Here is a 57,671-nt window from a genome sequence, read left to right as displayed (position 1 = left end):
ACAAACGGAGTTGTTTTCTAAAACATACACTAACGATACAGAACCATCGATTTTGATCCCTGCGGCGGCAAATTTAATGTGTGACATAAGAACTAATCTTAAGGATGATAAGCGAGGAACTCGCAGGACATCTGCCATGACACTTAGTTTGCGATTAGAGGAGTTGATATTTCAAACTACTTCCCGGTGGGAGCCTACTACTTTACAGGAGCACCTAGATAAGGTTTATGCATTGAGTGAAGCACTTTCTGCCGGTGGTTATGTGGAGCAGTGGGAATGGAACGCTGTAGAAGACAGGTTGTTTACAACGGAAGGTGAAACGATGAAAGCCCATCAGTTGCTAGATTTTATTTCTACCGCGCGCAGTCAGGTGGAATGGGGAACAGGTATGGTGAACACGGTTTATGGAGATGATGTAGAGCGTTACATGAAATTTGAGCCATTGGCCTATGGATTTTTAGATGATAGAATTAGAAGTTCTCTACTACTTCCTTTGGGAGATGCCATAGGAGAATTAGGAGCATTAGTTTCTCGTCAAATAGGATTGACGAGTCAAGTAGATCAAGTGGGTAATCCATCTACCGTACGCGGTCTGAATGCTGGTTATGCTAAAGGAAAACTAGTTGTTGTTGAAGGAAATGCGGAAGGAATGACGGTAGACCCTAACAAGATTTATGTATTTGATAGACCGCCCAGTGATCTAAAACCAGTAGCAGGAATTGCAACGGTATCTGAAGGAAATCTTGTTTCTCACGTGCAATTACTGGCTCGCAATCTAGGAATACCCAATGCCGCCATATCCACAGATAATCTTGCCGACTTGAAAGCTTTTGATGGAAAGGAAGTCTTTTATGCTGTGAGTAGTCGCGGTACGGTAGTGCTTAAGTCTGTGGACAATATGACTACTGCAGAAAAGGTGTTGTTCTCCTCAAACAAAAAGAATAAAAAGACCATCCGTATTCCAGAAGGAAAATTGAAATTAGATGGCACGATGCCCATTAATATGGCAAATGTTTCCAGTGCAGACAGCGGTATTTTGAGCGGTCCAAAAGCAGCCAATTTAGGCCAATTGAAACAAATGTTTCCACAGCACGTGGTAAATGGTATTGTGGTTCCCTTCGGAGTTTTTAAGGATCATATGAACCAGCAGATTCCAGGTGAGGATAAAACCTACTGGGAATACTTGACAGAGATTTTTAAAACTGCTGAAAATATGCGCAGTAATAAACTACAAGAATCCGAGGTCATTAAATACCAATTAGCCGAGTTTACTAAGTTACGTGCGGAAATTGATAAAATGCCCATGAAACCTGCGTTCATCGGTCAACTAGAAAGCGATTTCAAAACTATACTGGGCGGGAAAATGGGAGCTGTTCCCGTATTTTTGCGTAGTGATACAAACATGGAGGACCTAGAAGAATTTACAGGTGCCGGATTAAATTTGACCGTTTTTAATGCTGTAGCAAGAGATAAGATCATTCAAGGAATAAGAGATGTATGGGCGTCTCCTTACACAGAACGCAGCTTTAAATGGAGACAGGTTTATCTAGAAAATCCAGAAAATGTATATCCTTCTATTTTAATTATTCCATCAGTAGATGTTGATTACAGTGGTGTTTTGATCACTAAGGATTTTATTAATAATGATGATAATAAAATCACTGTAGCAATGAGTCGTGGTGCAGGTGGCGCCGTTGACGGACAAGCAGCGGAAACTTATCTTATCGATAAAAAGGGAAAAGGAGCATTGATATCTCCCGCTAGGGAAAATAAAATGCGTAAACTTCCTATAACTGGAGGATCTGTGATGGAACACGTAGACTTATATACTAGCATTCTCACTCCAGAGAATTTGAAAACTATAAAAGAGTTTTCAGAGGAAGTGCATAAAACAATGCCAGGTTCAAAAAATGGAAGTTATAAAGGAGCATGGGATATTGAATTAGGCTTTAAAGATGGAAAGCTCTATTTGTTCCAGATAAGGCCATTTGTAGAAAATGATCAGGCTAAAAACTCTGAATATCTTTCATCTATAGATAAAGACATTAATCTGAACACAGAATTATACCTTAATAAAAATATCAAAAATTGAAAAAGCACTACTATATCGCAATAACAATAGTTGCGGCCATCATTACAATGGCACTTTATCCTATTGACGGATATGAGCGTACAGGAATCAAGCGGTTAAAACGTCTTGAAAAAACACTCGATAGTACCATCACGGAATACTACTTGAAACCTGGTTCCTTCAAAAAAACAGAAGAAATCAATTTATGGCTGTGTGAGGATACTGTTTCAACAGACTCCATCATGGTGGTCGATAATGATTTCCAAGATAAAATGACACGTTTGTTTCCCAGACGTAGTGGTTATGCAGTAACCGTTCTTGATATTTCTGATCCCAACAACCTGCGCTATGCAGAGATGAATGAGAACAGCGGTTTCCAACCAGGGAGTGTTGGTAAGCTAGCAGTTGCGACGGCATTTTTTACACAGCTTGCAGCCTTATGTCCAGACGATTTTAATGTACGTACAAAATTGATGCGTGATAAGGTGGTTAAATCTGGAGTGTGGGGAACAGGTGATCACCATACCGTTCCATTTTATAATTTAGAAACAGAAAAACTAGTCAAGCGTCAAGTAGTTGCTAGTGATGAATTCACGCTCTACGAATGGATGGATCACATGTTGAGCGTTAGTAACAACGGTGCAGCAAGTATAGTATGGAGAGAAGCGTTGTTGATGAAAATATTCGGAGATGACTATTTTAATCTAACTCAAGAAGAGGCAGATGAATACTGGAAAACTGCTGATAAAAAAGAATTGTCTGAACTTGCAACAGCAGTGGTGAATGAACCATTGAGAGATATGGGAATCACTCATGATGAATGGAGATTAGGTAGTTTTTTTACAAATGGTCCAGATCGTATAGCTAGAGCCACAGGAGGTAGTATAGGTACTCCTAAAGGATTGATGAAATGGTTTATAAAGCTGGAGCAAGGTGAGATGGTAGATGAGCAATCCAGTCTTGAATTAAAACGTTTGATGTATTTGACCGATCGCCGCATACGTTATGCCTACAGTTCACAACTTGATGATGCATCTGTATATTTTAAATCAGGTAGTTATTACAGCGGCGGAAATGGGAAATATGCTGGAACTAATTTTAATTATATGAATAGTGTCATTATGGTAGAGCATCCTGATGGAACTAATTATATCGTTTGTTTGATGTCAAACATATTAGGTAAGAACTCTGCAGGAGATCATATGTATCTTGCAAGTGCTATTGACAAAGCAATTAGAAAAGAAAGCTAAGACGTTAGGCAGTTTTAGATAAATTGCGAATTTTCATATAGGCCTCAGAAGCTGCCGCGGCAATTTTGGGGTCTTTTTTTGTGGTGGCACGAACCAGTAGAGGTACTAGTTCTGGATTATTAGAATCTGCGATTACTTTAATGACTAGTTTATTGATCTTTCGATCCTCGACTTGCAATAAATGATAGTAGCATTGCATTTCAGTTGGTAATGCAACACGATCGTGCATTTCAGATAATTCACCGTCTGGATTACTTATACCAGCCTCAATAATAGGGAACAGCTGTGACTTATAATTGCGCGTTATTAGACCTTCTAGAAATTCCATGGTTGCAGCTCTGGTTTCCCGTTTCTCACTTTGCAAACCTCTGTAGGCGATAAATACATCTTTATAATTAAAATGTAGGGCGAGAATATTGAAGATACGCTCTAAGGAATCGTCCATTGTTGCTTTAATCGCCAGAATAAGTTTTTTTCTTTTACCTGTTTCTGTGATACTAATGACCCGTTCAGGATACAAATTAGATCGTTCTAGAATACGTTGGCTATAGTAACAACCCTGCAATTGCTTATAATCCTCGCACTCTTTGCGAATCATTTTAAAAAAAGTTTTCTGGGGAATCTCAAGACTTCCGTTCTCTTTTTTGAATTTCAACAACTCCACAATCATGCGTGTGCGGTATTTTAACGGCCCGTTTTTACTAATCATCAACAAGGCCCTAACCGCTTTAGTCGTTCCCAGTTCCAGTAAGATGTCTGGAAGGTATTTCTTTAGACTTTTAGGCCCCATTGGGTCGCTGTAACGTTTGTTCAAATATGTAATAATGGGATTGCCATAATCTGCAATCGCCCTGATTGCGCTTTCGCGAAAGCGAGACTCCTCTAATTCATCCAGCAATAAAGGAAGGAATCGTTCGTGAGCCGTGTTTCCCGCAGCAACTAATGCGGCAGTCTTTAATTCAGGGTCTGGATCGTTAAAATATCGTAAGATAAAACGATGTCTGTTCTCGCCCTTAGCATAACCTATAGCTTTAACTAATTCAATAATTTCTTGTTTTCTAAAACTACTTTCATTGCGATCTAATTCGTCTAAAAATAAATTAATCCGCAGGTCAAGATTATATTTTGAGGCTAGTTTAGGGTTGTCTTCGGTCTCTTGTGCGAGACATAATAGCGCCGCGCTGGAAATATAATCACTCTCATGATCCAGATAATTCTCAAAGAACTGTGCAGGGAACTTTGTGTCTTGCGCCATCAAATATTGCATAGCAGTTAACACCACATTATCGTCATCAATGTATATTAAGTCATGAACTTCAGGAACTGGATGACCACGATCGATGTGTTTAAGCTGGTTAATTGCCTCTGCTTTTACACGATGATCTTGATGTTGTAATAATTTAATGATAGGTGCTTTTAAAGAGCGGTGAGCCATCTCTGGAACGCGATCAAGCATGTATAAAATATCTTCAGCTCCACCAGATTCAAATATGATCTTCATGTTATTACGGACCATAGAATTAGATCGCTTATCGACTTTGATTTGCTCTCTATTTATAATTTGTTCTTTAAATGTGCCGAAATATGCATCTCGCACCTGATTAATCATAAAGACCCACACGACCACGAGCACTAGAATTAAAACGGTTATGAATACAGGAGACAGATCAAAAGCGCGTACTACAAATATCAGAATCAACCCTGCAAGACCAGTGGCAATACTGTCTACTACAACATCGATAAAAGTCTTAGTTTTGTTCTTTACATCACTGGGAATAGGCAATGCTAACAGTTCCACCGCACTTTTATGCAAGGATTGTTTTAAGCTTCCATCAAGACCTTTAAGGACTATAACGATCCATAATTCTGGTAATATCAATAGTCCTACACAACAGAACACAATGCCGATGGGCAAGGCTGCAAGTCCTGCACTAACACCTCGTCTCGCCAGAATATGCCGAGTCAAAAAGAGCTGGATTACAAGAGAGACGATATTAAATGTTGAAAACCAAAATCCAAAGAATGAAGCCAGTTCTTGAGAGTCTGGAATATTTCTGGAACTGATGTAACTAAACTGATAATCCACGAGTTTTGCAACTAAAACGCCTATTCCTATCACCGCTGCTAGTGAGCTTAAGTGTTTGGAATTAAAAATAAGTTTTACGCTATTCTCACTGGATACAGTTGCGCGCTCTTTTCTTTTGAAAGAACTGAGCTTATCAACTCTATTGCGCCAGATGGCGTTCATCACGAAAATACAGCCCATAATCAGAAACCCTGCAAAAATTAAGAGGATTCCATTTCCTACATGTTCTGCTAGTAATGAGGTTAGATAACCGCCAAAAATTCCTCCTGCTATCCCGCCTGCGCCTATAAATCCAAACAACCGTTTAGCCTCACGTACGTTGAAAACTACGTTTGCCATCACCCAGAATTGACTAGTTGCGAGTAAGGCAAATAGGGCGACGATGGTATAAAAGGTGTATGCGAGAATCGTATTAAAATACCCAAAGGCAACAAGGGTACCCATAATGATAAATATTCCCGTGAATACCATCAACGTGTATCGCATAAGCGACTTGAGCTTAAACCGTTCTAAAGATTTGTTATAAAGAAGGGAGCCAGCTACTGCTGCTATAGCAATAATGACAAAAGCCTCTGCGAGAGCATCTGCACCTAGCTCAGATAAGAAAAGTGCGTTGACGGTAGGTTTGACTACGAGCAACGCACTTATGATTAAAAATATGTATAACTGCATAAGCAACGAGATTGAAAGCTCGCCGCTTCTAATATCAAATATCTTACGTATCCTGTCGGACAACCACTCCATCACTATTATCTAAATCTGTAGGCAATATAACTGATTTGCGCAAAGCTAGTTCTGCCGGCTGCACTAAATTTCTAATAATTTGTTCGCCGCTCGCATCCTCGATAAGAGCCACTAGAATATACTTGCGTCCATCTTCTCCCCATACTAGAATAGAGTCAGAATGCCAGTTTTTCCAAGATCCACTTTTTCTAAACAATCTTGCGTTAGGTGCAATACGATCTAGCGTGTTTACAAATTTATGGTGTAAGGATGGATTCTCCATTATATCGAGCATTTCCTTGCTGCGTTGCTTGTTGATCAACTGGCCAGTAGCAAGTTGGTAATAAAATTTAGCTACTGCATCAGTTGTTGCAGCATGGCTCAAACCTTTGATAGGGTCTGGGTTTCTTTTTCCTTGAGCAGCATAGCGTTTGCCTACCCAAAGACCACCTATTCCATCTTTATCAAAAAACGGGTTAGAAGGATCACACATCACGTCTTCAATTTTTTGAAAACCTACACGGTCGATCATTCTTGTAGAAGCAGCATTATTTGATTTTGAAATCATCAGCCACATATCATCTCTTACTTTGGGAGTATCTTTTAATTCGCCTTTTTCAATAGCGTCCATTGCAGCATAAAGCACGGCAATCTTAGGAAGACTAGCGGCATACATCATATGATTTCCATTGACGCTTGCATATTTGATCGCTTCCGGGTCATTGAGATCTACAAGACTTACTGACATGCGTTTTTGCTGTATCAGAGTTCTCCAGGTAGGGTTAGCCATTAATTGCGCCCTCAGATTTAATTGTAGTGAGGTATTTTGGAAAGTTTTTACTTCTTTACTGTTGATTGCCATATTTACAAGTGGGGCATCGTCAGCGATTGGAGCATCATTAGCGGCAGCTGCATTAAAAGTTGCGCTAACGAATAGGATCATCAATAAAATCGGTTTTAACATAAAATCTTTTTTGAATTTTGACTCAATCTTAATTTCTCATAGACCGTGCCGAAGCTATTTAATGAAAAAGTATTAACAAGCTAAAAACCAACATTTAACACTTTTTCATTATAATAATCTTAACGATCTAGTCTTTAAACGATACAACCTTACATTTGTTGCACATGAGCGGCATATATATTCATATACCTTTTTGCAAGCAAGCCTGTCACTATTGTGACTTCCATTTTGTAACTTCTTTGAAGCACAAGAACCGAATGACAGCGGCAATTAAGAGCGAATTGCTGCTGCGTAAAGACGAGGCTCAAAACACAATAATTGAGACTATATATTTCGGTGGAGGAACGCCCAGCGTTCTGGAAAGTACCGCTATCGATGAAATTATAGAGACGATTTATGCCCATTATGAGGTGATCGTTGATCCAGAGATCACTTTAGAAGCAAATCCCGACGATCTGACCCCTCAAATAATTGAGGATCTCGCATTGACAAAGATCAATAGGCTGAGTATAGGAGTTCAATCCTTTTTTGAAGCCGATCTCCAGTTGATGAACAGAGCCCACAATGCAGCAGAGGCTGTGGATTGTATCTCGCTTTCGCGAAAGCGGTTTCCAAACATTTCCATTGATTTAATTTACGGTATTCCTGGTTTAACGGATGATCGCTGGCGAGAAAATCTATCCAAAGCAATTGAGCTCAAAGTGCCCCATATCTCCAGTTATGCGCTGACCGTGGAAGATGATACCGCATTGAAATCTTTTATTGAACAGGGGATTATTGATCAAGTGGATGATGAACAGGCGCAACGCCAGTTCAATATATTATTAGACATGATGCAGTTGCATTCTTATGAAAACTATGAATTCTCAAATTTTGGTAAGGCTGGTTTTTTCTCAAAGAATAATACAGCTTACTGGACTGGAAAATCCTACATGGGAATCGGGCCCAGCGCTCACGGTTTTGATGGAAAGCGGCGATCCTGGAACATTAACAATAATGTAAAATATCTCAAAGCGATTGAAAATGGCGACCTGCCACAAGAAGTGGAGGTACTTACAACTGTCGATCGCTACAACGAGTATATTATGACAGGCCTGCGCACAATTTACGGTGTTTCTTTAACCCATGTGGAAAAAGAATTTGGCGTACAATTTAAAGAGTATCTGTTGGAGCAGTCGACAACCTATTTGAAAGATCATTTGCTATATCTAGATGCAGATATCTTACTCGTTACCCGTAAAGGAAAATTCTTAAGCGATGGAATTGCTAGTGAACTTTTCATGGTGAATTTGGGTTAATACAACCTAGCCGCATTTCGAGAACCTAATGCTTGACCATAAAAACTTGAGGATTGAGTCACTGGGAGCTTGACTCCGTTAAAAATAAAATCAAAAGGAAGAATAAAAATAATTGTGATCGGAATCAGAACTAAAATTCTAGAATTAAATTCTGAAAGTTCCCTTCCTTTTTGGATTTGCTAGTGATTGTTTCTAAAACTGGAAATAAATAAAGGGTTGTACAGCGCTACTAGCTGTGGCACTGATGATCCAGATCACCACTGCAAGAATCAAAGCTTTTAAGAGCAACGGGAACTTGTGGAACAATCGCAGTTGTTTTGCTTGAATGGATTCTGGAACAAAATGCCATGCAAATCCAAAAGCCATCACCCACATCACATTGCCATAACTACTCAAAATTGTCCACCACTGGCTAAAATCCGGTTGCAGTGTAGAAATGTTATCAATCACATTCATCGCTACCCCAAAATCAGCAGCGCGGAAAAAGATCCAGCAAAAAGCGACAAAATGAAAGGTCAACAAACCGAAAACGAACCTCCTGCCCAGATTCTTACTGCTCCACTGTGGAATGCGGAAGGCTTTCTCCACCGCGAGAACGGTTCCATGCATTGCGCCCCAAAGCACAAATTTCCAGGATGCGCCGTGCCACAAGCCGCCCAACAGCATGGTCATAAACAGATTGAAATAGGTGCGCAGTTTCCCCTTGCGGTTGCCACCTAGTGAAATGTACAAGTAATCTCTAAGCCAGGTGGAAAGCGAGATGTGCCAGCGTCTCCAGAATTCTGTAATACTCGCAGATTGATACGGCGTTCTAAAGTTGGCCGGTAAATTGAAACCTAGCAAAAATGCCAGTCCTATCGCAATATCTGAATATCCAGAAAAGTCACAGTAGATCTGCAAAGTGTACCCATAAACCCCCAACAAATTCTCAAAAGCCGAATAATTATCAGGCAAATCAAACACCCGATCCACAAAATTTACACTGATATAATCTGAAATCACGGCTTTCTTAATAAGCCCACCTATGATCAAGAACAGCGCATAACTCAGCTCTTGTTTTGATAATTTGAGCTTTTCATAAATCTGCGGAATGAAATCCTTTGCTCTAACTATAGGTCCTGCCACAAGTTGTGGAAAAAAGGAGACGTAGAACATAAAGTCCATGACATTCTTTGTGGGCGTCAATTCTTTCCTATAGATGTCTATAGTATAAGACATAGTTTGAAAGGTGTAAAAAGAGATTCCAACTGGTAGGAAAATGTTGCCAAAACTCAAATCACCATTGAGTAGCGCATTAAAATTCTCTGCAAGGAATCCAGTGTATTTGAAATAGGCTAATAGTCCCAGATTAATAACGCAGGAGGCGAGGAGTAGCAACTTCCGGTTGAGCGAGACATTGCTTTTATAAATCCACAGCGAAAGGTAAAAATCTACCACTGATGAAAATATGAGCAACAAAAAATAAATGCCGCTACATTTGTAATAAAAGAAAAGCGAAAACGCAATAACATAAAGAATACGCAACTTTCGCAGGTCTTTGAGTAGGATATAGATGGCGTAGAAAGCAAGAAATAAACCCAGAAAAAGCGCGCTATTAAACAGCAAAGGTTTTTGTGGGTGGTACGTGAACCATTCTATAATTTGCGGCCAATCTATCATTGAGATTCCTTAAAAGACTTAAGTAAAGACTGTACAAAAAGATGTGCCTGTAATTCATAACCCAGACGGTTAAAGTGGATTTTATCGCTGGAGGTTAAATTTGCCGTGTACCAATCAGGCATTGCATTGCTGGTGCGGGTTGCACTGTGCAAGTCAAAAAATGCCCAAGAATTCAGGTTTGCAAATACACCCATTTGATAACTGTAGACCGTTGCAATATCATTGATGTTTTTCCTGTTTTTCATTGATGGCGGCGGGCTGGTTGCAATCACCGGTGCGTTCATATTTTTAGCGATCAACTTACGGTTGAATGCATCCATATCTTTCATCAGGTCACCCTCTGTGTAGGTATCGTAAAAACTCTCATTCGTTCCTAGAGAAACGATTATGAGGTCTGGCTTCAACGCTTCCAGTTGCTTAAAAAACCTATCAAACTTTGTATAATCTGAATATTTAGCGCCATTGACTCCTATAGCGTGGAAGGAAATACCGTTTGATTTTCTTTTGAAATTGACGCCGTCCAGCAGGTATTCTTTTTGGTTTTTAGCGGCTCTTAGATAAAGAGTTCGAGTGTTTTTAGGTAATGGGAAATCACCATTGGGCAATCTGGAAATATCTATAAAAGAGGATTCTTTTACGATGGATTGTTTTTTACCGGATGGTATTTTTAGGGTTTGACCTATATTAATGCGAGTGGAACGCATTCCATTTGCTTTCTGAATCTTAGAAACAGAACTTCCATATTTTCCTGCAATTGCTCCTAGGTTATCGCCAGACCTGACTTTGTAAGAAGTTGTAGCATCTACAATCCTCACAACGTCACTGCTGGTAGAGGTACTCAGTTTAAAAGATTCTGGTGTTGGGCTAATGATCTGGATAAAATCCTGAGTTTCAAAATCTCTGGGAAGATCAATTTGGAGTACAAAATCGGCATTTGTGGTGGAAAGATAAATCCCGCTCAGTCCTACGTCGTCGCTTCCATTGCTCTTGACATTTCGTACAGATTTCCAATCGGTACTCGATTTATATTTCACATCTGTCGCGCCATTCGTTTGTGCAACGCGGTAGGGAAACGTAAAACCGCGACCTGAATTGCCAAATCTTTTTTGCAAACTATCCCGTATTGCCTGTGGAAAAAAGGGGCCTTGAACATGAGAATCGCCTATTTGTACAATCGTAACTTGGGATCTTTTGCCTTGTTCTAGATCTTCTAGTTTTCTGAAAAATGGTTTTAACGCCTGTGCATCTTTCAACACTACAAACTGCGGATCTACCAATAACGGATTGATCTGCAGGTCAGAGATCTTTTGCGCAGAAACCCAACTACTACCTAAAATAAGAATGCCTAAAATAATTTTTCTCATTGGTCGCTAGGCGTGTTCGTGATGGTATCTTGAGGTAGATTCAATTGCTGTTGTTCGTTTGCTGCTGTGATGCTGTCTTTTTCCGCTTTCGCGAAAGCTGCCTTCTCAACAGTGCGGCGTTTCTTGAAAATGGCGTAGTCCTTTATAATTTCGTTAGAGATCATTCGGCCGATGCGTGCTGAGCCCTTAGGATTGAAATGGGTATAGTCCGTATTTGCCAGTCGTGGACTGTGATTCACCCAGATGGGCATGGAATTGGGGCCGCCCATCATGTTAAAAAGACTCATAAATCCAGATTGTGTGCGTGCTGCATATTTCTGTTGTGCCTGCAATAAGTTGATGACGGAAACATCAGTACGCACTAGGGCATCCATCTTTACCCCATGGTCTGCCGTTCCCAGAATGAGAATATCTGCCTCTGGAAAACTGAGTTTTATATGGTCGATAACCCGTTCCATACGGTCTGCATACCAGCCATAACTCTCTGCTTTTGTAGCAAGGACATTAGCGCCATACTGCAAAATGATCAGGTCATACCCCAGTTTGCGGTCAAAGTTGCGCATCTGCGAGGTGCTCAAAATGCTAAGCGGTAATCCAGAATTCCCTCTATTGGAATACCCGTCAACAGTCACACCACGACCATCGTAAAAACTAACACCGTATAACGGTACATCCTGCGCAGATCCCAGTTGGATCTTTAACTGTTGCAGGTTTCCACCGCCTAATGGTAGGGAATTTAACGAGCCTAATCCTTTTAATTTTTTCTCGATCAATGTGGTATCATTTCCTACTTGGATTTTTATGGAAGCTGTTTCATTGCCAGTCCCATAAAATAAAACAGGTGAGTTTAAACGGTACGAATTTTTGATGCCACTGGAACGATAGGTAACCTGGCTAGAAGAATCTGTGGCAAAATAAACCGTGCCGCCCACGCCGTAAGGAGCAGTTTTCCCGCCGCCTTTCATGTAAGATTCTTCTCTAAAACTACCACTGTAGGAATGCTTCACACTGTATCTGGCACTGGAACTTTCAGAATTAATGGGCACGAAGCCAGCGCCATTACCGCCAAATTTATCTTGCAGCGTGCTCCTAAAATCCTGAACGATTAAATCGCCATCAATCATGGAATCGCCATAATAGGCAATGCGAACGCTGCCATTACCATTTTCTTCTAATTCTAACAACTTCTCAAAAAACCGATTCAGATATTCCGTGCCTTTATAAGAAGTCAAGGGCAATGCTTTAGGCAGGGGAACGCTGCCGGTAGAATCGATCTGATAGGTGATACCCATATCAAAATCTGATAATTGCATCAATCGGTAGCTGTTATTTCTGGGTGCTATGGAATCTTTAAAAACGGAGTCCTGTTCTACAATAATGGAATCTATAACGACTGCACTGGTGTCCTTCATGGCTTGTTGCATCAGGCTGTCCATTACAATGGCGACGCTAGCTTCTTGCTGTACAAAAAGTTTACTGGGCAAATAGGGTTTTGAGAAATAAAAGACAGCCGTTGCAAGTGCAATGATGCAAAAAGCTGATATGAATTGTGGGCGGTTATTCGGCATTTGAGAAGTGTCGCTGTGAATGTAATTCAGTACACAAAAGTAGTATTCTAAAATCACTATTGCGTGTTAATCATAGAGGTAAGTATTACATCATATTTGTATTGAACTGCTTAATTAGCATCTGTGTCATCTTGATTATATTTACATAAAAACCAATACCCGTGAAAAGAATTGCTTTAGTATTATTCTCTCTTCTTTTATTCTCTTGCTCAAAACCACCCATGAAAACTTCACTTCAAATAGCTGATAACACCTATAACATTGATCTCAACTCACCTATCGACATCAGTCTTGCCGTGCAAAATAATGCTGGCGTGGGGGCGTGGTACATCGATCAACCTAAAATCACTCATGTAGAAGTGGATGGTTATGTAGGTAAGGTTTCCATGGGCGGCAGCACAAATTTTAACGACATCTTTTTCAATCCGCATAGTCATGGGACGCATACGGAATGTATTGGGCATATAACTAAGGAGTTTCATAGCGTCAACAAGGCACTAGAAAAGAGTTTTTTCACGGCGCAAGTGATAACTGTGACTCCAGAAGATCGTGATGGAGACAGAGTGATTACAGCAGCTATGTTTAAGAATCTCAAAAATGTTGAAGCAGTTGTAATCCGTACGTTGCCCAATACGGACGTTAAAAAAGACATGAATTACAGCAATACGAATCCGCCGTATTTGAGTGAGGAGGCGATGTTACGCTTTCGCGAAAGCGGAATCAAACACGTGCTCATCGATACGCCCAGTGTCGATAAAGAGAAAGATAATGGTGCTTTATTAGCGCATAAGGCATTTTGGGACTTTGACGGAAAACAGAGGTTACACGCTACCATTACTGAGTTTATCTATGTTCCCACTGAAGTTACGGACGGTGATTATATCCTTGATTTACAAGTGGCGCCCATTGAAAATGATGCAGCGCCATCGCGGCCTATTCTGTATGCGATAAAATCCTAACTTTGTGATATGGAGCAATTATTTATAGGACTTGCTGTAGGAGCAGTCGTCGCTTTTTTCATTTTCAAATTTTTCTTTAAGGGAAATAAGGATAACAGGCAGGAGCAAAGTGTGGTGTTGATGGAAAAGATACGGACGGTTTGTAAGTTCATCACAGTAGAAGGCGACTTTGCAGAGATCTACCATTACCAAAACGTCAAGGATAAAATCGCTACTTTTTTACTGGGTAAGAAAAAAGCGATCATATTGATCAATGCCAAAGCACATATAGGATTTGATCTTACTAAAATACGGATGGAAAGCGACACTTCAAATAAGATCATAAAACTCACAGAATTTCCGCAACCTCAAGTGATGAGCATAGAAACTGACTTTAACTATTACGACAAGCGAGAGGGTTGGGCAAATTATTTTAGCAGCGATGAACTCACAGAAGTCACTCGTAATGCTAAGCAACATATTGTAGATAAAATACCGGAAAGCGGTTTGATGGAACAGGCGCGCAAGGAAGCACTCAAAACCATCCAACTGATGGAAGGACTTGCCCAGACTATAGGTTGGAAACTTGATTACACCTCGTTGATTTTAGACAAAGCAGCCGACACAAAAAAGCTCCCTGAAAATGGAAGTTGATCAGTTGCAGGAATACTGCCTAGCCAATAAAGGAATCACAGAAGAAATGCCCTTTGACAACTATACCATTACCTTCAAAGTAATGGGTAAAATATTTATGTTGCTCAGTCTAGAACGATGGGAACGTGGCGAACCTGCGGTTAACGTTAAATGCGATCCTCAGAAAGCTATTGAATTGAGGGAGCAATATGATGGTGATGTTACCAGCGCATGGCATATGAATAAGAAGCACTGGAACACGATTTTTCTTAATAAATCAGTCGATGATCCTACAGTTTTCAAATGGATTGATCACAGTTATGAATTAGTTGTTTCAGGCCTAACTAAAAAATTACAGGCCGACTTAAAATCACTTTAATTGAACGAATTACTATCTATATATGAAGCTCGCGTGGAGCGGTTTTCGCTTTCGCGAAAGCAATACAACAGCCAGCTGCGCATCTCTGGAATTATTAGGCTTTCCGCTTTTTTATTGACCATTTTTGGCATTTATTTTTTCTGGAGTTCTTGGCAAACGGCTACGCTCATTGCGATAGCTGGAATTGCAGCTTTTTTGTTTTTAGTTTCCCGCCACGAGAACTTTAAAACGAAGCGGAATTATTTTAACGAACTCATACGGCTTAATGAGCTTGAAATCACTGTGGCAAATGGCGATTATGATGATCTGCCAGATGGAACCGAGTTTCAGGAGGACGATCATGATTACAGCCGCGATATTGATTTATTTGGAATAGGTTCTTTTTTTCAATTTATCAATAGAACTGCCTTGCCAGAAGGAAGAAAGTTATTGGCGGCAAGACTTACAGCAAATGAAACCGAAGGTATTAAAAAACGTCAGGAAGCGATTGAGGAGTTGAGCAAGATGCTGGATTTCAGGCAGGAATATGAAGCCACAGGAAGGCTGCTGGACAATAGAATCAAACCCTCATCTGTTCTCGACTGGATTAATGGCCACACATCCTTTGTCCCAAATGTGTTTTCATGGCTTTGCTATGTGCAGTTTTTTACATCGGTACTCATAGGGGTGTTATATGGCATGGATATCATCAGTGGTTACTGGTTGGGAGGAATCTTTTTAATTGGGATGATTATCTCAGGTAGGTATGCAAAGAGACTGATAGCTTTAGGCAATTACATTTCAGAATTGGAGGCATTTTTCACGCAATACGGGAAACTTTTAGAACAATTTGAAAAATCAGAATTCAAGAGTAAAGTGTTACAGGGATTGAAAAACCAAGTTCATACTGAAGGTAAATCGGCTTCCAGTCGTTTGTACGATCTTGGAAAAGCAGTCACCAGACTGGATCAGGGAAGTAACATGCTATTGGGGATTTTTTTAAATAGTTTTGCATTGTGGAATTTAAAGCAGGTGCATTCCATTGAAATCTGGTTAGAGCAAAACAAACAATTTATCGCACCATGGATAGAAGCGGTGGCACAAATGGACGCAATGAACTCCTTAGGAAATTTTGTTTACAACCATCCTAAATATATATTCCCTGAAATTCTTGAGGGTGCATTCCAGTTTAAAGCAACACAATCAATCCATCCATTACTCGATCCTGAAAAGGCAATAGGAAATGATTTTGCCATTGAATCTGGAGAATTCTTCATTATTACGGGAGCTAACATGGCTGGGAAAAGTACGTTTCTTAGAACGGTTTCCATCTCAATAGTAATGGCAAATGTAGGTTTACCCATTTGGGCAACCATGGCTAGATATGCGCCCATCAAACTCATCACCAGCATGCGCACCAGCGATTCCTTAAAAGATGATGAATCTTATTTCTTCAGCGAATTGAAACGTTTGAAGTTTATCGTAGATAAGATGGAGCAGGAAAAATATTTTATCGTCCTCGATGAAATTCTTAAAGGAACAAACAGCGTCGATAAGGCCAGCGGTTCTAGAAAGCTCATCGAAAAACTAACGCTCAAAAAAGCTACTGGAATCATTGCAACCCATGATCTAAGCCTCACAGAAGTAGCAAAAGAACACGAGCATATTTCCAACTACTATTTTGATGCGCAGATTATTAATGATGAATTGTATTTTGATTACACCTTTAAAGATGGTGTCGCCACAAATATGAATGCGAGTTTCTTGTTGAAGAAAATGGGGATTGTTTAGGCAAACTATTACAAATACTTTTTTACTAGGTAATCGGTAATCTCTTTTTTGTCATCTATATCAATAGACATAATTTGTTCGGATGAAATACTTTTTACGAATGGTGAGATTTCAATATGTTTCTTCTTATTGTTTGCACTTTTTACAGGTTTCATTTTAATAAAAATTAAAAAGGAGTTGAAGTTTCCATTACTCATAAGTAGTTGTAGGCTCTATTTCATCCCACGGAATTTCGACAACCTCGCCATCTCTAGAAACGACCAAAGGTGTTTTTTTATATTTTTTGAACTCTACCATTTTTTCATACGCTAATTCAAGCCCTCGAAGAAGGTCTTTGGTTTTCGGATTCTTTGTTTTAGTCTTTTCCATTGTAATTTTCTTTAAGTTGATTCCAGATTTTGGTTTCGTGAACCACTAAAATGCCATCTGTTGTTTCAGCAATGGTTTTATAAGGCCTTCCAGAATTATCAATCAATGTCCATTCCGAAACTAGATCCTTAAAAATAGTAAAGAAATTATTCAGGCCATTATCGTAACGCCTTAGGATTACATTTTTGGAAATATTATGTCCGCCTTCCTTGACTCTCGTTTCCACCCTTTTTACTGCAAGTTCCTTTGAGTTTAAGTAAAAATACATCAAAGACACAGAATAACCTTTGGCTTGCGCTTTTTCAATAAAGCCGCGATAGCTTTTTGTGGCAAGAGTAGTTTCAAAAGCAAAAGTTTTACCACTTTCTATGAGTGAATGAATTCGTTCGAGCATAATTCGGCCAGCTTGAAAACTAGCGCCATCAGGATTGAAAGGAGAGATTCCCTTTGCTATTTCGTCTGCATTTATAAATTCGTCACAGTCGAGAATCTCTGGTAAAATAGTATAAGAAGCTGTCGTTTTACCAGCTCCATTACAACCTGCAATCACATATAGTTTTTTCATGATTTTGTTGTAAAATAAATTTCTTCGTTAGCGCTTGCTGTTATACTTGGGTTACAATTCTAATTAACTCCTTTAGATTTAAGTCGTTCCTTCTTAAACGCAGCGCTCTTGCTTCCTATTTATTCTAAATCAGCTCAACCAACTTCTCAAAATCAAGTCCGCCATAGTTGCCGCTGCTCATTAACAGTAAAGCAACATCAGCAAGTTCCTGCTCGTACAACCACGATTGAAAATCGGCTGGATCTGTCATGATGATGAGGTTATCGTTTGCAAAAGCTTCCTTTATCTGCTCTTTAGAAATAGCTTCTAAGCCTTTTAATTCAACCGCATCAAGACTGTAGAAAACTACAGCAACATCTGCGTTGTCTAACGCACCTTTGTATTCCTTTAAAAATTCTGGATTAAGACTGGAAAACGTGTGCAACTCTAAGCAAGCAATTATTTTTCGCCCGCTGTATTGTTCTGCAACAGCATTTGTGGTTGCCTCGACTTTACTGGGCGAGTGGGCAAAATCTTTGTAGATGACTGTCTGCTCATTTTCGGCAATTTTCTCTAGGCGTTTTGAGGCACCTTTAAATGTGGCGATAGCTTCGTAAAAATCGTCTTCGTCAATTCCCATGTGCTGACAAATCCATTTGGCTCCAGCCATATTGCTAAGGTTGTGCTTTCCAAAAATTTCTATAGGCATAGCACCTTCTGGCGTTTCCAGAAAAGTTTTTCCATTCTCAACGCTATGTTCAGGAACCTTGTAGGCGTGTTTCCTGGTGGGTTTTGTACTGGCCTCAGCAATTCGTTTCACCTCTGGATCTTCTTCATTGTAGACGAGAATACTTCCATTTTTCATGAGGTCTACAAATTCCTCAAATTGTTCCACATAATTCTCATAGGTGGGAAACACATTAATATGATCCCAAGCGATACCTGAAATAAGCGCAATATTAGGCTGGTATAAGTGGAATTTAGGTCGGCGATCGATGGGGCTAGAAAGATATTCATCCCCTTCTAAAACGATAAACTCATTATCGTGCGTTAAATGAACCATAGTATCAAACCCTTCCAGTTGCGCTCCTACCATATAATCAATCTCACGATCGTGATAATGCATCACATGTAGGATCATGGAAGTGATGGTGGTTTTCCCGTGGGATCCTCCTATGACAACCCGAGTTTTATTTTTTGACTGCTCAAAAAGATATTCGGGATAGCTGTAGATCTTTAACCCCAATTCCTGAGCTTTCAATAATTCTGGATTGTCTTTTTTAGCATGCATTCCTAAAATGACGGCATCCAGATCAGTTGTGATGCGGTCTGCATTCCAGCCCATTACGCTAGGCAATAATCCTTTTTTGTCAAGCCTACTTTTGCTAGGTTCAAAAATGGCGTCATCGCTACCAGTGACTTGGTAACCTTTTTGGTGTAACGCAAGAGCCAGATTGTGCATGGCGCTGCCGCCTATCGCGATAAAATGTACGCGCATGTGTGAGGAGTTTATGAATTAAAAATTGGCTTTTACCGACTTTGACTTATGACTGCTGCTCTAATGGACGAACAACGAATGACTAAATTAATGATGTAATGAAGTTTGAACAAGATAAAGAAGTTATTAATTGAAATAGACCTTTCTCTGATACATTAATTTAAGATTTCTAGATAGACACACTTAGATTTTTTGAAAAGAATTTGAATCATGTTGAGAGTAGCCACGGTATTCATAAGGGCAGGTTTAAACCTGCTCTTATGAAATCTCGGTATCTTGAATTTCTATGTGATCATGAATTCAACTTCTCAATTTCCGCAAGTAATTTAGGGTCCTTGTGGATTTTATAAGCGGTCTCAAGTGTTGTTTTTGCATCTGCCTCACGATCCATTTTGTCAGAATAGAGGTTGGCTAGTTTTAAATAAGTCAAAGAAGACCCGCCTACTTTGATGGCGTTTTTATAAGCTTTCTCGGCATCATCGTATTCTTTGTCATACTCCTCGATATAGCCGGTAGCGAGGTAACCATCTACTGGTGATAAACGCTGTAATTGTGTGGCATATTTGCGGGCAGTGGAAAGTGAACCACCTATAATCCCGGGTAATTCTGTGTATAACTGAACCAGTGCCCAGCGTACTTCTATGTGTTTCGGATCCAGATCTGCTGCTTGTTTGAGATGCATTTTTACATCGTCCAGCAGTCCCAGAGCTTTGAATTTTGAGGCGTTTTTGGCCCACATTCCCATAGCACCACCGTAGAAAAAATGGTAGTCGGCGTTATTATCATCTGTGGCAAGCAGTCTCTTATAGATCGCGGTAGCCGCTTCAAAATCTTCTAATTTCCCATAGGTCTGACCGGTCGCGCGCAATAATTTGGCGTCGGTGGGGTCTTCTTGCAACAACTTTGTGTAGATAGGCAATGCCGCTTTGTAATTGTTTTGTTTGTAGAGGGATTCCGCTTTCGCGAAAGCGGACTGACCACAAGCAACGCTGCAGGAAATAAAACTCAGAACTAGGAACAGGTTTTTCATATCGCAAAAATATCAAAAAGAATACCACAGATTGCGGTATGGGAATTGAAGTGGGATTAAATGAGGTGCCAAATTTCAAAAATGCGGTACCTTTAAATTCTATCACATCATTATGAAGCAATTTCTCTTTCTCATCGCATTCAGTTGTATAGGTTCGCATGCCGCACTAGCCCAGGATTATAGTGATCAATGGCGGGAGGTGGAGCAGCTGGAATCAGAAAATAAACTGGAAGAAGCCCAGAAGCTACTGGAAAATATAAGCTCAAAGGCATCCAGAAAAAACGACGAGGCACAACTGGTGAAAGTATTTTTATTCCAGTCAAAATTCTGGATGGTCAAAGAAGAAGACGCTCAGAAGAAAGTTATTGAGGCGCTGGATCTAAGAATTGCCAAAGCAAAATTTCCTGAAAAGAATATCTACTATTCCATAAAAGGACAACTTTACAGCCAATATTTGAATCAAAATCGCTATCGCATCAACGGGCGAACATCTGTAGCAGATGGTGGTGATGACTTTATGGCGTGGGATCTTAAAAGATTCTACAGCGAGATTTCTGATATTTTTCAAAAGTCCCTCTATGATGCAGACAAGCTTTCAAAAGTAAAGGTTTCAAACTATGATCCCATTCTCCAAATCAAGCCATTGGGAAGAGAACTGCGCCCCAGTCTGCTGGATATTCTAGCCCATCATGCGCTTGATTTTTATGAAACAAGCGCTTATGGCATCACAATGCCTAAAGAAAATTTTTCCATAACAAAAGAAAATGCTTTTCTCTCTACGGAGGAATTACGCGAGCTCAAAAGACCTGCAAACGATACCGTTTATTCCAGTTATGATGTGATACAGTTGTATGGCCAGTTGGAATACTTACATAAAAAGAGGAAGGAGATTCCAGCGTTTTTGGCTGCGATTGATGAACGTCTGGAATACACAAAAAACAAGATTTCAAGCAATGATTCTTTGCCAGGATTAGTAACGATCTATGAAACTTTAATTCAGGATTATGCAGATAATGGTGCTGTGACCTTGATTCAAAACAGTCTAGCTAACTATTACTTTCAGCGCTCTAACAACTCTGAAAATAAAAGTAAAAAGGAAGACCGTGAAAAAGCAATAAGTATTGCTAAAGCTGCCATAGTAAAATATCCAGAAACCTATGGTAGTTTGAAATGTGTACAATTACTTTCCCAGATTTACCAGCCCAGCCTTAGCAGTAGTTTGCAAACGAACGTAATTCCCAACCAGCCCAGCCGTGGGGTGGTTTCCTATAAAAATGCTAAAAGCGCCACCATTTATTATATCAAGGTAGCACAAGATTTCAGTGAAATTCAAGGAAATCGCGATTCTATTCACAACGCCGTTTATGAAAAAGCATTGAAGAATAATTCTTTTGCACACGTGGAAGAAGCTGTGCTACAAGATGGTGAAGATACTTTTGATCATACCTATGAATATGCGATTCCCGGTTTGGAAAAAGGGCACTATTTAGTTTTGATCAAGGAGAAAGATCACAAAAATGTAAGTTCGGGAACTTATATGATGGTTTCTGGAATTGCTTTAACAAGTAATAATGTCTTGGGAAAAACTGTAGTAACCGCAACTGATCGCGATTCTGGAAAGGCTATGGAAAACGTCAGCATTAATATCTATCGTGACGATAAGAAGACGGCCAGCCATCAAGGTAAGACGGATAAAAATGGTCAGGTTTCATTCCTGCTTTCAGATAATTACTATAGGAATAAACTGGAGGCTATCAAAAACGGAGATACGATTTATACCAATATCTACCGTGGTTATTATCGTAAAGAAGAAACAGACAACAGTAAAAAAGCATCTGCATTTATTTATTTAGATCGCGCTATTTACCGCCCGGGACAGAAAGTATATTTCAAGTCCATTTTTGTAGGGAACCAAAATGGAAAGTCTAGTGTGATCTCTAAACAAGAGCTGGAAATTGTGGTGGAAGATGTCAATGGAGAAAACGTCTTCAAAGAAAAATTTACGACCAATGATTACGGAAGTATCAATGGAGCGTTCAGCCTTCCTGCAGAAACACTTACGGGAACGTTTAGCATTTATGTAAATGTTGATGATAAAAAATATAATTGGTCTGGTCAATTGGAATCCAATGGCAACACAAATTTCCAGGTAGAAGAATACAAACGCCCCAGGTTCAAGGCAGAATTTAAAGAGGTAACCGCCACTTATATTGTGGGTGATAGTGTTAAAGTCGAAGGTTTTGCCAAAGCCCTGTTGGGCAGCAATATAACAGATGCAGACGTGGCTTATACCGTAACACGTACTGCAAATGTGCCTTACTGGAGATATGGCTACGTTCCCGTGGATGATGAGGTTATGGCAAAAGACACCACGATCACAAAAGCAGATGGAACCTTTACGATTCCGTTTAAGGCGTTGCCGGATTCTTCCTTGGTTGCAAAGAAAATCGAGTCGGTTTATAATTATAGGATTGCCGCATCTGTAACTGATGTCAATGGAGAAACAAGAACGGCACAAACGACCGTGCGTGTGGGATACAAACCCATCGAGATCCAAATGTCAACTAATGGGACACTAAGCGTTGAAAATAACGAAGTCCAAATCATGGCGCGCAACCTTAATGGCAAACCCGTCAATGCGACCCTAGAATTTCAGGTAAGGAGCAACATAGAAAGCGATCATATTATAGTTGATAGTGAATTGGCAGAAGCAGAATTCCAAGAGCTGAACCTTGAAGAATACCGCAAACAATTCCCGCTAGCAGAATTGCGCAAGGAAGAAAAAATAGCCGATTGGAAAAATACGCCCATTCTTTTCAAAGTCAGAGTTACCACTGATTCGCTCACGACGATCAAACTTCCCATCACCGCAAACTGGAAAAACGGAGATTACATTCTTTATGCAAAAGCAATAGAAGTAGGTAAGAATCTAAGCCTTGAGGATGAAAAAGATTATGTGGAACAGAAACAAGATGTTCAGGTCTGGGCAGATAAAAATCTTCCGGTCGTTCCGTCGATAATTAGTCATGATGTAGCCGTAAAAGATGGACTGGCGGTCGTTAATTTTTACACCAGCAGCGATGGGATCTACCTTTATTTGACAACTTATGACAGCAAAAAGATTCTAGAATCTAAATGGATTTATCTGCCTAATGGAAAGACCACCAAAACATTTTCTTTGGGTAAAATTTCTGGGAACGCCTTAAAATTTCAATACGTGGTGCAGAAGTATAACGACTTTGAAACGGGTAGTTTTCAGGCCAATAAACCTATCGAGCCCGTGCAGAACTACACGATCCAGACCCAGACCTTCCGCAATAAGTTGTACCCGGGAACTGACGAGGAATGGTCATTTACCATAAAAGATCAAGACAGTACCGGCATGCAGGCAGAGGTTCTAGCGAGCATGTACGACAAAAGTCTGGACGAGTTTGCGAGCAGTTATTGGAACGGTTTTTATTTCTACAACCGCAGCCGTGATTTTTATTCATCAACGCCCAGTAACCTGACCGCAGCGACTCTCACTAGCGTTTATGCGCAAATACCCTACAAAAATGAACCTACCATTTCCCTTGAGAAGGAAGAGTTCAATCTCTATGGATTGACTTTTAATAATTTTGAGCGTAGTTATAGATATTATAAAAACTCGCTTTCGCGAAAGCTGGAACCCGTGAAAGCAGTGGAAGGAAAGATAGTGGGTAAATTAACAGATTCTGAGGGCTATCCTATTTTAGGCGCCACAGTTAGCATTGTAGGAACTAAAACGACAACAACCACTAATTTTGATGGTATTTATGTCATAAATGCTGCCATTGGAAATAAGCTGGAATTCTCATTTACAGGTTATGATTCTGAAATAGTAGTTGTTTCACAGCCGGTTATGAATTTGACCCTTGGGACTTCGCTAGATGCCGTTGTTGTGCAATCGTATCGCACTTCAGCTAAACTATCCAGCACTATTTCTTCTTCAGCATTAGAAGACTCTGTTGCTGATAGACCTAATGAAGAAGTCGTTCAAAGATTAGAGGGACAAGTTCCAGGACTACAAGTTGAATATGAAAAGGGTCAGCCGGGAGAAAGTGCTTCTGTAGTTATTCGTGGCGCTGCATCTGCTGATGGGAATCCAGAGCCTTTATATATTATTGATGGTGTTCCTATGACCGCTGCCGAGTTTAAGTCGATTAACCCTGATTCGGTTCAAGAATTATCCGTTTTGAAAGCTTCCGAGGCTACTGCGATTTATGGAAATCGCGCTGCAAACGGAGTAGTTATCGTCAGCACTAAAGCTGGTGTTTCTACCGCAGATATTATCAACGAGGCCATCGCTTTACAAAATGTGCAGGTACGCAAGAATCTGGATGAAACCGCTTTCTTTCTGCCAGAATTATACACGGACGAAAAAGGGAACTTGAAATTCAGTTTTAAATCACCAGAGGCGTTGACGCAATGGAAATTCAGGTTATTTGCCCATAACAAGCAAGCGCAAACGGCACAGTTTGAAGGATTGGTACAAACACAAAAAGAGCTGAGTCTGGTTCCCAACCCGCCACGGTTCTTGCGGGAAACAGATACGATTCGGTTTTCTACTAAGGTGGCAAACCTTTCTGGAAAACCTATGACAGGTAAGGCAACGCTGCAATTATTTGATGCGTTGACGATGCAGCCTATCGATGTAGAACTGGGTAACAATAAAAACATTCAGGCTTTTGAAGCTGCGACCGGTGGAAATACCAGCGTGAATTGGACGTTTCATATTCCCATAGGTACGCAAGCGGTTACCTATAGAGTTCTTGCAACCTCAGGAAATTTCTCTGATGGTGAGGAAAATACGTTACCCGTATTGACCAACAGAATGTTAGTAACAGAAAGTAGAGCGCTTTGGGTACGTGCTGGGGAAACTGCTAGTGTGACCATGGATAAATTGGCGAACACCACTTCCAGTACTAGAACAAATCACCAATTGACCTTTGAATACACTTCAAACCCCTCCTGGTACGCAATTCAATCACTGCCTTATTTGATGGAATTTGAGCATGAATGTTCAGAGCAGACTTTTTCCAGATATTATGCAAATGCCATGGCAGCGCATATTTTAAATAGCAATCCTAATGTCAAGGAAGTCTTTGACAGCTGGGCAGCAAATGATGTTCCCGCGAGCAATCTGGAGAAAAATGAGGAGTTGAAATCGGTTATAATTTCGCACACTCCATGGTTGCGCGATGCAAAATCAGAGGCTGAAAAGCAGAAAAGACTTGCTACCTTATTTGACCTCGCCAAAACGGCGATGGAAAAGAAGAACACTCTTGCAAAACTAGAAGCACAGCAGATGTCAAACGGCGGCTTCCCATGGTTTGCCGGCGGGAAAATGAGCGAATATATAACTCGACACATTGCTGCGGGAATAGGCCATTTGAACAAATTGAACGTTAATGATGGCGACCGCCCGCAGACAGATCGTATTTATAACAATGCGATAAAAGCCTTAGACCGGGAATGGGAACGCAGTTTCAATGAATACCTGAAACGCAATAAGACACTCGAAAATTACAATTATGGCGTTAGTTATTGGCATTACCAGTATGCACGCAGCTTCAGTACGGACAAAAATGTAACGGGAGTCTTGAAAACGGGTCGTGAGTCCGCTTTCGCGAAAGCGAAAACCAACTTTGCCTCACAACAAATCTACCAGCAATTACTGATGTCGATCAGCCTGCAGCGCAATGGGGAAGTGGCAACCGCGTTGAAAATCGTGGAAGGCCTGCGACAAAGTGCGGTCAACAGCCGTGAAAACGGAATGTACTGGAAAGAAAATGTGACCGGTTACAACTGGTATTCCAGCGATATCGAGACCCAAGCGCTGGCGATCGAGACCTTCACAGAAGTAGGAAACGACGAGAAAAACGTGGAAGAATTGAAGGTCTGGTTGCTGCAAAACAAACGCACAAATCGCTGGAAATCCACCAAGGCGACTGCAGATGCTACCTATGCATTATTGCTGCAAGGCAACCAGTGGCTGGACGTTCAGGAAAGCAACCGCATATTATGGGGCGGAAAAGCGATCCCAGAACCCCTTATGAAAGACGTGAAAAAAGAAGCCGGCACCGGTTACTTTAAAGTGTCTTTAAAAGAAGGTGACGTAAAACCAGTTTATGCCACGGTTGAGGTTAAAAACAAAAGCGAGGTCACAGGCTACGGCGGTTTGTACTGGCAATACTTTGAAGACCTGGATAAAATAACGGTGGACGATAATTTACCGATGTCGGTTAAAAAACGCCTGTTCAAAAAAGTGAACACAGATACCGGTAAAAGGCTGGTGGAAATAACGGCAAAAGATGCTTTGGAAATTGGGGACTTAGTAACCGTTCGTATCGAAATACGGTCTAGTAAAGACCTTGATTTTGTCCATTTAAAAGATATGCGCGCCAGTGGTTTTGAACCTGTCGATGTGATCTCAAAGTATAAATATCAGGATGGTCTGGGCTATTACCAAAGCACTAAAGATGTCGCCACACACTTTTTCTTTGACCAGTTAAAACCTGGAACCTACGTTTTTGAATACGACGTGCGGGCAAACAATGCGGGTCAGTTTTCAAATGGAATAACCGAGTTAGAATGTATGTACGCGCCAGAGTTTTCCAGTCACAGTGAAGGGGTGCGGGTTACTATTAAGGAGTAGGTGAGTTATGAGTCACTGAGTCGTGAGTCGTCTATTTTATTGTGACCAAGTGAATTTATTGATCAATCCCTATATCCTCAAAAGGGTGGACTTAAGTCCACCTTTTTGAGGATATTTTGATCATGAGCTAGGACCCCCAGCAACTATTTATTCTAAGTTATCCTGAAGCGAGAAGATGTTTTCTGATTTAACAAATTTAGATTTAAGGCTACCATTTTGAAGTACGCTTCTAATTTGATTTACTTCTTATGCTTTGCAATTGCTTCCTTGATCCTTTCAATACGGTTTTCAGGATCTGGATGAGTGGATTGAAATTCTGGAGCGCGATTGGGACCGCCAGCAGCTTTTAAAATCTCCATTACTTTAATCATTTCGTAGGGATCATAACCGGCATCGATCATCATTTTTACGCCTAGATCATCGCTTTGTAATTCGTCATCGCGGCCGTATTTCATAGTGATCATTTGGGCGATGGCTTGGGCAGCCTCACCACTACCTTCTACACCTACAGCAACTCCCGTAATCACGCCGTTGGCAAGTCCTTGCTGCTGGATGCGTTCTGCGCTATGTCTTGCAATAACGTGTCCTATCTCGTGGCCCATAACTCCTGCGAGCTGGTCTTCATTTTCTAACTGGCTGTAAAGTGCTGCTGTTATAAAACATTGCCCGCCAGGAAGTGCAAAGGCATTGATGGTTTGAGAATCTGCTAATAGATGAAAATCCCAATTGTACTGGGTGTCTTTTGCAATACTGCTTTGTACAAGTATTGCTCCTACACGATCTAATTGATCTTGTGCATCCTGATCAGGATATTCACCGCCGTATTGCTGCATCATGCTGGGTGCAGCTTGCAATCCCATGGCAATTTCTTCTTGAACTGTTAGATCAACATATTGCGTCTCGCCAGTATATTCGTTTGTATTTCCGCTGGAGCAGTATTTGAATACGGCAAAAGCTACAATAGCAAATCCTATAAATAATTTGATTTTTCCGGAACCGCGTCTCATGAGTAATCATTTTTGGAACTGGAAATTTAATCTTTTTTCGGATTTAGCATCGGGTTGATTCCTTGAATATGCTCTATATAGTAACGCTGTAATCTTTCATCGCTAATCTGGTCCATTCCTAAGATATTTTCAGAACGTAAGAAATTGATAAAGTCTATCTCTTTTAGGTAATCCTTCAAATAATCCTTTGAAACAGGTGCATAGCTATAATGCCAAGGTTCGTACTTAAAACCGCTGCGATTTTCATTTAAGGTGTAAACCAACTCAAATCCAAAATCCCTCGCGTGTACATCCATCCAGTCTTTGAGTCTACAAAAAGGTCCGTCACCGTGAAATTTATCAGTTACGAGAACAGATCCTGAATACTTTGTATTTGCATCGATCAAATCCATGTCTGTGCCCCAGTGGTGTCTGGAAGTTCCTGGAACGGTAGAGTATTCTACAATTTTATTAAAAATCGCATCAGGCACTAATCCTTCTGCTTCATACTTTTTATATTTTCTATTCCAGATCTGACGCTGGCGATTAAAACTGCGGTATCCAGAAGCTACCTGAATTTTGATACCGTCTTTCAGCGCTGCTTTTTGCATTTTTAACAACGCTTCCTGGGTTTTTGTTTCTAGTGCATTAAAAGAGTTTGAACTTTGCCCAGTTAATAAGGTTTTTGAAGTTTGAGCTATAGAGTTCCCGGAAAATAATATAGAACTAACTATAAAAAATAAAGATGCCAGCTGTTTCATAATTTCTTGAACATTTTAAAATGGGTTCCTATGTTTTTGACTTCAAAAGGTTCGCCAGTTTTTTCGAACCCCATACTCTCATAAAATGGTACCGCGATGACTCGCGCATTGAACCACAACATATCAATCTGGTATGACTGTAACTTTTCAATACCTTTTTCTAATAAAAGCTTCCCTATTCCTCTACCTTGATGGTCAGGAATCACTCCCATTCCTCTTAATTGATAATACGAATTGATAGTATCAAAAACAATAGGAGATTGTCGAGCTTCTGATTTCAAAAAAGTGGCAACCCCTATATGGAGTTCTTCATCATAAGCCCCTAAATGGAAAGTAGATTCTAGGTCATCACCTTCCATAGCACAATCTTCCAGTGGCCGTCCAGCACGTAATACGGGATGTCTAACACCATACGTTTCAAGTGCGGCAATTTCTTTAATTATTATAGGCATCTTTTCTAATTTTATAATAACGTCCAGGCAACTCTCCATCCCATAAAAACCTGTGTTCTAGTGTAAAACCCAATTTTTCAACCACTCGTTGGGATCCATAGTTATACTCATGTACATGGGCTACTATTTGATCTTTTAGGTGAGTTTTAAAGCCAAATTCTAGCACGGCAATGCAGGATTCTGTAGCATAACCTTTTCCCCAGTGTTTTCTTAAAAAGCGGTAACCTAAATCTGTTATTCCAGTATCCTCATCTGTTTTGAGACCGCAGAAACCTAGGAATTCACCGTTGGTTTTATCGATACAAGCAAGCCTTCCCATTTTATACTTTTTGATTTGACCATCAGGATTTGAGACATAATCTGCTATATATTCCTGAGCGTCTTTGAGATTTTCAAATCCTGTATCACCGGTATATTGTAAAACTTCCGCATCTGTATTCATTGCGAATAGACTAGGCGCATCGCTTAGGTTGTATGGACGCAGGATCAATCGCTCTGTTGCTAGCTGTATCATCCTACACGCACCGCGCTCCATTCTGGATTGCGATCAAACATGACCTCTGCAAATGGACATAACGGATTTATTTTAAGGTTGTTCGCTTTCGCGAAAGCGTAACTTTCCTCCACCATTTTACCACCCAGGCCTTTTCCTTCATGAGATGGGTTTGTTTCTGTATGATCTATAGTCATAACTCCATCTTCTAACGAATAGGTAAGTTCTGCAATTGTTTGATCATCTTCTTTTAGAAAAAAGATACCTCGACGGTCATTGTGTTTGTGTTGGATTGAGTCGTTTGACATAAGTTTTTTATTTAAAGTTAATAGAAAATTAAAGGACAGCAAAGTCAAAGCCAGGAGCAACCTCTATAGCTGGTTGGTTAGGCTTAAAAACGCGAGCGTGATGTGGTCCTTCTAAAATTTCTGATGTATCGTTGATATTAATATAGCTTCCTTCTCGCAGGCCTACTACTGGAAGATGATTATATATGTGGAATTCCTGTATGCGTTGCTCGCGGGTCTCGCCCATGTGCATGTCGTCTTTTATAGGGTCTTGATAGTGTGCATTGATGTTGTAAGCAATAGCACCTGTAGCTTTAAAGCTTTTAGGCTGTACGATAGGCATATCGTTTGTGGTACGAATGTTTAAACCGCAAATATTACTACCGGCACTAGTTCCCAGATAAAAAACACCTGAATAAATTGCTCTACGCAAGGGCATCATGAGTTCTAGATCGTGCAACATTTTAACCAGTTGAAAAGAATTCCCGCCGCCTGTGAAAATTGCTTGTGCATTTTCAATGGCTTGTATGGGATTTTCAAAAGTGTGAATACCTTTGATGGTGATGTTCATTTTGGCGAAAGCCAAACCCGCCTTATTAGAATAATCGTCGTGACTAATACCGCCTGGACGAGCGTATGGGATAAAAATAACCTCGCTAATTCCCAGACCTTTTAATCTTTCTGACAAAACAGGCGTCAAATATTCTAGATATTCACTGCCATAAATGGTGGAAGTACTGGCGATAATCATATTTCTCATAAAAATAGCTGGCTTTCCTCAAAGGTATTTAACAAATCTCAGGCACAATGCTGTGCAGAGTCTTTATAACTTTATATTAGTATTTAATAAACGATATGAAACATCTACTACTTTTTTTACTCCTTACTTCAACGGCTTTAATAGCTCAGGAACGTAAACAGATTCAGGGAACGATCAATGGCGTGTTGCAAGAGCCGCTGGAGGGAATAACTATTTTTAACAATACTACCCTTGAAGGTACGGTTACTAACGATATGGGAATTTTTTACATAGATGTTAGAGCGGGTGATAATCTGTCTTTTAATGCCGTTCAATATGATCCATTTATTCTTAAAATCACACAAGCGACAGTAGATAAAGGAACAACACTTCTCACGTTTAGTGAAGGCGTGAACTTACTGGATGAGGTTGTTGTAACAGATCAATCAGTACGTGTGGCGGTTAAAAGAACTGAAATGCCAGATACCGGGATAGATAAAGTAACTGACAGAAATATTAGAACTCCAGCTGTTGATAGAATGGAGAATACTTTTTCTGATCGCGTGAGACAGCCTGAAGAAATCCCAGTACAGCAACTTGCATTTAACCAAAGTCAGCTAAGGTATAATTCCTTTAATCTTGTAGGGTTATTAAGTGGTCTTCTAGTAAATGGTGCTCTTAGTACTGTAGATTTGAGTGTTGGGGAGCCGAATGCTCAAGAGAAGCGATTCAAGACTCTTTTAGGTAAGGACAAATACAGTACAGAATATTTATCTGAATTCCTTGATCTTGATGAAGAGCATCTCTATGAATTTATGGTTTTTGCTAACGAACAAGGGCTTAATAAAAGCATGCTTCAAAAAGATAATGAAATTGAGCTTTTACAATTCCTTGATGAGCAAGCAACTACTTTTAAAGCTAGACTCGCCAAAAACGAAAAAACATCTACACAAAGGTCTGTGAAACAATAGGTATTGTTTTTGCACTGTTCTTTCAGTCAAGATCGTTTTGCTTTGAAACTATCTATTTCTAAAAGAATCTATCGTTTATACTTCTATGAAAATCTTATTTTATTTCAACTTTTTTTTCTTGTCTTTGTTTGCAGTGTCTGGACTTAAGGCAAACAGCCTTGCCATTAAATATTTTCCAGAGCTGACACAGGTAGCGACTTCAATCTCTACAAATCCAGATGCAATACCTCATGTGAAAAATGAATGTATTGACTTTCATAAATATTATTTATCTGTTTCAAACGTCACCTATAGTCAGAAAGCTAAAGCGTTGCAAATGATTTCTAGATACTTTATAGATGATTTAGAAGACGTTCTTAACGAGCGGTTAGAAAAACGCCTGCAATTAGGTAATGCAGACGATCTGCCAGAGCTAAAACCAATTCTAGAACGTTATTTTTCCAATAGAATTCGCATTAAAGTTGATGGTAAGGAATCAATTCCTACCGTTATAGGAGCAGAATATGACGTAGATCAAATTGTAGTTTATCTCGAGATTCCTGCAGATATGCTCCCTAAATCAATTGAGATTAGTAATAAATCCTTGATTGAACTTTTCCCAGACCAAAAGAATCTGACACATTTTAAAATAAATAATCAACGCAAATCTTTGCTCAATAGCAGGGATACGCCCACAGATAGTGTAAAGTTTTAGGGATTTGTTTCCCAGCAACCACTTTATTCTTAAATTAGCGCTAACAAGAAAAACTACACAATTAATGAAAGCAATTAAATTTTTGTTCATCAGTATGATGCTTGTGTCTTTCGGTTCCTTTGCACAAGATGCACCTAAGGAAGAGAAAGCACCAGAACACTACAACGGGAACAAATTCCGTCAAATGTACCAGGAGTTCTCAACTCCTAATGAATACCGCAGCGCCAGTGGCGCGCCAGGTCCAGCTTATTATCAGCAACGTGCAGATTACAAAATGGACATTAGACTGGATGATGCAAACCATCATATTTACGGTTATGAAACCATTACGTACACTAATAAGTCTCCAGATGTTCTTGAATATCTATGGGTTCAATTAGATCAAAATATGCGTGCTAAAGATTCTAATACTCCTTTAATTGAAGGTGGTAGAATTGACCCATATGCAACAGCAGAAGGTTTTGCAGGTGCCTTTTTGAAAGAACCATTTGATGGAGGTTTCAATATTAAAAAAGTATTAGATAAAAGAGGAAACCCATTGAAATACACCATCAATCAAACGATGATGCGTGTCGAACTTCCAGAAGCTTTGAAATCTGGGAAAGATTTTGAATTTGATATCGAGTGGGATTACAATATTAACGACCACGTTGACGGTCGTGGTAGAAGCGGTTATGAGCAGACTCCTGATGGGAATCGTTCTTACGTAATTGCGCAATTCTACCCTCGTATGGCGGTTTACAATGATGTAGAAGGATGGCAGAACAGCCAGTTCTGGGGTCGCGATGAATTTGCGTTGCCATTCGGTTCTTTTGAAGTGAACATCACCGTTCCCGCTGATCACTGGTTAGACGGAACAGGAAAAATTACAAACCGCAAGGATGTATATTCTAACGTAGAGATGGACCGTTACGAGCGAGCCATGAAATCTTACGACAAGCCAGTAATTATACGTACTCAGGAAGAAGCAGAGAAATATGCTGCTGGAAACTCTACAGAAACAAAAACGTGGAAACTTGAAGCAGAATACGTTCGCGATTTTGGATGGACATCATCCAGAAGATATATAGCAGACGCGATGGCTGTTAAAGTAGGCGATAGCGATGTTATGGCGGTTTCTATTTATCCACCAGAGGGAAATCCTCTATGGGAACAATGGTCCACATATGCAATTGCTCAAACTTTGGAATCTTATTCTAGAATGACTTTTGATTATCCTTACCACAAAGCGATCTCTGTTCATGCAAAGAATCAGGGGATGGAATACCCTATGATTTGTTGGAATTATGGCCGTCCAGAACCAGATGGTTCGTACTCTGACCGTGTCAAATACGGTATGATTTCAGTGATTATTCACGAGGTAGGACATAACTTTTTCCCAATGATTGTTAACTCTGACGAGCGCCAGTGGACATGGATGGATGAAGGGTTAAATACTTTTTTACAATATGTTGCAGAGCAGGATTTTGGTGAGAGCTATCCTGGATCTCTGAAAGGTGAGACAAATCTTGACAAATATCCATCACGTCGTGGCCCAGCAGCTGCCATCGTTCCATATATGGGTGGCGACCAGCGGTACATTGCACCTATTATGACTAAGGGTTTGAATACGTATCAATTTGGTTCTAACGCTTACGCGAAACCTGCTACAGGACTTAATATCCTGCGTGAAACTATTATGGGAAGAGAGTTATTTGATTATGCTTTCCGCACCTATTCTGAAAGATGGATGTTTAAACACCCAACTCCAGAAGATTTCTTCCGTACCATGGAAGATGCAAGTGCTGTTGATCTAGACTGGTTCTGGAGAGGATGGTTCTACAGCACACAGTACACAGATATGGCTATAGGTGATGTAGAGCGTTACTACGTCTCTAACGATATGAATCAGGAAATGAAGGACCTTGCGGAAGCTCGTAACATCCCACTTGAGCGTTTTCAGGGCCTAGTTTATATGGTAAAAGAAGGGACTGGAGATTTTAAGCCAGAGATGAAAGGAAAAGACCCTAAGGAAGAGGCCGTTGCTCTAAAAGAATACTTGATGGATAATTTCACGCCAGAAGAAAGAGCGATGATGAAAAATCCTAAATTTTTCTATCAAATTACTGTAGATAAACCAGGCGGACTCGTAATGCCTATTATCATAGAATATACTTATGCTGATGGTACTACAGAAATGGTTAAGCACCCAGCAGAAATCTGGAGGTTAAACGATAAGCAAGTGACCTTGAGTAAAGGAACAAGCAAAGAGATCGTAAAGGTTGTAATCGATCCTAACCTAGAAACTGCTGACGTTGATGTTACAAACAACTCTTGGCCTAAAGAACCAACAGTAGACAAATTTGAAGAAATGAAGAATTAGGTTCTTTATTAAATAATAAATATCAAGCCAGATTCACAATGAATCTGGCTTTTTTATGTTTAGAGGATATGAGAAAGCTGATTTTTTTAGTCTTGAGTGCGATGCTAATTTTTGGTCTGTATTCCTGTGATGATAATCTGCAGGAAGAAACTGAGATAATAGATATCGATGAACCTATGGACGATTTGGTGCGGTTGGAAAGTATAGTGATTTCAAACACACCTAATGGAGCTCCTGTGACCTCGATAGACATCACATATGATATTAATCAATTAATCACCAGCATTGCTTTTACAGGAACTTCTGAGAGTAACTTTCAATTCACCTATGCTGCGAACAACCGATTGACTCAAATCGATAAAATAGAAGGTTCACAAATAACGATTGCAACTCTAGCCTACGAAAACAACACCATCACGATAACCACAACAAAACCAGATCAAAGCCGCGAGTTCAAAGAATTGCACATCGATTCACAAAACCGGATAGATCGTGCGATTACATATGATAAAAATGCTTCTGGAACTCCAATGTTAAAGAAGCGCTTGAAGTACACCTACACAGAAAATTTCAATGTTTCCAGAATCGATGAGTTGGCCAGCGATGGTTCGACAATCTTAAAGTTTACAGAGTTTACCTATTTCTTAAACAACAACCCATTTCGGGATATGAATGACGTGATTAGGTTTCTCGTGTTTGAAGACTTTATTCCATACACCAGATATTTACCTTTAACCCGGATTGATTATGAGCGTGTCGGCAGTGCTTTTTTAGAAAACAGATCCATCAATTATAATTACACTTTACAGGACGATGATTTTCCCAATTCTAGAGAAGTGGAAACGACTACCGCAACGGGAACAGGAACCTCTTATGAGTTCTTTAATTATCAATAATTATAATAGACACTCCTTATAAGAAATGTAGAGATGGCCTTGAAGGGTGACATACGTCTATGAAGTTGTATGGACTTTTAATTTATAAACTATGTATGCGTTAGAGATTGTAGTGAAAATCCTTTTAAAGCCTTCGACAGCATGAATTTTAAGCTTTAAAAGATGGAAACGGAAAGCTCGACCGCTAGAATGAAGCTATAGCGAAGATTCTAGTGGGAACGCCCAAATAATTATGCTACAAACAGAAATATTATCGCGTTGCTGGATCGTATATTTGCAACATGTTTTCATTGCCACTTTTTATAAGTACGCCAGAGATGATGATCGTTGGGTTAGTCATCATATTGGTATTTGGATCTGACAAACTTCCAGAAATAGTTCGTGGAATTGCCAAAGCCATGAAGACCGTTCGTAATGCCACAGACGATATTAAGAATGAGATCTCTAAGTCTGCAGATGAGCATGGATTTTCTCAAGATATTGAAGAGATTACCAAGCAGATAGAACAAGTTAAGGATCAAATCGAGGATACGGGCTCCATCAAACGCAAGTTTTAATGTGGGAACAATTGGTTCAACTGGATCGGGATATTTTTAGCTACTTTAATGGCTTAGCGATAGGTGAGTACACAGAGTTCTGGATTTTCATAACTAAAATTGAACACTGGTTTCCCGTTTATTTCTTTTTCTTCTTTTTACTCTATAAATCGACCAGCTGGCGCAAGGGTTTTGCCATGATAGGTATGGTTCTAACAACTGCAGTATTCACATTATGGTTGACAAATCTGGTCAAGAACGTAGTGGAACGATTGCGTCCCAATAATGAGCCTATCCTGATGGACAGTATTCATATATTACAGACACCTGAAAACTTCAGCTTTTGGTCTGGGCACAGTGCGGTAAGTTTTGCGGTGACCACTGTTGTTGTTTTATTGTTGCAGCATTACAAGCCTAGAAAATGGCACTATCTATTTTACATATGGCCCATCATGTTTGCGTTTTCGCGATTGTTCATAGGCGTGCATTATCCAGCAGACCTAACTGTTGGAATGCTAGTAGGACTCTTAATGGGTTATTTGTTTTATAAGCTAACGCTTTGGCTTTTTGAGGTCTTAAAGAACGCGCGAAAGCGTAAGTCCGTCCCTAACGGATAATAGTACAGTTTGCAATCTAGGGTCTTCTTTCAACAACCGATTGTATTCCAGCAATACGGGTGTGGAAGTATCCTTAGGATTGACATCTTCCACCACTTTCCCATGCCATAATACATTGTCAGAAATGATCAGAGAACCCGAGGTCACTTTCTCCATAATTTGATGGAAGTAGTTTACATAATTGGGCTTATCTGCATCAATAAACACCAGATCAAAGGTGCCTTCCAGTTGGGGAATAATCTGCGTAGCATCGCCTATGACTTGCTTTACGGTAATGTTTTTACTGAAAATTGCTTCATTGTCTAAAGTTGAATCCTTATCATCCGAAGCCGAATTGAAGCGTTTGAAATATCTTCCAGCTATGCTTTCTAATTCTTCGTTAATGTCGATTGTGATAAGTTCGCTATCCGCAGGCATTCCCTCCATCAAACAAATGGCAGAATAGCCTGTGAAGGTTCCTATTTCTAGAACTCGTTTAGGTGCCCGCAAATGCGAGATCATGCTGAGCACTCGACCTTGATAAGCGCCAGAAAGCATGATGGGTTGCAGCACTTTTAAGTGTGTTTCCCTAGTTAGATCCTTGAGGATTTGCGGCTCGTCCTCAGAATGATTGACAATATAATCGTCCAGATTTTTAGGTAAAAAAAACATGGCTGCAAGATACGTCATGACAAACGACTAGCTCGATTTTTCGCTGCGCTCAAACTTAGCTGACGTATGAAATAAGATTAGATAGCACTATCATTTGAACCTGAGTTTAATTTATTAAAGCCAGTACATAGAAGTCTTACGTCTTTAGTCACGAGGATTCCCTTAGGGAACACGAGTTGTCTTTTGTCTAGTCTCCATAAACCTCTATCCCAAAATACCTTTCTGCTTTTCATAGAAAGCATCCGCTTGTTTTTGTAGGAGCTGGCGAGCGGTTTTCTTTTTGTAATTGTAGAGCTCATCTTCCTCTGCAATATCAGCATAGACGCGGTTGTTGAGGTCTCGATCTGTTTGGACCATGATCGTTTGCTGCTGTTTTTGCTGGGTGACCCAGGATTTTACAAGGTCTTCACGCTCGGCTAGTTTGAAATCGTACTCGCCTTTGGGAGCAAGAAGTTTTGCTATTATGGGAGAGGTTTCAATGGCTAGGAATAATAGGAAAATAAAGAAAGAGGTGAGAAACGGTAATTTGTTCAATGCAGCGATACGCGCCATGAGTCCGTCAAAGTTGTCGATGACGGGCTGGCTTGCGATTAATTGCGCCGCTTCTTGCTCCTGCACTTCAAATAATTGTAGTTCTAATGCGGTTATTTTCTCTGCATTAGCCGGTTTGAGAACGATCAACTCTGCCAGTGCGGCGTCGTGCTTGTCACGTTTTTCTTTGTAGACCGGGCCTTTTCCAAGTCTGTTGGTGCCCGCGGTTCCTTCAGCCTCCGCAATAAAGGTGCTGTAAAGTTGCTCTACTTGTAGCTCTTTAGTGATGACCTCGTCTTTTAGATCTTGTATCGCTTTCGCGAAAGCGGACTCCTCAGCAGCATACAATAAACCGACTTGCTCCTGGTTTTGCAGCGTCATATCGTTCTTTTGCGCCAGTAAAACCTGATCAATTTCCTTTTCAAACATCTTCAATTCGAGAGGTTTGGAAATAACTACGGCAATAATAATCGCCAACAAAATGCGTGGTGTCGCCTGCCAGATCTCATTGATTTTCTTGTCACTTTTCTTAAGCGTGGAAACGATATAACGATCCAGATTGAAGATCAACAACCCCCAAACAAGTCCAAAAGCCGTCGCCACTAAATAGCTATCGAATACGGTAAAAAGTGCATAGCTGGCGGCAAAAAACGCCATGAGCGCGGTAAAGAAAACGGTGGCGCCTATGCCGGCGTATTTATTGCGCTCTCCAGCGCTACAATTATCCAGCAGATCTGCATCTGCACCACTACAAAAAATAAAAAATGACTGCATTTGTATGATATGTTAGGCAGGTATAACGTTCTAGTAGGGAAATTGTTACGCTGGTAAAATGAAAAATAAAAATAATATCAAAAATAATCGTTAACTCGAATGTTGCCCCAAATGACTCCTGGTTATTTGGCTCCGAATACTTGATAGTCTATTGCTAATTTTGATTCGAAATGAACAGTCAAAAGCGCCTTTCCTAAGATTAGGTAAGGTGGATTTGTCGCAGTAGCGAAAAAGACGGAAAGGTTGAAGTTGCACGTAGTTCAAGTGAGATTATGAGTTTCATTAAACCTTAATGGAACTTCAACCACTCCTGATAACATCGCCGTACACGGCAAGGCTTATCTGTCCTCGCCTATTTCTAGGCGAGGAGCCATAACAAAAATAGGCTCAGATTACATTATTAATTATTGCTATTACCATCTTGAATGGGAAACAATTCTATTACTGTACTTTCTTTTTATAAGTCTCAAATAGGTCACTGTAAATGACCTGCAGATCATCTTCGCTTTGCACCATGTCACTTGAAGTAATGTAAAGAGCTTTTGAACCGTCCGTTTTTTTCTTTAATGAAATTCCCGCCTTTGGGTTATCATGCAGTAAATAATGAACTTCTTTAAGAGTAACCTTTTCGTTATCAATGTAGAAATCAGCAGGCTTTTCTTGCAACTCTGCAACGGTTATGACCTGACGCTTCATTCTATATAAAGGATTATTTTGGTTTTTATTGGCATCAATAAGCGTTGGAGTTATCGTTAGGATTGAGCCCTCTTTTGTGGTCATGGATCCAAATTGGGGCATTTTTGCTCTTTTGGCCGCGGTCATGGTAATTTGAATAGCTGGATCTCCAGCAGCATCTTTTGTGATCTCAACGCCTTCTTCTCCTGAATTTTTAATGGTTTGTTCTGCTTCAGATTGTGTAACCTCGATGCCGCCTATATAATATTTAAGATTTTCTTGATTCTCTTCAATATATTTTAAAGTGCCAGTTTTTGCAGCGATTACCTGCCCTTTTCTAGGGAACATTCTGATGGAATCGATCTTCGAGCCGTCTTCATCTATAACGACTTCGCTTCCATTTTTATCATAATAGGTGTTTTTGCCATCTACCACTTTGAAGTAGTACTCTATTCCTTCCAAAGTGATAGCGCCGGTTAAGCCTTCAACGGGCAGGTCTTCAGGCATGATTTGCGCTGATTTTTCTACGGCAGACTCTGATTGTGGTTGAATGGCTTCTTGACTGCAGCTAACAATTATTGCTAGCACTGGAATGACAGCTAGATTTCTTAGAATGATGCTGATGTTTGTTTCCTTTGTTTTCATGAGAATTATAATATGTTTAATAATATGGAAATTTGTGTTGTAAACCAGCGTTTTACAAGAGTTTTTGATAATAATCCTATAATGCTTCAAAGATTAATTAGTCTTCATCTTTTCTGAAGCTACAGATACAGTATTTAGGAGCGCTTTCAATTCATCATCATTTAGTTTCTGATTAGTGTTGACTTTTGCAAATGATTTCCCTTTACTAGAACCTATTTCGATTTCTGCATTAGGATACTTTTTCAACTCTGTCAATATTTCTCGGTATGCAAACCTTTCATTGTTTAAATAAAGGAGCGCCGAACCGTTGAAACCAAATGCAATATGACTCAAAATTTGTTGTGGTAAATTAAGACTAGGATCCACTGTTCTGTTGTAATAACCACTTTTCTTAATGACACTTTCATAAGAAGTAGCATCATGATCGCCGTAATACTTCACCTGTTTTCCTTTGTTCATCTTCTCATAATATTCTGGAGTGGAAAACATCACATTAAAAGCTTGCGGATGTATTTTTCTACCTGTTTTATGTACAAACATGCGCCCGGTATAATCCTTAAAATCACTGGGTTCATAATTGTTTAAGATCTCATTTTCTACTTCTTCAGAATCAATCCAAATTCTAAACACCTTATCATCTAGAAATTCGTTCATCTCTGCTTTTGAAGGAAGTTTTGGTTTTTCTGGTCTTGGGACGTAAGTTAGAAAAAACCCGTTCCTTCCATTTTTTTCCTCTTCCGTGAAATCTGAAAACTTCTTACTATAAATCAAATCTTTACCAATAATAGTGTCGGTATACTGGATTCCAGTTTTATACTTTTTGAAAGTTGTGTACTTGTGATAGATTTCAGGAGTGATTACTTCTCCAGGTTCAGCGTAAATAACCTCTGGATCATTGGAAGAGTTTGGAATGTTAGTAGATACATCTTCCTTTTGAATATTAATCGTCTTTTGGGTGTTTTGAATGAGTTCAACTTCTGTATTTTCCTTCCCACAACTAATAACAAGCAAGGCAAGAACTGGAACAATCGCTAAACTTCTTAAAAGTCCGCTGGCGGTGTTGGTGTTTGTTTTCATAATGGTAAATCTTTTTTTGATGATGGGAAAATTAAAAGTGTTTGCTAAAGCTCTATTCTGACTGTTTGCCGAATAGGCGAGTAATGTTTCTTGATAGGTTTTGGTGTTGATTCCATTCGATAAAACGGCTTGATCTGCCAGGAATTCGTGGTTGAGTTTGATGGAATATTTAATCAGGTATAATAACGGGTTGAACCACATCGCAACCATCAGAATTTCTAGAATTAAAATATCCCAACTGTGTTTCTGCTCCAGATGTGCTTTCTCGTGTTGTAACACAGAATCTGGAATGCTGCCCGCTTCATAATCTGTTGCAGATGCATAGATCCTATTGAAAAAGGAATGCGGAACTTCTACCAGCTTTCTAAGTATCAGAATATAGGATTCGTAACTGCTAATTTCATCCGTGGATTTTATGCGCAATCCGTAAAGGTTCCTCGCAAAACGGATTCCCATTATCAAAACTCCTATGAAATAAACCAACATTATAACTAAGCTCCAATCTAACTCAAAGCCCGGATTGCTTATCGCAGCAACAGTTCCAGTTCCTTCCACAGCTCCAAATTGTGGAAAAGCCATTGGCATGCTTTGCTGTACTGGAATCACCACAGTACGCACCACCAAAAACGGAATTACAACAGAAACCAATAAAGACCCCAATAAATAGAACCGCTTAAAGCGATGCCAACTCGTATTTTCCAGCAGCAATTTGTATACCAGCCACAAGCTGAATAAGCAAATTGAGCTGTTGATTAGGAAGTTTTGCATGTTTAATTATGATGTTAGTATTCGGAATTACCATTCTTTAAAAAACCTTCAACATCTTTCCAAGATCCATTTTTCATATTCTTTTTTTGAATTTGATTGTAGCTTTTTGCAAAACTTTTTTTCCATGTGATCGTATCTTGACGATCAACTTGAGCATAGTCTATAGACACCTTTTCAACGGAGGCATTTAAAGCTTGTTTCAGGTTTTTATTTTTTGATTTGCTGCTTTCTAATAGTTCATTTTGTTTCTTCTGATCATAATAAAAATATAGAATGCCATTTCTGTTTTCAGATTTAAAAGTTCCGTTTATAAAGACGCTAGGAAGTTTTTCGATATGTTCTTCTCTAGCAATTTTGCCATTAATATAAACTACTATAGAACCGTTATTAACTCCTTTAAGCATACTCGCTCTAGACGGCGGTGGTGGCGGTGGTGGAAGCAACTTCATGTCATCAGATGACAATTTAATCTTGATACTTTGTTTTCCATTTGCATCTTTAGAAATTTCAACTTTATCCTGCCCGATAGTTTTGATGGTTTTGATTGCTGTTGCTGCACCTACTTTTCTATTGTTGATGTAGTAAATCAAATCCTCTTTATTTGCCTCAATGTATTGCAATGCTGTCAGAGGTGCTGGAGGAGGAGGAGCAATCTCACCAGCTTTGTTGCCGTCAAATCTTAAGTACGGCCATGGTTCTGCTTTTGCTCGTTGTTCATCAGACATGGCTTTCCAAATATTTACTAGATGGACAGTTTCATTTTTAAGGTAAATAGAATGGCCCACTTCTTCAATTAGGGATGCGTGTTTTCTAGCTAGACGATTGTACCGAGCGATATCTTCTACAGTGAAATTTTCGATAACTTCTACAACATCTATGGTTTCAGCACCCTCAGTTTTCAAATTAATTGCGTCTACTTTGATAATTTCATAACCTCGCTTCTGAAAATCTTGAATATTTCCAGCATCATCATACAATATGATATTACCTTCTTCAGTCTTATAGCTATATTCACTTCCTTCAACTAATGCTGTTCCGTTTTTTTGACCTGTGAGAATAAATATTCTATTTTTTTTATCTACAAGTTGAATAGGGACATCTTCAACAATCTCAATAACCTCAGGCTCGGTGACTATTTCTTCTTGTCCACAACTTATCACAAGCAGGGCAAGAACTGGAACAATGGCAAGACTTCTTAAAAGTCCGCTGGCGGTGGTGGTGTTTGTTTTCATAATGGTAAATCTTTTTTTGATGATGGGAAAATTAAAAGTGTTTGCTAATGCTCTATTCTGACTGTTTGCCGAATAAGCGAGTAGCGTTTCTTGATAGGTTTTGGTGTCGACACCATTCGATAAAACGGCTTGATCTGCCAGGAACTCGTGGTTGAGTTTGATGGAAAATTTGATCAAATACAATAGCGGGTTGAACCACATCGCAACCATCAGGATTTCCAAGATTAAAATATCCCAACTGTGTTTCTGATCCAGATGTGCTTTTTCATGTTGCAGCACAGAATCTGGAATATTGTCCGCTTTATAATCTGTTGCAGCAGCATAGATCCTATTGAAAAAGGAATGTGGTACTTCCACCAGCTTTCTAAGTACCAGAATATAGGATTCGTAACTGCTAATTTCATCCGTGGATTTGATGCGCAATCCGTAAAGGTTCCTCGCAAAACGGAATCCCATGATCATAACTCCTATAATGTAAACAGATATTAGAACAAGGCTCCAGTTCCATTCAAAACCAGAGTCGGCTACCGTGGTTTCCAGTGCCTCAAATTGTGGAAATGCTCTGGGTGCCGTCAATTCCAACGGTACCACAACAGTTCTCACCACTAAAAACGGAATTACAGCAGAAACCACCACAGCACCTAATAAATAGAAGCGCTTAAAGCGGTGCCAACTCGTGTTTTCCAACAAGAGTTTATAAACCAGCCACAAGCTGAATAAGCAAACTGAAGCGTTGATGAGAATCTGCTGCATAACTATTGGTCTTTAATTTGGTCGTCAATAATCTTCTTAAGTTCCTTTAACTCCTTCTGAGTCAGCTGGGTTTCCTTGGTAAAAAATGAAGCAAATTGGGAGGCGCTGTCGTTGAAGAAGTTCTTGATGAGGCCATTCACATGCTTAGAGAAATAGGCGCTTTTTTCCACGAGTGCAAAATACTGTCGGCTATTTCCTAAGAGATTGTACCCCACAAAGCCTTTGTCAGTCATGCGTTTGAGCATGGTGGCGATGGTCGTGTTTGCGGGTTTGGGCTCTGGATAGGCTTCCAGTAAGTCTTTCATGAATGCCTTTTTCTGCTCCCAGAGCACATTCATCAATTCCTCTTCTGACTTTGATAATTTCATCTTCTACAAGTTTAGATCTATAACTACAAATGTAGAACAATAATCCAATTCTACAAGTGTAGAGGTAACAAAATATCAGTTTTAATTTTCAGAAATCATTATTTTAGTCTGTTTCTCGATAGTTCGCTTTCGCGAAAGCGAACTCACTACATCATCCAGCAACGCAAAAAATCCTGCTATAAAGCAGGATTTTTAAGTTCTTAATTTATTTGAAATACCAATAACTCACAGCTCAAGATTTTCAAGCTCATCTCGGTAAAAGGCCTGTAAAAATGCCGAATCGTTTCGATTTTGTAAGTAGATTCAAAACCCAAAGTGCTAGTAGGCGAATGAAACCATTTGCTATTTTCTCTCAAAAGCGGAAATAATGTATCATTCTTTTGATTGCTTTCACTAAGCCGCCCTTGTCAAGCATTAATTATTTTCAGAGCAACACGATGCTTTAACGGTTAACGATTGAAATCAGATTATTGATTTGGACCTCAGTCAGAATAGGATAACCTAGAATATCTAACCAACCCGTATACTGCGACAGCAATTGCAGCGACATCCTTCCACGCGCTTAAGCGTGGTAGATATAGCGGAAAGCGCGGTCCCGATTTTTATCGGGAGGCGCCCAACCTAAAAATAAACGTAAAATAAAAAGCAAAAACTAAAAAGATGCTACCCCTAAACTTCTGGTAAACGTGAAATTTACGGGATGTCTATTTACTCATCTCCGTAAAGTGCTTGTAAAAATGCGGAATAGTCTCGATCCCTTTTAAGTAATTCCAAACCCCAAAATGCTCGTTAGGCGAGTGGATTGCATCACTATCCAAGCCGAATCCCATTAGAATGGACTTAGAATTAAGCTCTTTTTCAAATAACGCAACAATCGGAATAGAGCCACCACTACGTTGCGGGATAGGTGTTTTGCCAAAGGTGTCCTCATAAGCAGCACTCGCAGCTTTGTATCCTATGGAATCGATGGGCGTGACGTATGCGGTGCCGCCATGATGCGGTTTAACCTCAACTTTCACACCTTCTGGTGCTATGCTTTCAAAATGCTTCTTGAACAATTTTGTAATCTCTTTCCAATCCTGATCTGGCACCAGACGCATGGAGATTTTGGCAAATGCCTGGCTGGCAATCACGGTTTTGGCACCTTCACCGGTATAACCGCCCCAGATACCGTTCACATCAAGCGTGGGTCTGATGCTGTTGCGCTCGTTTGTGGTGTAGCCCTTTTCACCGTGTTCTCTTTTAATGTCCAGCGCCTTATTATAGTCGGATTGTGAGAAGGGAGCTTTGGCCATTTCGGCACGTTCGTCGGCACTTAGTTCTTCTACCTTGTCATAAAATCCCGGAATGGTAATGTGGTTGTTCTCGTCTGTTAGCGAAGCAATCATCTGGCAGAGAATATTGATGGGATTTGCCACCGCACCACCATACAATCCTGAGTGCAAGTCGCGATTAGGGCCTGTAACTTCCACCTCTACATAACTCAAGCCGCGCAAACCGGTCGTAATGCTGGGCGTTTCCTTAGAAATCATGCCGGTATCAGAAATAAGAATCACGTCATTAGCTAGCTTCTCACGGTTGCGTTCCAAGAACCAACCCAACGATTCACTACCAACTTCTTCCTCACCTTCAATCATGAACTTCACGTTGCAGGGAAGGTCATTATTTGCCGTCATATATTCCATTGCCTTCACGTGCATGTACATTTGGCCTTTATCATCACAGGCGCCGCGTGCGAAAATCGCTCCGTCAGGATGTAGGTCAGTTTTTTTGATGACAGGCTCAAAGGGCGGACTGTCCCATAAGTTGATAGGGTCTGGCGGTTGCACGTCATAATGGCCGTAAACGAGGACGGTAGGCAGATTCTTATCAATAATTTTTTCTCCATAAACAATAGGATAACCGGGAGTATCGCAAATTTCTACGTGATCGCATCCTGCTTCCTCTAAGGATTTTTTTACCATATCACTTGCTTTAATCACACCATCTTTATAAGCCTTGTCGGCACTGATGGACGGGATTTTAAGCAGTTCTATAAGTTCATGTATGAAACGGTCTTTGTGCTGGTCAACGTATGCTTTGGTATTCATTTCCTTTGTGTTTGACGTAAAGATAAGAAGCGCAAAATATTCTTATTACAAAGAATTTGTAATATCTGAAAAGTATGTATATTTGCCGTCCCAAATAGGGATGCTTCGACTGCGCTCAGCACGAGTAGGTCAAAATAAAGAAGCAAATCAGTACTCGCGGATGTGATGGAACTGGTAGACATGCTAGACTTAGGATCTAGTGCCGCAAGGTGTGCAGGTTCGATTCCTGTCATCCGCACAAAGAAAAGCTCTTCAGAAATGAAGGGCTTTTTTATTATCTTTATATTTATGCAAGGTCGTAAAGGTTAGACCTGCCTGTCGTGCCTCTGGCAGGCAGGTTCCTGTCATCCGCACCAAAGCCTCTCGATATCGAGAGGCTTTTTTTATTTCAAGTTTTTTGCCCATATCTTTAAGCCAATCTATTCACTTAATCGAGCTTATGACCTATTCCGTATATGCGATTTCAAGTATCGATCGCAACTACATATACGTAGGATTTAGTAGCGAGCCACTTATTAGAATTGACAGACATAATTCTGGTAATAATAAAACGACCGCACCATATGCACCATTCTTAATTTTGATGATTGAAGAAGTTGGTAATGATCGTGGAGAAGCTAGGGCACTTGAGAAGTACTGGAAATCTGGGATCGGTAAGAAGAAGCTTAGATCCATTAAAGATAAAATTTAGTACCGTGCAAGGTGTGCAGGTTCGACCTGCCTGCCGAAGGCACCTGCCTGCCAAAGGCACGACAGGCAGGCGACAGGCAGGTTCCTGTCATCCGCACCAGTTAAAGCTCTTCAGAAATGAAGGGCTTTTTTGATTTTACGCTTTCGCGAAACCTGACTTTCCTTTTACAACCAAGTTTTGAGCTGTCCTTTTTAATTTTAAAAAATAGAATTCGAAATGATTTAAAAGTGCTTCCAACACTTGTTAGATTGTCGCTGCTTAGAAACCAAATATTCTCTTGATTATCATTCTTTTATATCATAGAATTTTTACAGCCGCGTACTAATTAAGGTAATATTTTATTTGACTTAGACTTAGCTTTAGAAATCCATACATTTAGGTTTACTATATTAGTTAGTCTTTCTCAAACTGAATTTTATAATAAAGTCAAGTGACCTATTTTCTATTGAATAAATACTAAGGGAATCTAGGCTGGCAATTATCGTAATCGTTGTTTTTCTAAGGAAATTACCTTCTCTAATTTAGCGTAGACCAGATGAGTTCGACTTTAAATCCTAAGCTGAATCGTGAATATCAACTCTTATTAGGTGCTCAATGTAACAGCACCAGGGATTTGACGTTCATATAATTGATTTTCAATTTCATATTGCTCTAAATTAATGACTTACAGATAAATATTTCCTGTCAATAAAATTCTTTTCGGTTCAAATTGCTTTTTTATGGAGCGTTCTTTTTTTACATCAGTTATATTATTGACAGAAGGTCGTAAGGGTGTTTAATAAATGATTGTCTTTGTCAAACGCGATTCAATTATTACGGGAGGAGTCAAACTCCGCTTACCATTAATGATTTGAGGTATAAATTACCAAAGAGATTTGCATCGTAATTTTGAATCATCCTTTCATTGATTCATGACTTTAAACTGTAAGTTGTTGAGGATAACACGGACTCTACTTTCCGGATGTGGCAGCTGGGCATGATTAATTTAGGTGATCGATGAATTATGGATAACCAACCTGGCAAAAAAGGGAATAAAATTTAAAACCTCATCGTTTAACTTTATTGTTTAAGATATTTCGCTTTCGCGAAAGCGAACATTGAGCTAATGAAGCATTTTTAGTTAAGGTATTGGTAATTTTGAAATCCTTCACAAATAGAATTTTCTTACTTGGTTAGATTTACTTTATAACTAAAACCAACACAAATGAATAATATTGAAAACCTTTTTAATTATACGGTAGGGCAGTTTGAGGCCATTGACCACTTGCTAACTATGGGAGTAGGCGCACATTTTGGAGCGCTTGTTTTTTTTCTAGTCGTTTCACAATTTGTCGCCCCTAAATATCGCATAGCTACGGCTCTTTCTTGCATCGTGATGATTTCATCAGGGCTAATCTTAAGCAGTCAGGCTAGTTTGTGGACAGATTCATTTGCATATGTAGATGGTGTTTATCGCTTACAGGACTTGACATTTTCAAATGGGTTCCGGTATGTGAACTGGATGGTAACTATTCCATGTTTGCTAGTGCAACTATTGATCGTTCTAAACTTAAAAGGGAAGGAACTATTTACTACTGCCACGTCTTTAATTCTCGCAGCGTGGGGAATGATAATCACTGGATATATAGGGCAACTGTATGAAGTAAGTGATATGTCAATGTTGATGTACTGGGGAGCTGCAAGTACTGTTTTTTTTATTATCATGAACTTTATAGTAGGTAAAAAAATAGCTGCACAAAAAAGTACTATGACTGGTGGGACTCATGAAACAATTATGAAAGTGTTTTGGTTGATGATGTTTGCATGGACGTTATACCCTATTGCTTATTTAGTTCCCGCATTTATGAATAATGCAGACGGTGTAATCTTAAGACAACTATTATTTACAATTGCTGACATTTCTAGTAAAGTAATCTATGGACTGATGATCACATATATCGCTATCCAGCAGTCTGCTGTTGCTGGTTACCTTCCTGCCCAACAAGTGCTGGGAAAAATAGGATTTGATGTGAAGGCTGCTTAATATGCTAAGCATCCTTAGAAGAATATATAACAGTATAGCGCTATTGCCTGCGGGCATAGCGCTTTTTTTTGCTTTAATCGCATGTATACTTACTGCACTGCCCATGGAAGCTCAAGATATTCCCGACTTCCTAAAGCCGATTGTAATCACCGGAAAAACAGATGTTCAATCTATTCTTGCTTTTATCATCGGAGGTATTTTCACGCTAACGATTTTTAGTTACACGATGGTTATGAATGTACTTAATCGCAGCATCAATAATTATTCGCCCAGGTTAATTCCACTGATTCTCTCTGAGAAACACCATCAATTGATATTAGGGTTTACTAGTGGTACCATTGTGTATTCAATGATTCTTTCAATAGCTGTTGCAAACGGTACTCAAGGAACCTTCCCGCCGCTAGGTGCATCAATTGGGGTTTTTATGAGTATCTTCTGTGTGTTTTTATTCATCTATTTCATACATAGTGTATCACAGTCCATTCACATAAACTACATTCTTAAAAAAAGTTTTGATCGTGGCAAATTAAACCTGAAGAAGCTTAAAAAACTGGTCAAACTAATGCGAGTTCATACATCACCAGAGGACATGAGCTCTTGGGAGTCAATTAAAACAGAGAAATGTGGTTATCTGCAGCTTCCGGACTTTGAGAAGTTAGCTGTGAAAGCTTTTAAGGAAAAGTGTAGCATGAGTTTAGAACACTTGCCTGGAATGTTTGTTCTTGAAAAAGATACTCTAATTAAAACAAGCGTTAAAATAAACGACAGTTGGGAAAGACGAGAGCATCAAGTGTCGGTTGATATGCGAGTACCTCTAGAAATGCATGAGTCAGAAATTAAACATTTAGTTGAGGTAGCTGTAAAAGCATCTTCTCCTGCGATTAACGATCCAGGAACTTCTCTTGCTGCTATTGACTATTTAACACAACTACTAATTTTGAGAGCCGAAATTCCTGATCATAATAGCTATACATTAAATGATACAAATTTTGTTTATGTAAAATGGCTGCCCACGCAAGAGCTAAGTATTTATTGCTATCTAGAGATGTGGCATTATATGAATGAAGACCCTATCCTAATTAAAGGTATCAAAAGTTCTATGCACAAACTGCAGAGTGCAGGAATTATTATTGATCTCAAGAACTTGAAAACAGCAGGTGCTTTTGTTTAAATCACCAAAAGCATTATACGGAGTCTTAATTGCAATAACTATTGTGATAGGTGTTGTTCTGATTTTAGATATGGGTTTCATGTCTATTTTAACCTCTATATTTCTTTTCCTATTATTTACTGTAGGCTTAATACATGGTGCAAATGACTATTATCTTATAAATCGAGAAACGGACAACGCCTGGAAGCTTCCCAGGTTTTTGATGGTTTATTTAGGAATAGCGGCGTTGACTGGCGTGTTATTTTATTTAGATCCATTTATTGCCTTAAACATTTTTATTCTTGTATCAGCTTATCATTTTGGTGAGGAGCACATTCACCCCTGGATATCTAGTAAAAATATCGCGATACACTTACAATGCTTTTTTTATGGGTTGTCTGTTTTTGCACTGCTATTTTTAGCTAATGCGCCGGAGTTAGTGCCTTTGTTTGGAAGTAATGGGTTCAAAATTGACATTATTTCTTGGAATTATATTTTGACTTTGCCGTTTATTGTGATTCAATTTATACTAGCCTTTGGCAATACGCTACAGGGAAAATTAAAATGGACTGCTTTTTTTATCCTTCAATTATCGCTGGCTTTGTTGTACTGGGTGTTCTTAGAAATGGATCTTTTACTGGGATTCCTGTTTTATTTTGTTCTGTGGCATAGTGTTCCATCCGTAATTAGCCAGCTTAAGGATTTGAATTTAACAGCACTTAAGAGCGTTAGGGATTACTTCTACAAAGCTTTGCCTTTTTACCTGCCCAGTCTAATCATCTCTGTAGTGTTTCTTGTAATGGTAGAGAAACAAGAAATATCAATGTCATTCATTGTCTTTGTAAGCGCAATAACGACTATACCACATGTTGTGATTTTCGCATGGCTGCGCAAATAAGAGGATCATACACTTAGTTTCAAACCATTTTTACAATTATAATTTTTAGGTGTTAGATTGAAAATAAATGGAGTTCTGGTCATTAGTAATTGACCAAGTAAGAATCTTTTGTCCAATTTATTTCTAACTTTTATAGTGTTAATGGGGTAGCAGAATCAAGATATCTAAATAAAGTGAGCTTGAATACGTAGCAAACGAACTAAATTTCCTAAAACAACTTAACCTTTCAAGAACAATGCAGGCGATTTACAGGGCCGTTAGTAACTCATCTCCAATACATTGTGCTAGAAAATATATGATCTGAAACAGACTCTAAATAAAGAAGTTTAAAACTTCTATAAAACAAAAAAGCCTCTCCGTTTGGAAAAGCTTCTCAAAAAGTAATCAATGATTACCTTCAAATCCTCAATTATTTTAGAGGACACACAACTTGAATTGCATACTTATAAAAAGTATTGCGGTCTGGACGGGACTCGAACCTTGCTTGGCGAGCCCTGTCGCTGTGGCACTTCTGCCAAATATTTTTATCTATGTTGACGATTTGTGAACTAATTCTCGTGAGTTGTAGTTCAATTTGATTCGTCTGATGCAAAAATAATAATTCTTTTCAATTAACAACATTTATTACCAATAAATATTAAACTAATATATTACCAATGAATTGAAAATAAAAATTTAACTAAGGGGGTTTATTATCATACAATATGACCGCAATTTAAACTCGTAAAATACTTCCATCAAAAGACTACGGCATAAAGCCAACGTCTCTTCCATCGCTTATTTATTCCGTTTCCTTTTGAGCCAAGATTTTATCTTCCGTTTGGTTTCTGCTCAAATATTGTTTAATCTAAAATTTGAGTATTATGACAACAAAAGCGAGTACCACAAGAAAGAGCGGTAAAAAAATTACCACCGCCAAGAAAGAAGTCAAAGAAAAATTGACACAAAAAGCGATTGGGCTTCAGATTGAGAACCTATCAACTGCAAAGGTCATTCCCGACCCGATGCAACCCAGAAAGACTTTTAATGAAGCACATCTGCAACAGCTTTCCGAAAGCGTCAAAAAGCACGGTGTTCTACAGCCTATTACAGTCCGAAAATCTGGAAACGAATTTATCATCGTGATGGGCGAACGTAGGTATCGAGCAAGTAAGATGGCCGACAAGAAAACTATTCCGTGTATTGTCAGGGAATATAAGAACAACGATGTTCTTGAAATTCAAATCATCGAAAATCTGCAAAGGCAGGATGTTGAACCTACCGAAGAAGCTGAGGCGATTGCTTACTTAAGCGAAAAATATGCGCCTACAGAAATTGCAAAGCGATTGGGAAGAACAGATAACTTTATCAGACAACGATTAAAGCTGGCTGGTTTAATTGAAGGTTTTAAGCATTTTGTTCGTAATGGCGAAATGACGATTTCGTTAGGTGTGGGTGTTGCACTTTTTGAACCAGAAGAACAGCAGATGATGTTGGAAACGATGGGCGAAGATTTTAGTGCCCATCAGGTGAACAGGATGATTAAAGACCAGACCTATGATTTGGAAAAAGCATCTTTTGATGTAAATGATAAGAAATTGGTGCCAAAAGTAGGCTCTTGTATTGAATGTCCGTTTAACGCGGCAAATCAAGGTAATCTTTTCGGCGATGGCAAAATGGTTTGTACAAAATCAGCTTGTTATGAAACGAAGAAAAGCAAGTCGTTCTTGAATTTGATTGAAAAATCGAAACAAGAGAACATACTGTTAATTCCTGAAATACGACAGTATTGGGCAGACGAGGAAAACAATCAGCTGATTATTTCACAATTGGAAAAGAACGGTTTGAAAGTCTATTTGCTGGATGATGTTGAAATCATAGAAAATCCGATAAAGCCAACAATTGAGGACATCAAGAAAGAATACCAACATTACGATTATTCCGAAGATGAATTTAAAGCTGAGCTGGATGAAGCCTTACAGCAATACGAAGAAGAATTGGAAAAATACAATTCCGCTAAAGAAAATGAATTTGTAAAAGGTATTGTGTTCCATCCTGAAACATACAGACACAAAGAAGTCTTTATAAAGATTGTTGAACAGTCCAAAAATGAATCGACATCGTATTCAGCACCTTTGGAAAACAGAAAAATGGCAGATTGTTCCCCTGAAGAACAGATAATTAAAATCAACGAAAGGGAAATACGCAAGAAGCAAATAGAGAACAACAAGCAGTTTGAAGAAGTTGTTGAAATGATTAGAGACACCAAATACATTGATACGAAGAAAACACTTTCGGTGGATGAAATGGTAGCATTCTCATTGACGTTGTATGAAAACAATGTAGATTATGTTGGACGACAAAGATTCTTTTCAAATTTATTGGGCAATACATCCAAGATGACAGATGAAGAAATTGTTGAGAGTTTCAAAAAGAAGTTTAAAAAGGAAATCTTTCATAAGTTGATACGGTATATACTAACGAAGCAAGTGCATTTTGGCGAAAGCAATCACGTTAATAATCTGACTAACATTTCATTCTACAATGCGATGCAAGGTTATTACAAGTCCAAGATTGACGGCATCGAAAAAGAATATGCCGAAAAAAGAAACAAGCGTGAAGAACGTTTGAAAGAGCGAATAACAGTTCTTGAAAAGCAAATTCAAGGATTGAAAGAGTAGCTTTTGTTGTTTGAAGAAGGATTGGCATTCGTGCTGGTCCTTCTTTTTTTTTTATAATAGACACTTGGTTAAAATGGTCAAGGAATAGAGAGAATAATCAATCAATAGTAACGCAAAGGTAAACTCGTAAAATACACCCATCAAAAGACTACGGCATAAAGCCACCGCTTCTTCCCTTACTTATTTATTCCGTTTCCTTTTGAGCTGAGATTTTAGCTTCCGTTTGGGTTAAGCTCAAATATTGTTTAATCTAAATTCAAAAGCTATGTATTTACAAAATTTGCAACAGGATGAAATCTTTGTTTCATCAGAAATGAAATCCTTAAAAACTCTGACACAGATAGAATCCCGACGAGGGCTTGAAAATGCCATCATTTCAAATGGTAAAATCGTCAATGTGGTATCTAACAGTTATGGACACATTCCAAACCAATTGTTCTTCAAGAAAGCTGAAGAAATGCTGACAGATGCACAACTGAACTTTCACAAGCGCACCATCAACAAAAATGATAGGTCGTTCATTACCGACTTTATCATAGACGATATAAGTCAGTTTACCGTCAAGAACGATAAGGACGTGATACTGCCAATGCTACGGTTCAAAAACTCGTATGACGGTAGTGAAAAGACTTCTGGACACTTCGGATTTTATAGAGAAGTATGTTCCAATGGTTTGCACGTTTCACAAGGCGAAATTGAGTTTTCCATCAAGCATAGTAAGAACAATACACACCTTATTATGCCAAGACTAAACAACCTGTTCGACAAGTTTCTGGACAATGAATTCTATACGATAACCAAGAAATTCGACAAGATGAAAGAATTTAAAATCATCGATACACAGGAATTTGTAAAAGCCATTCTTGATAAAACGAAACTCTTTAGATATGAATGCAGCGACAAGAACAGCGACCCTTCGAAAAAATCTCGTGAAGTCCTGGAAATCCTGAATTATGAAGCATTGTTGCTAAACGAGGAACCTAATTTGTGGTTAGGTTACAATGCCTTCAATGCAGTTTTACACAACACGCTGAAGAAAAGCTTTGGCCAACAAGAAAGATTGGACAAGAAATTGTTTGATGAAATTTATGAAATGGCCTAAAGCCAAAAGGTTCATCCAGTACCTTAAACTGGATTTTTTTGTGCTTGCTACTTATGTTTAAAAGCAATACCGTTCAGCACATTCCCCTACATTTCGCGAAAAGCTTCATTCCGGAAAAAGCGCTTCCCTATAATAATCTTGGACACAATCCCTAATTTTAGCTTTCCATAGTGTTAACCCTTCCCGTCACGAAACTTCGAGACTGCTAAATAACATTTCAGTTCCTATTCAAATACGTAAATTAATCAGTAATGTTCAAATAGAAATTTTTATAAGAATTAATTAATCCTATCTAATAATACGAATAACATTATATTTATTGACCACAAAAATGAGTTGTGCGTCATTTAACAAAATATCAATTATTCAATGAACTATCAAACATTCCAACCACATCCGGATTTAGAATCTCTTGTCAGTTGCTATTGGACTTTAGAAGTTCCTGCTGAACCTGATGTACAAAAACAACGAATCATTCCTGATGGCACAATTGAAATGGCGTTTATACTTGGAGACGACATTAAACGATACACTTCGAAAGATGAATTTATACTACAACCTCGTGCAATGGTTCTCGGACAGACAATTGAACCCTTTTATATAGAACCTACAGGATATGTGAATACTTTTGCAATTCGTTTTTACCCTTATGGTTTTGCAAATTTTGTAACAATGCCCATTAATAACTTGGCAAACAAGGAAACGACAATAGAATTGTTGTTCGGAGAAAAAACTGCTAGTGACTTGGAGCGAAAAATAATTGAGGCAACTAATACTAGTGAACGAATAGAAATTATTGAAAATTTTTTTTTAGACAAGTTGAATGAAAAAACTACAATTAATAATATCGTAAAAACAACAATTGATGCTCTTTTAGCAACAAATGGAAGTGCTTCGATAAGCAAAATCCTTAAAGAAGATTTATCAAAACGGAGACAACTTGAACGAAATTTCAAAAAACAAATTGGTGTTAGCCCAAAACAGTTGGGTAAAGTAATCCGACTGCAAAATGCACTAAAAATGCTTCTTAATAAAAAGTCAGAAAACCTAACCGACATTGCTTACGAAAGTGAATACTTCGACCAAGCGCATTTTATAAAAGACTTTAAAGAGTTTACCGGAATTAATCCGAAGGAATTTTTAGGCAATGAAAATATGGCACTCTCTACCCTCTTCTACAAATAGTCAGCGTGTCGCATTTTTACAATTTTTGTATTTGCACGAAATCTAAATTTGTCTTGTCAAATCAAACAGGACGAAATGAAAAAATCCATTCTTTGTACAGCCATAATTCTTTCCTTTAGCATTACAGCCTGTAACAACCAAAACAAATCTAAAACCGAAACTATCCCGGTTGAATCTAATATTAATCAAAAAACAAAAGAAATGAAAAGTCATATTTCAATCTTTGAAATTCCAGCAACGGATGTTTCAAGAGCAGTAAATTTTTATCAAGCAATTTTAGACATTAACATTGAGAAGATAGAAATGCCCGAAATGGAAATGGGGATATTCCCTTATGAAGAACAAATGGTTACAGGAGTTATCATTAAAGCAGAAGGCTATAAACCTTCATCTGATGGTGTAACTATATACTTAAATGGTGGAGATAATCTTCAAATTATTCTTGATAAAGTTGAGAAAAATGGTGGCGAAATAATTGTTCCGAAATCACTTCACGCAGATGAAAGTGGTTATTACGGTCTATTTCTTGATTCGGAAGGAAATAAAATCGGTCTGCATTCACCGAACTAAACGAGTGAAAAAGAACAAACACAGAGCAATGTATATAAAAAAGAGGGCAAATAGTCCTTAAATAAAAGCTTTGGAGTATTTGCAAAGTAGCCATATTTTTAATTTGTATTTTGACGATAAGAAAGTTAAAAAGGAAATTAAAAATATGGCTTCGTGCTTTACCAAAGATTAAGTGCTTAATCAAGCAACAAATACACCCCATTCACTTTAAGATAGATATCAGTTTTAATAACCCACTCAGCACATTTCCCTACATTTCGCGGAATGCTACATTCCAAGAAAAGAGCTTCACTACGCAAGTCTTGGACACAATCCCCAATTTTAGCTTTCCATTTCGTTAACCCTTCCCGCTATGCTGGGAAGGAACACTTCATTCCCTAGCCAAAATAGTGAATCAAGTCCGCTTAAAAAAGGAAATCAATTATCATACAATATACACGCAAGGTAAACTCGTAAAATACTTCCATCAAAAGACTACGGCATAAAGCCATAGCTTCTTCCCTCGCTTATTTATTCCGTTTCCTTTTGAGCCAAGAATTTTAGCTTCCGTTTGGTTTCTGCTCAATATTGTTTAACCCAAAAATTTTAACATTATGAAAAGTACAGCTTTAAAATCCAACATTTCATTAAAAGAAGCCGAAGAACATTACCAATTAAGTAGTGAAAATTATACTATTGAAAGTGCAGAGTGTCATTTAGCTTACTACAGAGAGAAGCATCCCCTTTACTACCAAATACTTTTAAATAATGTTTATTCTAAAAATCAAAAAGTACTTTTTGAAGAGTGAGCTAACTATTCACAAAAGTACTATTACCCTTTTATTTAATGCGAGTTTCATAAGCCATTCAGCACATTCCCCTGCATTTCCCGAAAAGCTACATTTCGGGAAAAGAGCTTCACTACAAATATCTTGGACACAATCCCCAATTTTAGCTTTCCATTCCGTTAACCCTTCCCGTCCCGATAGCTATCGGGACTAGTAAGGAACACTTCATTCCTTTGCCAAAATTGTGAATCAAGTCCGCTTTTCATCGGAAAGTCATCACTTCGGTTTTTTTAACAGGATTTTCGGCGCGGTCTTCTTGAGCCCTTACTCGAAAATCCTTAAAAACCGAACCGCTGCCTTACACATTTTAAGGGGTTTATAATGGATAAAGCCTTTATTGTTTTTCGGTACAGCGAAAAACAGGCACGACATAACCAATTCTAATTT

General features: G+C 39.1%; 45 protein-coding genes and 1 tRNA gene (1 of these 46 running past the window's edge). 24 read left to right on the top strand and 22 right to left on the bottom strand.

Annotated features, from left to right (window positions below):
• Together IQ282_RS02220 and IQ282_RS02215 are read left to right on the top strand one after the other, a co-directional pair.
• Positions 1-2,092, top strand: the 3' portion of a protein-coding gene (locus IQ282_RS02220) for a PEP/pyruvate-binding domain-containing protein (RefSeq protein ID WP_194850274.1). The gene continues 827 nt to the left of window position 1, outside the view; only the last 2,092 of its 2,919 coding nucleotides appear in the window; the start codon falls outside the window, past its left edge; its stop codon occupies positions 2,090-2,092.
• Positions 2,089-3,321 (top strand): class A beta-lactamase-related serine hydrolase, encoded by a 1,233-nt coding sequence (locus IQ282_RS02215; RefSeq protein ID WP_228547184.1) that lies wholly within the window; start codon positions 2,089-2,091, stop codon positions 3,319-3,321. The genes IQ282_RS02220 and IQ282_RS02215 overlap by 4 nt, the downstream gene beginning before the upstream one ends.
• A 4-nt stretch (positions 3,322-3,325) precedes the next feature.
• Here IQ282_RS02215 and IQ282_RS02210 read toward each other — a convergent pair whose 3' ends face one another.
• Positions 3,326-6,151: an NTP/NDP exchange transporter gene (locus IQ282_RS02210; protein WP_194850273.1), complete on the bottom strand. Its 2,826-nt coding sequence runs from the start codon at positions 6,149-6,151 to the stop codon at positions 3,326-3,328.
• A complete protein-coding gene (locus IQ282_RS02205) occupies positions 6,123-7,094 on the bottom strand; it encodes a serine hydrolase (protein ID WP_194850272.1) in 972 nt (323 codons plus the stop codon). Before IQ282_RS02205 ends, IQ282_RS02210 begins: the two co-directional genes overlap by 29 nt.
• 164 nt (positions 7,095-7,258) lie before the next feature.
• Here IQ282_RS02205 and hemW point away from each other — a divergent pair, with 164 nt between their 5' ends.
• Positions 7,259-8,392: a radical SAM family heme chaperone HemW gene (gene hemW / locus IQ282_RS02200; protein ID WP_194850271.1), complete on the top strand. Its 1,134-nt coding sequence runs from the start codon at positions 7,259-7,261 to the stop codon at positions 8,390-8,392.
• 192 nt (positions 8,393-8,584) lie between these two features.
• Here hemW and IQ282_RS02195 read toward each other — a convergent pair whose 3' ends face one another.
• The 3 genes from IQ282_RS02195 to IQ282_RS02185 are packed head-to-tail and all read right to left on the bottom strand — an operon-like array spanning position 8,585 to position 13,040.
• Complete coding sequence (locus tag IQ282_RS02195) at positions 8,585-10,051, bottom strand: MBOAT family O-acyltransferase (protein ID WP_194850270.1); 1,467 nt, start codon at positions 10,049-10,051, stop codon at positions 8,585-8,587.
• Positions 10,048-11,415 (bottom strand): LysM peptidoglycan-binding domain-containing protein, encoded by a 1,368-nt coding sequence (locus IQ282_RS02190; protein WP_194850269.1) that lies wholly within the window; start codon positions 11,413-11,415, stop codon positions 10,048-10,050. Before IQ282_RS02190 ends, IQ282_RS02195 begins: the two co-directional genes overlap by 4 nt.
• Positions 11,412-13,040, bottom strand: a complete 1,629-nt coding sequence (locus IQ282_RS02185; protein ID WP_194850268.1) for an SGNH/GDSL hydrolase family protein — start codon at positions 13,038-13,040, stop codon at positions 11,412-11,414. The genes IQ282_RS02190 and IQ282_RS02185 overlap by 4 nt, the downstream gene beginning before the upstream one ends.
• 164 nt (positions 13,041-13,204) lie before the next feature.
• Here IQ282_RS02185 and IQ282_RS02180 point away from each other — a divergent pair, with 164 nt between their 5' ends.
• Genes IQ282_RS02180 through IQ282_RS02165 form a run of 4 tightly spaced genes read left to right on the top strand, consistent with a single transcriptional unit; the run spans position 13,205 to position 16,703 of the window.
• Positions 13,205-13,942 (top strand): cyclase family protein, encoded by a 738-nt coding sequence (locus IQ282_RS02180; RefSeq protein ID WP_194850267.1) that lies wholly within the window; start codon positions 13,205-13,207, stop codon positions 13,940-13,942.
• A 9-nt stretch (positions 13,943-13,951) separates the two neighbouring features.
• Positions 13,952-14,575 (top strand): DUF4230 domain-containing protein, encoded by a 624-nt coding sequence (locus IQ282_RS02175; protein ID WP_194850266.1) that lies wholly within the window; start codon positions 13,952-13,954, stop codon positions 14,573-14,575.
• Positions 14,565-14,933 (top strand): MmcQ/YjbR family DNA-binding protein, encoded by a 369-nt coding sequence (locus IQ282_RS02170; RefSeq protein ID WP_194850265.1) that lies wholly within the window; start codon positions 14,565-14,567, stop codon positions 14,931-14,933. The genes IQ282_RS02175 and IQ282_RS02170 overlap by 11 nt, the downstream gene beginning before the upstream one ends.
• Complete coding sequence (locus IQ282_RS02165) at positions 14,934-16,703, top strand: MutS-related protein (RefSeq protein WP_194850264.1); 1,770 nt, start codon at positions 14,934-14,936, stop codon at positions 16,701-16,703.
• A gap of 189 nt (positions 16,704-16,892) precedes the next feature.
• Here the strand turns inward: IQ282_RS02165 and IQ282_RS02160 are convergent, their stop codons facing one another.
• From IQ282_RS02160 to IQ282_RS02145, 4 genes are all read right to left on the bottom strand, one after another.
• Positions 16,893-17,072, bottom strand: coding sequence for a hypothetical protein (locus IQ282_RS02160; protein WP_194850263.1), 180 nt, complete (start codon positions 17,070-17,072; stop codon positions 16,893-16,895).
• Entirely contained in the window at positions 17,059-17,637 is a 579-nt protein-coding gene (locus IQ282_RS02155; RefSeq protein ID WP_194850262.1) for a zeta toxin family protein, read from the bottom strand. Before IQ282_RS02155 ends, IQ282_RS02160 begins: the two co-directional genes overlap by 14 nt.
• A gap of 124 nt (positions 17,638-17,761) precedes the next feature.
• Entirely contained in the window at positions 17,762-19,114 is a 1,353-nt protein-coding gene (locus tag IQ282_RS02150; protein ID WP_194850261.1) for a UDP-N-acetylmuramate--L-alanine ligase, read from the bottom strand.
• A 292-nt stretch (positions 19,115-19,406) separates the two neighbouring features.
• Complete coding sequence (locus tag IQ282_RS02145) at positions 19,407-20,144, bottom strand: tetratricopeptide repeat protein (protein WP_194850260.1); 738 nt, start codon at positions 20,142-20,144, stop codon at positions 19,407-19,409.
• A gap of 112 nt (positions 20,145-20,256) precedes the next feature.
• Here IQ282_RS02145 and IQ282_RS02140 point away from each other — a divergent pair, with 112 nt between their 5' ends.
• On the top strand, positions 20,257-26,820 hold the full coding sequence (locus tag IQ282_RS02140) for an alpha-2-macroglobulin family protein (protein WP_194850259.1): 6,564 nt from the start codon (positions 20,257-20,259) through the stop codon (positions 26,818-26,820).
• A gap of 239 nt (positions 26,821-27,059) precedes the next feature.
• Here IQ282_RS02140 and IQ282_RS02135 read toward each other — a convergent pair whose 3' ends face one another.
• The 6 genes from IQ282_RS02135 to pepE are packed head-to-tail and all read right to left on the bottom strand — an operon-like array spanning position 27,060 to position 30,559.
• On the bottom strand, positions 27,060-27,827 hold the full coding sequence (locus tag IQ282_RS02135) for a M48 family metalloprotease (protein ID WP_194850258.1): 768 nt from the start codon (positions 27,825-27,827) through the stop codon (positions 27,060-27,062).
• A gap of 26 nt (positions 27,828-27,853) precedes the next feature.
• On the bottom strand, positions 27,854-28,567 hold the full coding sequence (locus IQ282_RS02130; RefSeq protein WP_194850257.1) for a M15 family metallopeptidase: 714 nt from the start codon (positions 28,565-28,567) through the stop codon (positions 27,854-27,856).
• The gene (locus IQ282_RS02125; protein ID WP_194850256.1) at positions 28,564-29,019 is read right to left on the bottom strand and encodes a GNAT family N-acetyltransferase; all 456 of its coding nucleotides are present in this window, start codon (positions 29,017-29,019) and stop codon (positions 28,564-28,566) included. The genes IQ282_RS02130 and IQ282_RS02125 overlap by 4 nt, the downstream gene beginning before the upstream one ends.
• Positions 29,003-29,533: a GNAT family N-acetyltransferase gene (locus tag IQ282_RS02120; RefSeq protein WP_194850255.1), complete on the bottom strand. Its 531-nt coding sequence runs from the start codon at positions 29,531-29,533 to the stop codon at positions 29,003-29,005. The genes IQ282_RS02125 and IQ282_RS02120 overlap by 17 nt, the downstream gene beginning before the upstream one ends.
• Entirely contained in the window at positions 29,530-29,820 is a 291-nt protein-coding gene (locus tag IQ282_RS02115; protein WP_194850254.1) for a GNAT family N-acetyltransferase, read from the bottom strand. Before IQ282_RS02115 ends, IQ282_RS02120 begins: the two co-directional genes overlap by 4 nt.
• A gap of 28 nt (positions 29,821-29,848) precedes the next feature.
• Positions 29,849-30,559, bottom strand: a complete 711-nt coding sequence (pepE, locus tag IQ282_RS02110; protein WP_194850253.1) for a dipeptidase PepE — start codon at positions 30,557-30,559, stop codon at positions 29,849-29,851.
• Between the two features lie 95 nt (positions 30,560-30,654).
• Between pepE and IQ282_RS02105 the strand changes: the two genes are divergently transcribed.
• The 6 genes from IQ282_RS02105 to IQ282_RS02080 all read left to right on the top strand — a co-directional run bounded on the left by IQ282_RS02105 (position 30,655) and on the right by IQ282_RS02080 (position 36,614).
• Positions 30,655-31,509, top strand: a complete 855-nt coding sequence (locus tag IQ282_RS02105) for a carboxypeptidase-like regulatory domain-containing protein (RefSeq protein WP_194850252.1) — start codon at positions 30,655-30,657, stop codon at positions 31,507-31,509.
• Between the two features lie 118 nt (positions 31,510-31,627).
• Entirely contained in the window at positions 31,628-32,203 is a 576-nt protein-coding gene (locus tag IQ282_RS02100) for a DUF6702 family protein (protein WP_194850251.1), read from the top strand.
• A gap of 64 nt (positions 32,204-32,267) precedes the next feature.
• On the top strand, positions 32,268-34,565 hold the full coding sequence (locus IQ282_RS02095; RefSeq protein WP_194850250.1) for a M1 family metallopeptidase: 2,298 nt from the start codon (positions 32,268-32,270) through the stop codon (positions 34,563-34,565).
• Positions 34,566-34,633: 68 nt separating this feature from the next.
• On the top strand, positions 34,634-35,461 hold the full coding sequence (locus tag IQ282_RS02090) for a hypothetical protein (protein WP_194850249.1): 828 nt from the start codon (positions 34,634-34,636) through the stop codon (positions 35,459-35,461).
• A 281-nt stretch (positions 35,462-35,742) separates the two neighbouring features.
• Positions 35,743-36,018, top strand: coding sequence for a Sec-independent protein translocase subunit TatA/TatB (locus tag IQ282_RS02085; protein WP_194850248.1), 276 nt, complete (start codon positions 35,743-35,745; stop codon positions 36,016-36,018).
• Positions 36,018-36,614, top strand: coding sequence for a phosphatase PAP2 family protein (locus tag IQ282_RS02080; protein WP_194850247.1), 597 nt, complete (start codon positions 36,018-36,020; stop codon positions 36,612-36,614). Before IQ282_RS02085 ends, IQ282_RS02080 begins: the two co-directional genes overlap by 1 nt.
• Here the strand turns inward: IQ282_RS02080 and IQ282_RS02075 are convergent.
• The 7 genes from IQ282_RS02075 to IQ282_RS02045 form a co-directional block, all read right to left on the bottom strand.
• A complete protein-coding gene (locus IQ282_RS02075; protein ID WP_194850330.1) occupies positions 36,573-37,265 on the bottom strand; it encodes an O-methyltransferase in 693 nt (230 codons plus the stop codon). The two genes, IQ282_RS02080 and IQ282_RS02075, sit on opposite strands and share 42 nt — an antisense overlap.
• A 204-nt stretch (positions 37,266-37,469) precedes the next feature.
• Positions 37,470-38,570, bottom strand: a complete 1,101-nt coding sequence (locus IQ282_RS02070; protein WP_194850246.1) for a DUF4407 domain-containing protein — start codon at positions 38,568-38,570, stop codon at positions 37,470-37,472.
• A gap of 441 nt (positions 38,571-39,011) precedes the next feature.
• Positions 39,012-39,890, bottom strand: coding sequence for a hypothetical protein (locus IQ282_RS02065; RefSeq protein ID WP_194850245.1), 879 nt, complete (start codon positions 39,888-39,890; stop codon positions 39,012-39,014).
• A 93-nt stretch (positions 39,891-39,983) separates the two neighbouring features.
• Positions 39,984-41,735, bottom strand: coding sequence for a M56 family metallopeptidase (locus tag IQ282_RS02060; protein ID WP_194850244.1), 1,752 nt, complete (start codon positions 41,733-41,735; stop codon positions 39,984-39,986).
• A gap of 14 nt (positions 41,736-41,749) precedes the next feature.
• Complete coding sequence (locus tag IQ282_RS02055) at positions 41,750-43,720, bottom strand: M56 family metallopeptidase (RefSeq protein ID WP_194850243.1); 1,971 nt, start codon at positions 43,718-43,720, stop codon at positions 41,750-41,752.
• A gap of 2 nt (positions 43,721-43,722) precedes the next feature.
• Positions 43,723-44,088: a BlaI/MecI/CopY family transcriptional regulator gene (locus tag IQ282_RS02050; RefSeq protein ID WP_194850242.1), complete on the bottom strand. Its 366-nt coding sequence runs from the start codon at positions 44,086-44,088 to the stop codon at positions 43,723-43,725.
• Positions 44,089-44,792: 704 nt separating this feature from the next.
• The gene (locus IQ282_RS02045) at positions 44,793-46,178 is read right to left on the bottom strand and encodes a dipeptidase (protein WP_194850241.1); all 1,386 of its coding nucleotides are present in this window, start codon (positions 46,176-46,178) and stop codon (positions 44,793-44,795) included.
• Between the two features lie 156 nt (positions 46,179-46,334).
• Here IQ282_RS02045 and IQ282_RS02040 point away from each other — a divergent pair.
• From IQ282_RS02040 to IQ282_RS01995, 10 genes are all read left to right on the top strand, one after another.
• Positions 46,335-46,416: transfer RNA gene (locus IQ282_RS02040), tRNA-Leu, on the top strand.
• A 201-nt stretch (positions 46,417-46,617) separates the two neighbouring features.
• Positions 46,618-46,869, top strand: coding sequence for a GIY-YIG nuclease family protein (locus tag IQ282_RS02035; protein WP_194850240.1), 252 nt, complete (start codon positions 46,618-46,620; stop codon positions 46,867-46,869).
• A gap of 1,204 nt (positions 46,870-48,073) precedes the next feature.
• Complete coding sequence (locus tag IQ282_RS02030) at positions 48,074-48,892, top strand: bacteriorhodopsin (RefSeq protein WP_194850239.1); 819 nt, start codon at positions 48,074-48,076, stop codon at positions 48,890-48,892.
• A gap of 1 nt (position 48,893) precedes the next feature.
• Positions 48,894-50,063 carry a DUF2254 family protein gene (locus IQ282_RS02025; protein ID WP_194850238.1) on the top strand — a complete coding sequence of 390 codons (1,170 nt, stop codon included), beginning with the start codon at positions 48,894-48,896 and terminating at the stop codon, positions 50,061-50,063.
• The gene (locus IQ282_RS02020; RefSeq protein WP_194850237.1) at positions 50,056-50,940 is read left to right on the top strand and encodes a Brp/Blh family beta-carotene 15,15'-dioxygenase; all 885 of its coding nucleotides are present in this window, start codon (positions 50,056-50,058) and stop codon (positions 50,938-50,940) included. Before IQ282_RS02025 ends, IQ282_RS02020 begins: the two co-directional genes overlap by 8 nt.
• A gap of 863 nt (positions 50,941-51,803) precedes the next feature.
• Positions 51,804-53,600 (top strand): ParB/RepB/Spo0J family partition protein, encoded by a 1,797-nt coding sequence (locus IQ282_RS02015; RefSeq protein WP_076547072.1) that lies wholly within the window; start codon positions 51,804-51,806, stop codon positions 53,598-53,600.
• Between the two features lie 265 nt (positions 53,601-53,865).
• Entirely contained in the window at positions 53,866-54,702 is an 837-nt protein-coding gene (locus IQ282_RS02010) for a DUF932 domain-containing protein (protein ID WP_194850236.1), read from the top strand.
• Between the two features lie 369 nt (positions 54,703-55,071).
• Positions 55,072-55,887 carry an AraC family transcriptional regulator gene (locus tag IQ282_RS02005; protein ID WP_076547073.1) on the top strand — a complete coding sequence of 272 codons (816 nt, stop codon included), beginning with the start codon at positions 55,072-55,074 and terminating at the stop codon, positions 55,885-55,887.
• A gap of 75 nt (positions 55,888-55,962) precedes the next feature.
• Complete coding sequence (locus tag IQ282_RS02000) at positions 55,963-56,457, top strand: VOC family protein (protein ID WP_076547074.1); 495 nt, start codon at positions 55,963-55,965, stop codon at positions 56,455-56,457.
• A 593-nt stretch (positions 56,458-57,050) separates the two neighbouring features.
• Positions 57,051-57,245 (top strand): hypothetical protein, encoded by a 195-nt coding sequence (locus IQ282_RS01995; RefSeq protein ID WP_076547075.1) that lies wholly within the window; start codon positions 57,051-57,053, stop codon positions 57,243-57,245.
• Positions 57,246-57,671: the final 426 nt, after the last annotated feature.

The sequence above is a fragment of the Nonlabens antarcticus genome (assembly GCF_015356755.1).
Lineage (GTDB): Bacteria > Bacteroidota > Bacteroidia > Flavobacteriales > Flavobacteriaceae > Nonlabens > Nonlabens antarcticus.
Note: the sequence above shows the minus strand (reverse complement) of the source record. Positions and strands in the feature narration are given on the sequence as shown.

Bases quoted from the DNA above. Each gene is read 5' to 3' on its own strand.
- IQ282_RS02090 (WP_194850249.1), top strand. From the start codon at position 34,634: ATGAGAAAGCTGATTTTTTTAGTCTTGAGTGCGATGCTAATTTTTGGT.
- IQ282_RS02190 (WP_194850269.1), bottom strand. From the start codon at position 11,415: ATGAGAAAAATTATTTTAGGCATTCTTATTTTAGGTAGTAGTTGGGTT.
- IQ282_RS02140 (WP_194850259.1), top strand. From the start codon at position 20,257: ATGAAGCAATTTCTCTTTCTCATCGCATTCAGTTGTATAGGTTCGCAT.
- IQ282_RS02005 (WP_076547073.1), top strand. From the start codon at position 55,072: ATGAACTATCAAACATTCCAACCACATCCGGATTTAGAATCTCTTGTC.
- IQ282_RS02115 (WP_194850254.1), bottom strand. From the start codon at position 29,820: ATGTCAAACGACTCAATCCAACACAAACACAATGACCGTCGAGGTATC.
- IQ282_RS02150 (WP_194850261.1), bottom strand. From the start codon at position 19,114: ATGCGCGTACATTTTATCGCGATAGGCGGCAGCGCCATGCACAATCTG.
- IQ282_RS02155 (WP_194850262.1), bottom strand. From the start codon at position 17,637: ATGAAAAAACTATATGTGATTGCAGGTTGTAATGGAGCTGGTAAAACG.
- IQ282_RS02075 (WP_194850330.1), bottom strand. From the start codon at position 37,265: ATGTTTTTTTTACCTAAAAATCTGGACGATTATATTGTCAATCATTCT.
- hemW (WP_194850271.1), top strand. From the start codon at position 7,259: ATGAGCGGCATATATATTCATATACCTTTTTGCAAGCAAGCCTGTCAC.
- IQ282_RS02105 (WP_194850252.1), top strand. From the start codon at position 30,655: ATGAAACATCTACTACTTTTTTTACTCCTTACTTCAACGGCTTTAATA.
- IQ282_RS01995 (WP_076547075.1), top strand. From the start codon at position 57,051: ATGAAAAGTACAGCTTTAAAATCCAACATTTCATTAAAAGAAGCCGAA.
- IQ282_RS02175 (WP_194850266.1), top strand. From the start codon at position 13,952: ATGGAGCAATTATTTATAGGACTTGCTGTAGGAGCAGTCGTCGCTTTT.
- IQ282_RS02010 (WP_194850236.1), top strand. From the start codon at position 53,866: ATGTATTTACAAAATTTGCAACAGGATGAAATCTTTGTTTCATCAGAA.
- IQ282_RS02130 (WP_194850257.1), bottom strand. From the start codon at position 28,567: ATGAAACAGCTGGCATCTTTATTTTTTATAGTTAGTTCTATATTATTT.
- IQ282_RS02060 (WP_194850244.1), bottom strand. From the start codon at position 41,735: ATGCAAAACTTCCTAATCAACAGCTCAATTTGCTTATTCAGCTTGTGG.
- IQ282_RS02025 (WP_194850238.1), top strand. From the start codon at position 48,894: ATGCTAAGCATCCTTAGAAGAATATATAACAGTATAGCGCTATTGCCT.
- IQ282_RS02125 (WP_194850256.1), bottom strand. From the start codon at position 29,019: ATGCCTATAATAATTAAAGAAATTGCCGCACTTGAAACGTATGGTGTT.
- IQ282_RS02050 (WP_194850242.1), bottom strand. From the start codon at position 44,088: ATGAAATTATCAAAGTCAGAAGAGGAATTGATGAATGTGCTCTGGGAG.
- IQ282_RS02205 (WP_194850272.1), bottom strand. From the start codon at position 7,094: ATGTTAAAACCGATTTTATTGATGATCCTATTCGTTAGCGCAACTTTT.
- IQ282_RS02000 (WP_076547074.1), top strand. From the start codon at position 55,963: ATGAAAAAATCCATTCTTTGTACAGCCATAATTCTTTCCTTTAGCATT.
- IQ282_RS02170 (WP_194850265.1), top strand. From the start codon at position 14,565: ATGGAAGTTGATCAGTTGCAGGAATACTGCCTAGCCAATAAAGGAATC.
- IQ282_RS02210 (WP_194850273.1), bottom strand. From the start codon at position 6,151: ATGGAGTGGTTGTCCGACAGGATACGTAAGATATTTGATATTAGAAGC.
- IQ282_RS02120 (WP_194850255.1), bottom strand. From the start codon at position 29,533: ATGATACAGCTAGCAACAGAGCGATTGATCCTGCGTCCATACAACCTA.
- IQ282_RS02070 (WP_194850246.1), bottom strand. From the start codon at position 38,570: ATGCAGTCATTTTTTATTTTTTGTAGTGGTGCAGATGCAGATCTGCTG.
- IQ282_RS02160 (WP_194850263.1), bottom strand. From the start codon at position 17,072: ATGGAAAAGACTAAAACAAAGAATCCGAAAACCAAAGACCTTCTTCGA.
- IQ282_RS02065 (WP_194850245.1), bottom strand. From the start codon at position 39,890: ATGAAAACAAAGGAAACAAACATCAGCATCATTCTAAGAAATCTAGCT.
- IQ282_RS02035 (WP_194850240.1), top strand. From the start codon at position 46,618: ATGACCTATTCCGTATATGCGATTTCAAGTATCGATCGCAACTACATA.
- IQ282_RS02195 (WP_194850270.1), bottom strand. From the start codon at position 10,051: ATGATAGATTGGCCGCAAATTATAGAATGGTTCACGTACCACCCACAA.
- IQ282_RS02015 (WP_076547072.1), top strand. From the start codon at position 51,804: ATGACAACAAAAGCGAGTACCACAAGAAAGAGCGGTAAAAAAATTACC.
- IQ282_RS02080 (WP_194850247.1), top strand. From the start codon at position 36,018: ATGTGGGAACAATTGGTTCAACTGGATCGGGATATTTTTAGCTACTTT.
- IQ282_RS02030 (WP_194850239.1), top strand. From the start codon at position 48,074: ATGAATAATATTGAAAACCTTTTTAATTATACGGTAGGGCAGTTTGAG.
- IQ282_RS02085 (WP_194850248.1), top strand. From the start codon at position 35,743: ATGTTTTCATTGCCACTTTTTATAAGTACGCCAGAGATGATGATCGTT.
- IQ282_RS02055 (WP_194850243.1), bottom strand. From the start codon at position 43,720: ATGCAGCAGATTCTCATCAACGCTTCAGTTTGCTTATTCAGCTTGTGG.
- IQ282_RS02135 (WP_194850258.1), bottom strand. From the start codon at position 27,827: ATGAGACGCGGTTCCGGAAAAATCAAATTATTTATAGGATTTGCTATT.
- IQ282_RS02095 (WP_194850250.1), top strand. From the start codon at position 32,268: ATGAAAGCAATTAAATTTTTGTTCATCAGTATGATGCTTGTGTCTTTC.
- IQ282_RS02145 (WP_194850260.1), bottom strand. From the start codon at position 20,144: ATGAAAAACCTGTTCCTAGTTCTGAGTTTTATTTCCTGCAGCGTTGCT.
- IQ282_RS02045 (WP_194850241.1), bottom strand. From the start codon at position 46,178: ATGAATACCAAAGCATACGTTGACCAGCACAAAGACCGTTTCATACAT.
- IQ282_RS02180 (WP_194850267.1), top strand. From the start codon at position 13,205: ATGAAAACTTCACTTCAAATAGCTGATAACACCTATAACATTGATCTC.
- pepE (WP_194850253.1), bottom strand. From the start codon at position 30,559: ATGAGAAATATGATTATCGCCAGTACTTCCACCATTTATGGCAGTGAA.